Raw genomic sequence first — 57,671 nt, 5'->3', positions numbered from 1 at the left:
TATGCTGCGCGCTCTGCGCAGCAGCAGACCGATGGCCCGTTCCAGGCCGATGACGTCCTGCCCGCGGCTGGCACTGGTCAGCATCATGCCCAGCGTCATCTCCAGGGCGCCCCGCATCTCGGGCTGGTCCCGGTCGCCCAACAGCTCCAGCGCCCGCTCCGCCAGACGCCCCAGTTCCTCGGCGAGCGGCCTGTCACCCAGGGACCGGCCGAGCCCGCCACGCCCGGACGCCTCCAACTCCTCCGCGATGCGCAGCACTTCGAGCGGTGGTGCCGAGCGCGGGGGCTTGATCCTGCACACGCGCGGCCCGCCGCCCGCCGGGGTACCGCGCACCGTCGCCGCCAGCACTCCCCGTGCCGCGTCGAACGGCACGGACAGGACACCGGAGTTCTCCGCCTCCTCCGCACTCACCGGTCCCAGCCTGTCGAGCAGAGCTTCCACGTAGAGCTTCTTGTTGGCTTCGTCCTGCTCGGGCAGGGTGTGGGGTGGATAGAAATAGACCAACTGCCCCGTCGCCCCACCCCGGTACACCAGCAGCGGGAAGGGCCGAGTCCTCCTCGCGCCACAGGACGGACAGGTGACCGCCGGCACCTTGCCCTTGATCACTCCCTGCACCAAGTCCGGCCGCGCCAAGGCGTCGACGACCATGTACATGGCATTGTGGACGTCTTCGCCGCATCTGCGGCACCGCCAATCGTGCCTGATCCTGATCGAGAAGTTCACCGGCCCCCCAGCCCACATCACACGCTGCCAGTGAGGAACCCTGTCCGTCTCCACCGGGGCTCCTCGGGGTGAAGCCGTCGAACCACAGACGCATCGTCACCCACAGCGCCACTCTATGGACACTCGGTGACATCCGCCGCGTGAATCCGTGTTTCGCCCATCGTGCGCCTCGCACGGGGTGCGCTGCTCTCCAGGGCGCCGGCCCGCCGACGGTCGGGCGCAGGCAGAGCCGGGCCGACGTGGGCCTCAGGTCCGGGCGCTGCCGGAGAGCCGTCGTCGGCGCCATCGGCCCCGTGGAGACCATGCCCGACGCGGCCGGCACACCCCGCCTCCCGCCCCAGCACTTCGGCGTCCTGCCCGAACACCGCGGCCACGGCCGCGCCCTGTGGCGCGCCGCCATGGCCTGGCGAGCCGAAGACGGCGCCCGCCATCAGCTCCTGCAGACCGGACCAGCAGTCCCATCCGACCGCTCTGCCAGTCCGACGGCCCGCACTCACCGGGATGCGTCCACGTGGCCAAACTCTGACCAGCACGATGCAAGAGCCGGACCGTGTGGCCCATTTCCGGCAAGGGCCCCGGTCCTGGTTCGTCGGCACACGTCCTGGCCGCCATGATGAGCCATGCCCAGCCGCACCCAGAGAAGTGACGGGCTTCACCCAGGACCATCTTCCGGCCATCCCCGCGTATCCGGGGTCCTTGCACTGAACCCTGACTCTAACTCCTGTCATTATATGAAGCGTGGCCGCTGAACCGGGCCGCCACCCGACCTGGAGGGACACCCCCGCAATGACCTCGCGCGATGAGCCCCGCCTGGCCGACGCCGCCGAGATCGCAGCCGAACACGGCCTCACCCCCGCCCGCATCAGCGGCCTCTACACCAACCGCACCCCCAGCGCCACCGGCACCCCCTTCCCCGAGACCGCCGGGCAGCGCGGCCGCGCCCGCCTGTGGAACCACGCAGAAGTCACCGCCTGGTTCGCCGACCGAGGCCAGGCCCGCCTGCGCAGCCACACCCCGCCCGCCCGCGACCCGCAGGAGCTGCTGAACGCCGCCGAAGCCTCGCGGTTCCTGGGCTACAAGAACACCAACCAGGTCACCACCTACGTCCGCGACCACCCCGGCTACTTCCCCGACCCCGGTCTCACGGAGGAGACGGGGACCGCGTCCATACTCTGCCGCACCCCTGCTGACCTGCAGACTTGGGCGAAGATTCGGCTTGTGTATTGGGTGAGTTCAATTGGTCGTTGCAACGGCCTCTGGAGTCCGCCGGGAGTGGCCGGGCCTTCGCGCGTGAACCTCTTCGGCGGGGTACGGCAGTTGTCGCCGTGGCGTACTGTTGCTCATCCGCAACGGAAGACCCGGGCAACCCAGTTGTGCGTACGGCTGTAAGCTCGGCATTCCTGTGCAAAAGCGAAGTGATTCCCGATCTCGGCCGACCCGTTCCTCACGCGTCAACCATGAAGCCTGCACGTTTCACTCACGAGCGCGAGGTGCGGCCGTGCCATGATCTTCGATCGCCGAAGAAGGACGAAGGGTTACGGACTGACCGTCATGGCAGATACGACGACGATCCTCCTCCCGGTGAACGGGGCGACGCTGGCGTCGGACCCCCGCGTCCTGGAGGCGGCCCGCGCGATCGGTTCCCGGCGCGGGGTGGACTACACGAACGACGCGGCCGTGACAGCACTGTTCGCGGAGCGACAGCGGACGATGCGGGCGACGCGGCACGGCTGGCTGGCATGGACCGGCGGTCTGACGCTCACCGCGGGCGTGATCCTGCCGTTCATGACGACGGCATTGCCGGAGCGCGCCGCGAGGCAGGCGCTGATTGCGGCGGGTGCACTCCTGGCAGTGGGGGTGGCGGCGCTGATCGCGCTCTGCGTCCGCTGGAAGCGGGAGCTCACCCACCCGGCGCTGAACGGCTACCGCGAAGTCCTGGGCGTGGCCCGCGCCCACGGCCTGCCGCTGACGCACGTTCCGGCATGGCTGGAGGGCCGGACGTCGGACGGGAGCGGGAAGGGCTGGGCACCGATACCGGAGTACCCGAGCGTGCCGCCTCTGCCGGTCGGCACACACCAGGCCCCCTCCGGGTCGGACCAGCCGGTCGCACTCCCACCGAAGCCGGCGGCGGTCACGCAGTACGAGCAGATGGCCGACTCGGGCAGCTGGCACGACGAAACCGGCTGCCTGCTCCTCCTCGTGGGCCTGGCCGGCGCGGGCTGGGCCTGGAGCGAGGAGGTTCCCCTCGCCTACGGCCTCCTCGCTCTCGTACCCTTCGCGATCGTCATCTGGCTCGCAGGCAGCCGTCAGGGCAGGAAGAAGCAGGCACTGCGCGAGCAGGCCGAGGCATACGTCCGCACACTCACGGCGGCCCAGGCGGCGGGGGAACAGGTGCCGGAACTGTCACCGGCGCTGCGGAAGCTGCTGGAGCCCAAGGAACAGTCCGCTTCGCAGCAGTGAATGAGCGCTTGAGTGCGGCGGCGGCCGGGACACGGCACGGGAGGCAGCAGCGGTGGGTCTATGGGCTCTTCTGCAGCCAGTGCGGGGGCTCTCACGCGGCGTGCTGAGTCTTTGAGGTCCAGCGGCGTCCGTGAAGCAGTTCTCGTCTGAGGCTCTGGAAGAACGACCCTGCGAGGGCGTTGTCGTGGCTCGAGCCGACGCGGCCCATGCTGCGGCGGATGCCGTACCGGCGGCGGGCGTCGGGATCGTCGATCCGCGGTGAAGAACCATCCCGGCGCGGAAACAAGCAGCTCAAACGGGCTTTCTTCCTGTCCGCATTCGCGGCCCTGGCCGACCCCGTCTCCCGGGCCTGCTACGACAAGAAGATCAGCCAGGGCAAGCACCACGCCCAAGCCCTTCTCTGCCTCGCCAGACGACGAGCCGACGTCCTCTTCGCGATGCTCCGCGACGGAACCTTCTACGAACCCCGACCCGCCCCACAGGTCGACAAAACCCGTAGGGGTCCCGGAAGCCTGCCGAACCCTCCAGATGAGATGACTTCCGTACCCGGCCTGCCGGGGTTCCCGCAAGGGGAAACCCCTTTGTCCTTCCCCTGTATTTGATCATCGCCAACGGCTGCCGGCCGAAGCCGCCGCCACCCCGGGGATCCTGTCATCGCATCCGACTCGTCGGAAGCGCTCACCCGGCGCGGGTCCTTCGACGGATGGGACGCCGGGGCGGGGCCGGCAGGGGTCCGCCCGCTAGAGCAGCGTCCGGACCGGCATCGCGATGTAGAGGGCCGGCAGGGCCACGCATGCGGCCCCGATGCGGAGTACGTCGCTCCCGGCCGCCGTGCCGTTCAGGAACGGCAGGGCGACCAGCAGCACGCCCGTGACGACGCCGGCGTGCACGGTCTGGGCGAGCGGGGACCACGCCAGTTCCTGCAGTCCCTCGTCCTCCGCCGCGATCGAGATCGGAAGCATCGTGGTGAGTATCAGCAGCAGTGCTATCGCCCCCGGAGCCATCCTGCTCAGGGTGAGTCTCCAGTCGCGGTCCAGGTACCGCTCCAGGTCCTCGCCGTCCTCCACCACGACACCCAGGCCCGGCGCGGTGGGCGCCCAGAGCACGTCGAGCCGGCTGTCCGGTTTCGGTTCATAACGGGTGAAGACGCCTTCCGTGCGGACCCGGCTGCCGTCCGGCAGGGCCAGCAGCAGCGTGCTGCGGTAGCCGACGACCTCCCCTTCGGAGCGGCGTTCCTCGACGTCGGTCACCTCGGCGACCCCCGCCGGGTCGTATGCCGCTCCGGCCCGCAGCAGGGAGCGGATGTGCCCCGACCCGTACGACTCGCCGAGCCCGGCGAGCGCCACGAAGGAGACCAGGAGCAGCAGCCAGACCGTGCTCTGCCGCAGGTAGACCCACCACACGCTGTCGTAGCCGTAGGTCCGCAGCCTGCGCAGCACACCGGGCCGGTTCCGCCGGACGCCACCCGCGCCCTTGGCCAGCGACACCGGCCCTGCGGGCTCCTTTCGGGACGGCTCCTGGAGCGACACCCAGAAGTACTCGCCTTCGCGCAGCCGCCCTGTCCAGAGGGCCACGACCCGCAGCCAGACCAGCCCGATCAGCGTCCAGGCCAGTCCCACCAGACCGGGCACGGGCAGCAGAGCGCCTCTGGGCAGCCCCGCCGTCCACAGACCAAGCACCGCGGCCGCCACGTAGGCGAGTACCGCCGATACCCGAACACACCAGACCACCACGACGTCCCCCCGAATGATCGTTTGAGGGCAGACTAGGTCGGCACTCGTCGATGTGGCACGCCGGGACCGAACCCGGAAGGCATCAACCGTTCCGCTCCGTTGCCGCATGATTCGGTTCGTCGCGACCGGTCCCTTGTTCCGCACCGGCCTGCGCACCACCTTCAGGACGGCCTGCCATGCCGACGTGCACGGCACAGAAGCGGCAGCGGTGGGCGGAGCCGCGGACAAGGCGGTCGCGAGGGCAGCGGCGACGGCGGCCACCCTGGTGAGCGGACGTCGGGTCAGGTGCATGACTACTCCTTCGCGCGCGTTGACGCCACGCTCGTGCCCAAGGCGATTACGCCATGCCGAAGGTCCTCGGCATCGCCGAGACCGGTGTGCAGGTCGGCCGAAGGCCGCGGCCCCGGGCCTGCGCTGAACCGGGCCTCGTTTCCCTGCTTGCCATGGGCGATCAGGCCGCCGTACAGTCCGTGCACCCGGCTTGTCCGGCCGCTTCGTTTATCCCCTTTGAGCACATGAGGAGCGCCCGGTATGACGGGTGTAATGGCGGTCGCAGGCGGCACCGCATCCGGCAAGTCCACCCTTGCCGAAGCCCTGTCGCTGCAGTGTCCCGAGAGCATCGCGCTGATCCATCTGGACGACTACTACGTGCCCGCGCACGACCCCCTGAGGGGTGTGTGGACGGTCAGTGCCGACGGGCACGCCGTCCTCGACTGGAACCATCCGGGGTCGATCGACGAGACAGCGGTGACACACGCCATCGACGCGGCGCTGCTGCGCCCCGGCGTGCTGCTGGTGGTGGTCGAGGGCCTGTTCGCGCTGTCACTGCCGTCCGTGGTCCGGCGGGCGGCGTGGCGGGTGTATGTCGACACCCCCGACGACATACGCCTGGCCCGCAAGATCCTCCGGAAGATCGAGGCGCAGCGGCAGGACCCCCGGCTGTCCCTGCGCAACTATCTGCAGACCGGCAGGGACCGCCACGCAGCTCACGTCGCCCCTTCCCGGGCAGCGGCGGACCTGGTCGTGGACGGGACCGCGAGCGAGGTGGAGATGCTGGCGGCCGTCATGCCGCTGATCGGACCGGCCCTCGCGCCGCCGCCCGCGGCGCCCTCGCGGGCACGGGGAGTGTGCGGTGTGACCCGTACCTCCGAGGTCCCGGTGTTCGCCCTGTGACGTGCCCCGGGGCACCGGCCCCGGCGAAGGACGCCGCGTGATCACGTTTCCGGCGGCACAGCCCGACTGGCCTTGTTCACGAGAACCGGTTCTGGCTCAGGTTTCGGGCCCTGTCGCTACTTTGGGGTAGCCCCTTCTTGATCAGGGTGAGAGCAGGACGCGGCATCGGGGAGTGTGAATCCAACGGCTGCGGTTTCGTGATCTATCCAGTGGGTTCGCTGTTGATCCGTCGTCGGTAGTGGCTGTGCCGGGCTGTGGCCTGGTGGCGTCTGTGCCGGTTTGACCAGTGCGGCAGCCTGGCCGCAGCCATGGTTGGTGAGTTGAGGACGGCGGCGGGCAGGTGGCGGATTTCCGGGACGGTCGGCGTGATCGGATCGCGGCTGTGAGCGAGGTGGTGCGTGCCGGCGGGCCGGTCGGGGGCGGTGTCGGCGGCGAGGGCGGTCAGGAAGGCCAGGGCGAGCATGGCGAGGGTGATGTGGCGCTGCCGTGAGGTCCGGTTGCGGACCTGGTGGTGATCGAGTCCGGCCTGGCCCTTGGCGGCCTGGAAGCACTCCTCGACGCTCCGGCGGACACCGGCGACCCGGACGAGTTCCGCGAGGGTGCCCGTCCCCGGCTGGTGGCGCAGGCGAGGAAGACGCCGGCCTGGGAGTTCTCGATGCGCCCGGCGGTGCCGGTGCACTGGCGCTGCACGCCCGCCGAGGCCCGGCCCTTCCTCACGGAGCCGGTCTCGTCCGCGGTCAGCATCGCGCCTCGCGCCCTCGGCGCCGAGGTGTTCGACGGCGTAGGCGCGGACATCGTCGCGGACGGCGCCGGCGTCCCGGCGTGCGCAGCGCAGCAGCCGCTGCACCGGGCCCGGCCGCGCATGGCCGGTCTGTTCGGCCGGCTGCCGGCAGTTCTTCCGCTCGGCACGTGACAGCAGTCCGGGCAGGTACGCGCGGGCGGTGGTCCGGGGTCCAGCCCGGCTGAACCGGCCCGCGGTCCGGGCCATGGCCTGCTCGAACATCGCCCGCCGGGCGCCGTCCATGCTGTGACCTGCGGCCACCGCGTGATCGTCATGAGTCCACACAACCCTTGATGATCACGCGGTGGCCGTTCCAGTTCTCACGCGGGCCCGACCCAAGATCGCAAAGTCATACCGGAGTGTTTACCGGTTGTTCAGTGTGATCTTCCAGAGCTGGCCCAGGTCGTTCGACAGCTCCCTGAGGGACAGTGGCTCGCCGTGCTCGATGGCGGTCACGTTCTTTCCGTCCAGGGCGCTGACGATGCGGTACCAGCCGCCGCCGACCTCTTCGAGGCGCCACTGCTCGCCCTTGTTGTCGGCAACCGCGTCCATCAGGGTGACGGTCTTGTCCTGCGCGTCGTAGGACACGTGCCGGGAGTCGAGCTTCATGGGGGCCATGCGCCAGATGTCCTGGGCATCGGTGTGCAGATCCCAGATCTGGTTGGTCTTGCACCTGCAGGGCGTCCAGCCGAGGATCTTGGTTCCCGCCGAAGTGTCCCCGGCGGTGAGGTCCATGGCCAGCCCTGTCGCGGACTGGAAGGACACACGGTCCTGGTCCTTGGGCTCGATGCCGCCCTGCCACTCTTCGGGAGCGGTGGAGCAGTCGGTCGTGACCAAGGTGTTGTTCTCGCCCGGCTTCAGGCACTGTCCGTTGTAGACGGAGCGCAGGGTGTCACCGTAGTGGTACCACTGCTGGTTGTTTCCGCCGTTGCACTCCCACTGCAGGACTTCGAGGTTCGTTCGGTCGTAGTCCAGGCACTGCCCGGAACCCTGGTTGACGAAGAAGAACGCTCCGTCGGGGGCCGCGGCCTCACCGGACGCACTTGCCCGGCCACTGCGGACAGCGGCGGTCTTGCTGCCCGGCACGGCCGGCGCGGCGTCCGAGGACGCGGATGTGCCGATGGAGGGGGCGGTCACCGAAGCGCGGGCTTGCCACTGCTGTTCCCTGCCCTCCTCGCACTGCGCCAGCCGGACCTGATCCGCTTGGGCACCACTGACGCAGGTCTGTGCGGCGGACGACATGATCTGTCCGGACGCGGGGGTGGACCAGCCGTCCGCGGTGGGCTGCGCCCCCACGGTGCCGGGGTCTTCGAACCACCACTGCTGGTTCATGTCGTCCGTGCAGTTCTCGATGCTCAGCCAGCTCTGGTGGTCGTCCTTGCCGATCCGGCTCGGGTTCTGGCTCAGACAGCCGATGATGTTGTACGCGCCCTTGCCGTTGCTCTCGTAGGCGAAGAGTTGTGAGGAGCCGTTGTACAGCGTATGACCCACTACCCAGGACACGGGCTTTCCGCTCTTCCCCGCAACGATCTTCGCCCATTGGTTGCCGTCGTCCGTGTGCAGGAAGTTGTCACCGTATTTGATCGTGGCGACAGCGCGGACCGGCACGGCGGGGATCAGCTCTCCGTCCAGCTTCTGGGAGTCGTCCACGTGCCACTGCTGGCGGGCGGAGCCGTCCGCGGCCGTCGCCTTGCCCCAGGCTCCGGCGCCTCCCCAGTCGGCGTCGATCAGGTCGCCGGTGGATGCGTTCCGCAGCTGCATGTTCTTGCTCACCGGGCCCGTCGAGCCGCCCGGCCACAGGGAGTCTTCCCGCTTCTCGGTGACCTCCATCTGATCGGGGGTGGCACCGGCCGATCCGGCGCAGGTGAAGTAGCCCTGCGATCGCCAGCTGGTGGCCGTGATGGTCTCCTTCACACAGGTGCCCAGCGCCCGCTGGCCGAAGGCGTTGGGGTGGATGGCCTCCTGCTTGTCCCCCTGGGTGTAGGGGAGCCAGTTGGCGAGGCCGGGAATCCAGCGCACCCATTCGGAGCTCTTGGCCTGCGGCGGGTTGCCCAGCGAGTTGAGCTCGGATGCCTGCGAGGAAGCCTTGGCGCACAGCTCGTGGCCCGCAAAGGCATTCTGGGTGTTGAGGAAGATGGCCTTCTGGCCGTGCGCCGCTTCGGCGAGAGCCTCGTTCAGTTGCGGAACGACCTCGTAGTGCATCCAGTCGACGTCCGGGTCCAGCAGAGCGCATCCGCCGGTCATCATGCGTGCCCAGCTCAGCGCCTGCGACGGGTACCGGTTGTTCTCCACCGAGGACAGCGGATTCGGATACGCCTGCAGGATGATCTTCGGGTTCTCCTGCCCCGCCTCGTTCAACGTGGTCCTGATCTTCGCGATCGTCTTGGCGACCTTTTCCTGGATGGCCGCCGTCTTCTTGTAGATGTCGGACCGGCCGTTCGTGCTGCACGCCTTGTTGCCGACGTAGCCCACGACACAGTTGAAGCCGATGTCGGAGAAGCCGAGGTCATTGCCGCCGATCGAGAGCACCACGTACTTCACGTTGTGCTCGGCCGCGATCTTGGCGAGCTGTTTCACCTGCGGCTCTTCACCCTTGAAGGTGTTGTCCGTGACGTCCGTCGTGGTCGCCCCCGAGCAGGCGATGTTGAACCGGCGCTCGGCCGGGATGTCGAGCACGTCACCGATGCTCTTGATCGGTGCGAGATCGGAACGGTGGCACATCTCCTTGCCCGACGCGGTCTCGCCGTAGACCCGCTTCGGGTCGTGCTCGCAGACCTCGTCCTTGCCGCTGCCGGTGCAGTCGAACGCCGCCCGGTCGGTACCGAAGGCAGAGCCCTGGCGGCTGCGGTAGGACAGCTCGCCGGCACCGTTGCCCTGCCAGCGCCCTCCCTCACCGGAGATGTAGCTGTCGCCCATGGAGACCACCGCGTCGCTGCCGACACACGCGTCCACGCTCTGCGCCGCTCGGGCGGCCAGGGCGGCAGGGCTGTAGAGGGTCCGGCTGTCCCAGCCGGCCTGGCACTCCCGCATGCGCGTGGGCGCGAACCTGACCGGCCGGTGGTCCGATCCGCCGCCGCTGCTGACGGAGACGGCGAGGTCGGTCAGCTGCTCGCTGGCGGTCATGAAGTCGATGCCGTACCCGGACTGCTGGGTCGGCACGGGTATCCCGTTCGGCTTGCCGTTCCGGGTCGCATAGTAGGTGCTGTTCCTGACCTGGCCGCGGAAGGACTGGGCATCGGAGTTGAAGTCGCCCAGAACCCGCCACGGTTCGCCGCCCACGGCGTCGGCGACCGCCTGCACCAGCGCCTTCGCATGCGGGTTGGGCGTCGAGCCGGAGCGGATGGACGCGGCGTGGATGTTGAAGTACCAGGTGCCGTTGATGCGCACTCCCACGGCCGGACGGGAGCGTATCCACTTTTTGCTGTCGTCCTCGTGCGGGGTGACAATCTTGATGTCCTGGAGTGCGTCGAAGTTCTGGGCGACGGCACTGTTCACCCACACGGCCATGGACTTCTGGGTGTTCTTCTGAGTGTCCGGGTCCTCGTCGTTCCCGCTTCCTCCGGAGCCCCACAGGTTCTTGTCGAGGATGTCCACGTAGAAGATCTGGCCGCGGATGCTTCTGGGGCCACCTGAGGCGTAGCTCTTGGTGAAGACCCTGTACTTCAGGCTGGGCAGACCGCCGGGAGTCGTGGAGGTGTCGTCCGTGTTGCTCAGCCTCGTCATCTCGTCATGCGTGACGAAGTCCAGCGGTGGGGTGTTGACTTCCTGCAGAGCCAGAATATCGGCGTCTTTGAGAAAGGAGTCCCTGACGGCCTGCCACTTGTTTCCGCCCTGGGCGTTCCATGTCACCGCGCGGAGATCGGTTTTGGGCGCCGCCTGCGTCTGCCCTGCGGTCAGCAGGGGGACAAGGAAAGCCAGCAGTGCGCAGGTCACGATAAGTGCGAGATTTCTGAGAACAGCCCGACGTCCGCCGCCGTGCGGCGCGGACAGCGAGGTAGTTAAAGGCATAATTTCCTTCTGTCAGTTGAATACGCAGAGCGAATTCTTGTGCGCCGGACCGGTGAACAGACCATGCAAGATTGATGTGGTGTGGACACAAGCACTGGACGCAATATGAAAGTTGCCTGATTCGCGCCTGCCTGTGGCCGGGGATCTCCTCAAGGACCACCTGCTTGGGCTGCAAGGTCCGTGCCCGCGTCAAGCACACCTTCGCCCGCACGAAGACCTGGAAGATCCTCCGCGGCTGCCGCCTCAAGGGCGACGGCGTCCACCACCCTCGAACAGCGGCGCGAGCCGCCGAAGCGTGAGGTTCGTCCGCCAGTACGCGGCTATCAGCAGCACCCGGTCCTCCGGCGGCAGGCACCAGGGCCGGCCCTTGCGGACCGGGTCCGCCCCTTCACGCCGCAACGCGGTGATCAGATGCCGAACCGACGCGGGCTCAACCCGGTGAAAGGGGCTGTCCAGGATGGCTCTGACGCAGTGATCACACCAGACACGGCAAGATCATCTCACCCGTGACCAACAGTTGCGGGACAGCCCTGTTCTAGTTCAGGGCGTCCTCCATCTCCTGCTGCCAGTACGTCACCGACAGGGTGCTGTCGTAGTAGACGCCCTTCGCCGGGAGGGACGGGGTCGCGTCCGGGCCGCCACTGCTGTTCGGGGTGCGGCCCTGGAAGCCGACGGCGAGCTTGCGGGCCGTGGTCCCGCCGTCGCCGCTGCCGTCGGCGGCCGACAGCAGCACGCCCGCGTAGGCGGACTCACCCGGGGCGATACCGACCACGGACTGCGGCTTGGTGTCCTCGATCGCCCGCGGCACCCACTGCATCTCGTCAAAGCGGATCACCGGGTAGTAGGTGAGGTCACACGGCTTTGATCCCTTGTTCTTGACCGTGATCAGCATGTGGTTGAGGGGGCGGGGGACGGGCTGGACGGTGACGGTGGTGTTGGAGCCGTTGCAGGCGACGCGGGTCCGGGGGGAGCCGGGGTCGTCCGACTTTTCGCCGGAGCCGGAGCCGGAACCCCCGGAGTTGGAACCCCCGGAGCTGGAACCGGCACCGGAGCTGGAGCCGGCTCCGGTGCCGCCGTCATCGGTGTTCTTGTCCGTGCCCGCCCGTGAGTGCTCGCTCGACGTGCCGCCGCCCGTCGCGGCCGAGGGCGAGTCCGTGATCGCCTCCGCAGCCGGCTGGGCCGCACCCTCGTCTTTGGTGCCCGTACCCTCCTGGCAGGCGGTGAGGGCGAGGGCGGCGAGGCTCGCTCCGGTGGCGGCGAGCAGACGAATACGGGACGTACGCATGGCTGATTCCTTGTGGTCATCAGGGATTCGGCACGGCCGCTCGGCAGGGTGCCGGGAGCGGCGTGCTTGGATGACCAGAGCTTGTGGTGTGAGCCGTCCCGGCCGCCATGTCTGACAGGGCATCTGGGACGCTGGAACGCCCGTACCGCCGGGTGCTGGGGAAACGACATTCCCTGGAACGGTGGAACGGGACACGGGGGCGGGAGGAACATGGTGTCCGAGGACACGGCCGCAGAGGAATTCGCCGCGCGATTAAGGGCGCTGAAGGAGCGCTCGGGGCTCAGCTACGGGGTGCTCGCCAAGCGGCTCCACACGAGTGCGTCGACGCTCCACCGGTACTGCAACGGGGACGCGGTGCCAACGGACTACGCGCCCGTCGAGCGGCTGGCGCGGCTGTGCAGGGCGAGCCGCGAGGAACTGGTCGAACTGCACCGGCGGTGGGTGCTGGCGGACGCGGTGCGTGGGCGCAAGGGGGCACCGGCGGGGGCCGCGGTGGCGGGGGACGCCGAAGCTGAGGCGCCGGGAGTCGTCGCGCCGACCGACGTACCGGAGAGCCGGCCCCCGGCGCGCGAGCGTCCGGAGGCCGGGGGCCCGGAGGCCGGGGGCCCGGAGGCCGGGGGCCCGGAGGCCGGGGGCCCGGAGGCCGGGGGCCCGGAGGCCGGGGGCCCGGAGAACCGGTTGCAGCAGACCGGGATCCGGGAAGCGGGGGGTCCGGAGAGCGGTGAGCTGGAGGCTGAGAGGCGAGAGGCCGCGGGGCCGGACAACGAGAGCCGGGAGAGTGGTGAGCCGGAGGCCGACAGCCTGGAGGCTGCTGGCCCGGAAACCGGGTGCCTCCGGGCCGGCATCCCCGCGAGCCTTGAGACAGGGTCTCCGGGGAACCGGCCCTCGGAGTCCCAGGGCGCGGGCGCCGGTGGCCGAACCCGGCGGCGTGGTCGTACCGCTGCGCTTGCCGGGATCGCGGTGGCCGCCGTGATCGGTGGGGTCGTCCTCGCCGTGACCCTGCCCGGGGGCGGGGTGGAGGAGGACGGCCGACAGAAAGCGATCAGAGCCGTGGACTCCGACGGCGGTGCCGGCGAGGATGTCACCTCCTCACCGACGCTCTCCGGCCGTCCCTCCGCCTCGGCGTCCCCCAAGCCGCAGGGCGGGGACCGGAGCACGGGCCAAAGCACCGACTCGGCCTCAGCCTCGGCGTCCGATGCTGGCAGCGGCGCCCCTGCGGGCAGTGGCGCCGCTGCGGGCAGTGGCGGCCATGGTGCTGCGCCGCTCACGGTGAGAACCGACCCGTACTTCTGGGAGAGCCCCTGCGCCCAGCGGTATCTGATCAACCGGCCGCCGGGCCGGGTGCCTCCGCCCCCGGTGGAGCAGGGCGCGCCGGCCTGGGTGGCTTCGGTCGGGGCCGTGTCGTCGGGAGAGCAGTATGTGCGTCTCACCGTGCAGGGGACCGGAGAGGAGACGGTGGTCGTGGAGGGGCTCACCGTGCGGGTGGCGGGCAAGCGGTCGCCGCTCGCCTGGAACGACTTCGCCATGGGCTATCCCGGCGTCGGCTGCGGCGGTGACGTGCCGAAGCGTTCCTTCTCGGTTGCCCTGGACGCCGCGCGTCCGGCGGTGGTGCCGGAGGCGGGGGACCGTGACTTCCCGTTCAAGGTGAGCGAGTCCGACCCGGAGGTCTACTACATCAGTGCCGACGCCTCCGCGTACGACGTCAGCTGGTACCTGGAGCTGAAGTGGTCCAGCGGCTCACGCAGCGGCACACTCGCCCTGGACGACAGGGGCCGTCCCTTCCGGACCAGTGGCAACAACGGACGCCCGGCCCACGAGTTTCCGCTGGGCGGCGACGGGTGGGTCCCCGAAGGCACGACGACGCTCGACGAGTGAGCATCCGGTGGGCGGGCGGCGGGCGGTGGGGGTGCGGCTGGATCGACCGGGACCGGGCGATCCTGGAGGCCCTGACCGGTATCAAGCGGGCCGTTGCGCGCAACATCCTGACCCGCACTGGGCCACCGAGGCGGCCCAGAAGCTGAGCGCGGTCCGTCAGTACTCCGGCGTGACTTTGCGATCTTGGGTCGGGCCCGCGTGAGAACTGGAACGGCCACCGCGTGATCATCAAGGGTTGTGTGGACTCATGACGATCGCGCGGTGGCCGCAGGTCACAGCATGGACGGCGCCCGATGGCGGGCGGTGTTCGAGCAGGCCATGGCCCGGACCGCGGGCCGGTTCAGCCGAGTTGGACCCCGGGCCACCGCCCGCGCGTACCTGCCCGGACTGCTGTCACGTGCCGAGCGGAAGAACTGCCGGCAGCCGGCCGAACAGACCGGGCATGCGCGGCCGGGCCCGGTGCAGCGGCTGCTGCGCTGCGCACGCCGGGACGCCGGCGCCGTCCGCGACGATGTCCGCGCCTACGCCGTCGAACACCTCGGCGCCGAGGGCGCGAGGCGCGATGCTGACCGCGGACGAGACCGGCTCCGTGAAGATACGCCGAAGCCCTGCTCCTCCCACACCGGAAGAAGACCCCGAACGACCCCTGCATCCGCACAGATGCCCCTATGGATGTCAACCGGCAGAGACTGGTCCCGGGATTGCTTTCTGGATGCGAGGAGGGCTTGGCAGATCTCGCGGGCCACGTAGTGTTTGAGGCATCGGACGGCTTCGCGTCGTGTCCTGCCCTCGGTGACGCGTCGTTCCACGTGGGAACGGGTTCGGGTGTCCCAACGCAGGCGGGCGATGACGATGGTGCAGAGCGCTGGATTGGCCTGGCGGTCGCCGCCGCGGTTGAGTCTGCGGCGCCGGGTCTCTCCGGACGATGCTTCCACGGGGCCGGCACCGCAGAGGGCGGCGATGATGCCTCGCCGGCCAGGCGGTCAGGGTTGTCGCCGGCCGCGGTCAGCAAGGCTGCGGCCGTGTCCGGACCGACGCCGTAGAGCTCCAGGAGCTTGCGGCGTTTCCTTTCTCCTTCCTTAAGGGTTTCCTAACGCAAGCTCAGTGGCTTGACCCCAGACTTTGATCCAGGCCAGTGTGTTTTGCGTGTCCATGACGGAATTCCGGTGCCGAGACAGCGGCCTCGCGGACACTGCCCGAGGTGTGCCCCCCAAAGACGGTCCGTCCCAGTCCCACCTGGTGCCGCATCGTCGGGCACCCGTATCAGGATCGACTGTTTCGCGGAGGCGTTGATGATTGACGCGCGTCATGGAATCGACGGCGTTGAAGGACGAAACCGCGGGAGACACAGCAGGCGCCGACGGCTTTCGGTAACCGTCGTGTCGGCCCTCCTTGCCTTCGCGCTCGGGGCTCTCGCACTTCCTTCCCTGCTGTCCGACGATGCCGAAGCAGCCGGCCCCCAGCCCTCCGCCGCGGGCACGGCCGGCGATTCCTTCGAGCACCCCGGAGCGCTGGTCAGCAAGGCGCAACTGGACTTCGTGCGAGGGAAGGTGAAGGCCGGAGCGGAGCCGTGGAAGTCCGCCTACGAGGCCGTGCTCAAAAGCAAGTACGCGAAGCTGTCGTGGACCCCGAAGCCATGGGCGACAGTCGAGTGCGGTCCCAGGTCCAATCCCAATCACGGATGCTCTGACGAACGTGAGGATGCGCTCGCGGCCTACACCCACGCCCTGCTCTGGAACCTCACCAAGGACCGCCGTCATGCCACCGAGGCCATCAAGATCATGGACGCCTGGTCGGCTGTGATCAAGGAGCACACGAACCACAACGCTCCCCTCCAGACAGGCTGGTCCGGTGCCTCCTTCGCCCGCGCCGGCGAACTGATGAAGCACACGTACACCGGCTGGCCGAGCGCGCGGCAGAGCCGCTTCGCCACCATGCTGCGCACGGTGTACCTGCCCATGGTGATCAAGGGACGACCGAATGCCAACGGCAACTGGGAACTGATCATGATGGACGCCGCCACCGGGATCTCGGTCTTCCTCGACGACCGGGCGTCCTTCGACAGGGCGGTCGCCGTCTGGCGCAAGCGGGTGCCCGCCTATGTCTACCTCAAGGGCGACGGGTCACTGCCGAAGAGCCCGGCAGGCAGTGGCAAGGACACCCGGAAAGAGCTGATCGACTACTGGCAGGGTCAGTCCACGTTCGTCGACGGCCTGGCCCAGGAGACCTGCCGGGACTTCGGTCACACCGGGTGGGGCTTCGCCGCTGCAGCTCACGTCGCGGAGACCGCTCGCATCCAGGGCCTTGACCTCTACTCCGAGGTGGAAGACCGGATGACCAAGGCGCTGGAGTTCCATGCCGCCTACGAACTCGGCGCGACGGTGCCGTCCTGGCTCTGCAAGGGCTCAGTCAACCGTGGCATCGGCTCCGTCCTCGAGGTCGCCTACAACCACTATGCGGGCCGGGAGGGAATCAGCCTTCCCAAGACCAAGCGGCTGATCCAGAGCAAGCAACGCCCCAGTGGTGCAGACTACTTCCTCGCCTGGGAGACGCTGACGCACGCCGGCAACCCCGAGTAGAGGGTTCCACCTGACGCCGGCCGCACGAAGGCGGGTTGACGGCTTGTTCGCGACCTGGACGACCAGCCGCAACAGCCAGCCTGACGGGCACGATCCAGAGCGGCATCCTGATCGCCATGAACGAGGGCTACCGCGAATCAGACGAGGTGGCGGGTGCCCCCCGGCCTTCGCGCTCCAGCCTGTGAACCAGAAGCCGGGCCACCTCTTCATGACCCTGCCCGAAGAACAGGCACATCACCAGGACGAAGTAGACCGTCACCTTTACCGACAGCAGCCGCGTCCGCTGCTCGACCCGGCCGCACCCGGCGACCACCTCATCGACCAGCTCCGGCGGAAACGCCCGCGTCAGGACCCCCGACGCAATCCGATCCGAGAACCGACCAACCCCCGACGACTTCACCTGACCCGGCCTTGGCACAACCCCTCCAGCGACCGGACCCCGACAAAGTCACCGGTATTGCCTCTCGAGGCGTGTATCTGACGTCAGCCCCGCCCCGGTCACGCTGCTTTCGCGTCCTCACCGGCCAGGAACGGATGCAGCAGCGTGAGCAGGGCGTGCGACCGGTGCAGCGGGATGATGTGGCCGCAGTCCTCGATGACGTGTCCGGTGAGGTTATCGGTGAGCGGGCGGAGTTGGCGTTCCAGCGCAGGACCGACGGGCCGGGCGCCCAGCGCCATCGTAGGCACCGTCAGGCGGGCAGTGGCGACCGCCTGCTCGATCTGTACTGCGCTCTCGGGCAGGGACCGGTAGTACGAGAACGCGCAGCTCAGCGCCTGGCGGCCGGTGTATGCGCGGACGAACGCGTTCCGGAGGGCGGGGCGCACACCGTCGCCGAGCGTGCCGGCGCTGAGGAACCAGTCGATGTAGGCGGCCTCGTGGCCCTCCAGCACGGTCTCGGCGAGGCTGGGCGCGGCGGAGTGGAAGCCGAACCACCACGGCGGCCCGTCGGCGAGGAAGTCCTCGGCGCCGGGCAGCCTGCCCAGAAGGGACTCCATGACGACCAGGCGCCGGACGAGACCAGGACGGCGCAGGGCGAGGAGGAAGGCCGGGGCGGTGCCCGCGTCGATGCCCACCACAGCGGCCGAGGACACGTCGAGCGTGGCAAGAAGCGCCGCGGCGTCCTCGGCCAGGGTGCCCGCGTCGTACCCGGAGGCGGCCCGGCTGCTCGCGCCGAACCCGCGCAGGTCCGGCGCGATGACGCGGTAGCGGCCGGACAGATCGGCCATGACGTCCGTCCACAGCTCCCACGTGTGCGGGAAGCCGTGCAGCAGCAGGACGGCCGGGCCCGATCCGCAGAGGGCGACGTTCAGTTCGACACCGTTGGCGAGGACGCGTCGCAGCTCGGGCATGGAGGGACTCCAGGTACTTGGTGAGTGATGGTGACCAGGTCACGCTAGGGAACTATCCTGGTCCGTCCAAGACGGCACTTTCCCTTCAGGTGGTGAGCCCCAGGTGACCACGTCGAGGCCCGGCGAACCCGGCCGACGGCCCGGTGAGCGCGGGGATCTGCTGGATCCGCTCTGCCCGACCCGTCAGTTGCTCGACCGTATCGGCACCAAGTGGACGTCGATGGCGGTCAAGGTGCTGGCCGAGGAGGCTCCGGGCGAGCTCCGTTTCACGGAACTGCGGCGCCGTATCCCGGGCATCTCACAGAAGATGCTGTCCGTCACCCTGCAGAGCCTGGTCCGGGACGGTCTGGTCGCGCGCCGTGTGGAACCCACCGTGCCGCCCGCCGTCCACTACCGGCTCACCGAGCTCGGCCTGTCCCTCGAAGGACCGCTCTCCGCCCTACGGGTCTGGGCCGAGACGCACATGCCGGAGATCGATCGCAGCAACCAGCTCGCCGACGAGTCACTCCCCCACTGGCGCATGAACCGAATGTGCTGATCACAGCCTCACGTTGATGGCCGCGACAAGGACGGTCGCCTCGTCGCGGACCGCGAGGCGGTAAATACCGCACTCGACCGCGTGCCGGGGCACGGACGATGGTGGAGTCGGCGTTGAGGTTCCAGGTGATCAGGTCCTTCGTGTCGGCCGGGCCTGCAGTTCGGTGGAGATCCGCTCCCAGGTGCCGTTCCGCCGCCGTCGGCGGAACAGGTCGTGCGCCCGGCCCCACGGCACATCCCGCCACGGGAGTACCAGTGCGCACCCGGAAGCGTATGCCGTCGATCAGCTGTCTCCTGGTCCATCGGCGGCCGGCCGGACTGCTTGTCCTTCGGCAACAGCGGCTCCAGCACTGCCCATTGCCCATCCGCCAGATCTCCACGCACCACGAACAAAGATCATTCCACGTTCGAGATCCTCTTTCGATGCACGCCCGAGGTCAGGTATCCGGCTGCCGATCGTCGTCGGCGCTCTCTGCGTCGGCGCTCTCTGCGTCGGCGCTCTCTGCGTCGGCGCTCTCTGCGTCGGCGCTCTCTGCGTCGGCGCTCTCTGCGTCGATCTTTTCCTTGCGGACCGTGCCGTGCACCGTCTCCTCACCGGCGTGCTCCTGCGTGGTCATCCGCACCCGTTCCACCGGAACCGTCTCGGTCTGTATCACCGGTCGTTCCTCGTGGAGGGTGACCTCGTGTTCGGCCTCGCCGATGTCCGGTCCGGACATCGCTGCGTCCCGGTTGTCGTCCGTGATCGGCTCGCGCTCCACGCGGACTTCTTCGTGACGCACCGGCACGGTCTGTTGCACCTCCTCGGTGACGATGTACTTGCGCAACCGCGCCCGCAAGCAGCCCGGACGGACTCCCCTGGCCCGTAGGTCGGCCGCAGCAAACCTCTGACCTGCGGTGATCAGGCTTTGCTGACACAAACTCGCACCCGTCAAAGTTCGTTGGCAAACGGTCAAGGTCCGGCAGCACAGGTGACCTGTGACAGTGAGCCTTGACCGTTTGCCATCGAAGGTCAACCACTGCTCAGTTCGTGCCAACGAAGATTGACCGCCCAGGTCAATGTGCTGGACACCATCCCGATTGTCGTGGCTTCGGAGCGGGGCAGGGTGCTGAAACGGACTCATCGGCACCCGAGCCGGAACGACTGCGCGGTTTCGAAGTGACGAGAACACCCTTGATCCATGAGAGGCCGCAGCCCTTTTCGGTGGCTCGGTCAACCGGTCTGCCCAGATGCCGGGCCTGCTGTGAGCGGAGGGGCTCAGCGCAGCCGTCGCGCACGCAGCACCAGGTCGTCGGTATGGTGCGCGCCGGCGCCGCCGTCGGGTGCCACGCGTGGTCGCTGCTCGTTCACCTCCACCTTCCAGTCGTCGGTGAGCAGGGCGGCGACCATCGAGGGCCAGACGTAGTCAGCCGGGTCGAAGCCGCTGTCGTGCGCCTGCTGGGCGTCCATCCCCGCGTGATGTACGAGCAGCAGCACGCCGCCGGGCGCGACGGCCGCGAGCAGCGCTCGCTCGGCTGCGGCGTCGGGAGTGCGCAGCAGGGCCGGATACTGCGCGGAGACCAGGTCGAAGGAGGCCGGCGGGAGCGCCGCTTCCGTCAGCGCGGCGTGTACCCAGCGAACGGCGACGCCTGCGTCCCGCGCGTGCCCGGCCGCCCGCTCCAGCGCCACGCCCGAGACCTCGAGCGCGGTCACGTCCCAGCCGCCGCGCGCGAGCCAGACGGCGTCCGCGCCCTCGCCGCAGCCGACGTCGAGCACCCGCCCGGGCGTGAGCCCGGCGACCTCGGCCACGAGCGCACCGTTGGGCTGGCCGCTCCACAGCTGTTGCCGGTCGGCGTATCGGTTGTCCCACTCCGCCCGCACCGCGGGGTCTCCGACGTATCCGTCGCCGGGCAAGGAAGTGTCAGACGCGGTCGATCCCGCTGTGATGTCGTCGGTCATGGGCCCAACGTCACCCATCGTGGCCCGGTCACGCCACTCCTGTTGCTGATCCGGCAAAACGGCGTCCGAGGGGCGAGGAACAACCGGGCGTAGTCGCACTGGACGTCATCGGGTCTCCTTCGTGGATACCCGATGAGCCAAAGGCCCGCACAGGGGCACTTCCCGCCCCCGCCGCCTCCTTCAACCCCACAGCCGCCGCGGCACATGTCACCACACCCGCGCGGCGTTCCCCTGGCCAACTCCTGCCAGAATCGTTGACAACGATGTCAGACACATGATCTAGTCCGCTTCGATCCAGCCGGGTGCCGTCGATTGCGCTGTGAAGGGGGCTCACTGCGATGACCCGCACTTCGCCCGTTCTCCGTGCGTGGGACAGGGAGATGTTCGGGCGTCCGGTTCCCCGGAGCGGGCGCTCCGTCCCGTGCGCCCGGTCCCGCGCGCCTCGTCGTATGCGCTCCGCCCGTTCGTCCGCCGAGGAAGCCTCTGCCGAACGGCGTTCGCGGCCCCGCGCACGTGGCCGGGCGAATGCCGTCGCCCCGTCCACCCCTTGGAGATCCCCGTCGGAGATCCCCTTCGGATCCCCTCTCGTGCCGCGCAGTACCTGACAGGTGAGGAACAGGAGACCGTTTCCATGCACAGACCCCTGCACCGATTGCGTACCCGCGCATCAGCATTTCTTGCCGCCCTGTTCGTCGCCGGCGGTGCCCTGAGTCCGGCGCCCGCCCTCGCCCAGGGCACCGCGGCCGCCGACCGACTCACGTCGCTGGTCAACCCGTTCATCGGCACCCAGAACTTCGGCAACACCTTTCCCGGGGCGAGTGCTCCCTTCGGCATGGTCCAGGTCAGCCCGGACACCGGCGGCCAGGGAGGCTACGACTACCAGCAGGACAAGATCCACGGATTCAGCCAGACCCACCTCTCCGGCGTCGGCTGCTCCGTCATGGGCGAACTGCCCCTCATGCCGACGACCGGGGCCATCGACAGCGTCGACCCCGACGCCTACCGCTCGGCCTACTCGCACGACGACGAGGCCGCCGAACCCGGCTACTACCGTGTCGGACTGAAGACGTACGGCATCGACGCCGAGCTGACCGCGACACCCCGTACGGGATGGCAGCGCTACACCTTCCCCTCGACCGACCGTGCCAACGTCCTGTTCAACACGGGCAAGGCCAACCAGAAGGTGTACGGCTCGGAGGTCCATGTCGTCGGCGACCGTACGGTCGAGGGCCGCGTGGAGGCGGGCAACTTCTGCGCGGGCAAGGACCGTCACACCGTCTACTTCACGGCTGCCTTCGACAGGCCGTTCGCCTCGCACGGCACGTGGCGCGGGGACACGCCCGCTCCCGGGGAGCGCGACGCGGCCGGCGAGGGCGGCAACGGCGCCTGGGTGACCTTCGACGCCGGATCCGACCGCGATGTCGTCGTCAAGGTGGGGCTCTCCTACACGGGCGTCGAGGGCGCCCGCAAGAACCTCAAGGCGGAGACGGACGGCTCCTACGACTTCGACGCCACCCGCGCGGCGCTGCACGCGACTTGGGAACGGCAGCTGGACGCCGTCCGGACAGGCGGCGGGCCGGCCGAGCGGCAACGCGCCTTCTACACGGCCCTGTACCACTCACAACTGCACCCGAACCTCGCCGGGGACGTCGACGGCCGGTACGCGGGCTTCGACGGGAAGACGCATCTCGCGTCGGGGTTCACGCCGTACCAGAACCTGTCACTGTGGGACACCCACCGGCCGCAGAACCAGCTTCTGCAGATGCTGCAGCCGAAGGTGGCCCGTGATGTCGCACTGTCGGTCGTCGCGATCGGACGGGACGGCGGCTGGCTGCCGCGCTGGTCGCTCGCCAACAGCGAGACCAACATCATGACCGGCGACCCGGTCACTCCCTTCCTGGTCGAGGCGTGGTCCAAGGGCCTGCTCGCCGGCTACGAGAAGGAGACGTACGCGCTCCTGCGGAAGAACGCGCTCAGTACGCCACCGGACGATTCCCCCTACAACGGCCGTACCGGGGTCGACGAGTACCAGAAGCGTGGCTACATCCCCAGCGGACTGGAAACAGGGAAGGACTGCGCGGACAAGGGCGGCGACAATGACTGCCGCCATCCCGCTTCGGCCACCCTGGAGTACGCGGCGGCGGACGCGTCGCTGGCACTGATGGCCAGGGCACTGGGGTACTCCGCGGACGCCCGCGTCTTCGCGGCACGCGGCCAGTGGTACCGCAATCTGTGGGATTCCTCGATCAAGCAGTTCCGGCCGCGGACGGTGGACGGCACCTGGCTGACGCCCTACGACCCCGTCGAGGCGGGCCACCAGTTCCATGAGGGCGGCGCCTACCAGTACCAGTGGCTGGTGCCCCAGGACCCGGCCGGGCTGGTCTCCCTGATGGGCGGCAAGCGGGAGACCGAGAAGCGTCTCGACGCCTTCTTCGCCTACGACAAACTCCTCGCGGACCCTGCCAGGACCGCTCGCGAGGACTGGATAGCGGCACCGTACGACTACTACGGCAAGGCGACCTACAACCCGAACAACGAGCCCGATCTGCACTCCCCGTACATGTACTTGTGGGCCGGCGCACCGGCCAAGGCCGCCACCGTGGTCCGTGCCGCGATGACGCTCTTCACGGACGGGCCCGACGGCATGACCGGCAATGACGATCTGGGCACCATGTCGGCCTGGTACGTCTTCTCCTCCCTGGGTCTGTACCCGACGACGAACGGTGGCGACTTCCTCGCCGTCTCCAGTCCGCAGTTCCCTTCCGCCGTCATCCGCATCGGCGCCTACGGCGGCCAGCAGGGCGGCACGCTGACCGTCAGGGCCCCCGGCGCGAGCGACGCCCGACGCTATGTGCGGCAGGCAAAGTTCGGCGGGAAGGACCTGCGGGCCACCTGGCTGGACTGGGACAAGGTCGCCAAGGGCGGAGAACTCACCTTCGAGATGGCCGACAAGCCGTCTTCATGGGGTACCGGCAAGGGCGCCGAACCGCCGTCCGTCAACCGCGCGGCAGCCGATTCCCGCCGCCACCTCGACGCCTCGCTGCGCACCCGCTCCGACGTCGTTCCGACAGCCGACAGCACACAGAGCGTCCGCCTGCACCTGGACGTGCTGGGCCAGTCCCCCGGCACCCTGCGGGTGGGCCTCGCGGCGAAGGTCCCCGACGGCTGGACGGCGAAGAGCTCCTCGCCCTTCTCGCTCACCTCCCGTCGCCTTCCGATCCAGCGCACCGCAGCGGTGGACGTGAGCGTGCCGGCCAACACGCCGCCGGGTTCGTACACCGTGCGGATCACGGCGAGCGCGAAGGGTGCGAAGCCCGTGGAACGAGCCGCAACCATCGAGGTGCGCGCAGCAGCCCACTGCGCGGCAGGCATCGATGAGCAGTGTGCCGTCGGCCTCGGGAACGAGGTGAACCACGACGGGACCGCGACGGTCACGGCGTCCGGCGAGGGCGACTTCGACGGATCGGGATGGAGCTTCGACGGTGATCTGCTGCCCAAGGCCGGTCCAGTCGTCTGGGACGGCGTGACGTACGACGCTCCCGACCCGTCCGGGACGGCCGCGAACTTCGTCGAGGGCCGCGGTCAGGCCATGCTGCTCCCGGCCGGGTCCTACGGCACGCTGCAACTGGTCGCCACGGCCCACCACGGTCCGGTGACGACAGCGCTCACCGTCCGCTACACCGACGGAAGCACCAGCGAGGTGCCGGTGACCGTGGGTGACTGGGCGGGATCGGCACCGCAGGGCACCTCGGTCGCGCTGGAGATGCCGCACCGCATCAAGCGCGGGCAGGGCGTGGACGGGCCGCCGGTGCGTCTGTTCGGTGGCGCCGCCGATCTCGACGCGTCGAAGACGGTGCGTTCGGTCGGCCTGCAGAACGATCCTCGGGTACAGATCTACGCGATCACTCTCAGGTAGGACTCCGTACGGCCGGGCCGCCCGGTGGCAGCGTGAGGAGTGGTCTTCACGCTGCCTGGCCTTTTCTGCCGAGAGTTCGCGGCTCTGGGAGAGCGTGGAGGGGGCAGGGACGGCTTTCACGCTTGCTGCGCCTGACGGCCCAGGGGGAGCTGACGGCCGACACTGGTGGCGGAGCCCTGGCCTGGACGTGCAGGGCTGCGCCGGCCATCGGCGGGAGCCGTGTCACGTACCTGTGCGGGGGTCAGGTGCGGCGGAGCGCGTCCAGATGGTCATGGGCTGGGGAACGGCCGCGTTCTGTGCAGCGCTCGGCGAAATCGGTCAGGACATGCCGCAGGACCGCCGGGGTGCCGGGCCCGGCTCGGGGAACGGGCCGCTCGCAGCAGGACGCAGCATGGCTCACACCGGTTCGGGTTGCGGTTCTGGTTGCCGCGCCGGTGCGGCGTTCTTCTCCCAGAGCTGAGTGGTCTGCACGTAGCCGTAGATGACCGAGGCCATGGCCAGAATGAGAAGTGGTCCGAATATCCGGGGGTGTTCGGCCATCTCCATCGGCGCATAGCGATAGCACACCAAGAGCGATACGAAAACGACCGTGCCGTAGGTGACCAGCTGAATTCCCGACCGGTCCCAGCCGCGTTCTTGTGCACGCAGCGCTGCCTCGATCGTGAGCGCGAAGACCACGCCGACAATGAGATCGACGCCGTAGTGGTAGCCGAAGCCGAGTGTTGCGGCGAGCGTGGCGATCAGCCAGAACGTGCCGGCGTGTCGCAGCAGCCGTGGGCCTTTGCGGGTATGGATGAAGATGGCAGTGGCCCACGCTGTGTGCAGGCTGGGCATGCAGTTGCGCGGGGTGATCCCGTCGTACGGCATCGGCTGCGGAACATTGAGCGGCGGCGGTGTGTCGGGCCACAGGTCGACCAGCGCCCACTGCACGCCGCCGGTTCCGGAGGCGCCCGGGCCGTAGGCGAAGACGGGCCCCACCACCGGGAAGATCATGTAGCAGGCCGGTCCGAGGAGGCCGATCACCAGGAAGGTGCGCACCAGATGGTGGCGCGGAAAGCGGCGCTCGGCCACCACGTTGCGCAGCTGGTACAGCGCGACGACGACCGCGGCCACCGCGAGCTGCGCATAGACGAGCTGGAGGACATGGGTGCCGATCGGGCTGGTGGCCGCGACGATCCGGCCCGCCAGCCATGACGGGTCGCCCAGTGCGTGATCGGCCATTGCCACATAGGGATCGAGCACCATGGGGCGGGTCTTCGCCGTGATGAGCAGCCAGGTGTCGCCGGTTTTGCGGCCGGCGACCAGCAGCAGACCAAGCCCGACGCCCTTCAGCAGCAGCACACGTTCGTGGCCGGTGCGACGCGTGACAGCGATGACGCCGCAGCCCAGCATCACCCACAACGCGCCGCTGCCGAAGAAGTATCCGTCCGGCACCTGGGCGTCGATCGCCCACCGCGCCAGTGCGAAGACGACGTCGATGCCTATCGCGGCACCGGCCGCGGCGAGCCGCTGGCGCCAGGGGAGCACCACCGTCATCAAGGCCAGACCGCCGTACAGCGGGCCCGGCTTGGGGGCGAACACCAGGTCTCTCGCCTGATTGGTCAACGGCCCCTGTACGCCGCAGCGACGCGCGACGATCTCCAGCGTGACGAGGAAGCCAAGTGCCGCCAGAGCAGCCGTGGTCCACAGCATCACCCGTGCCCGACGCCATGCGGCAGGGGCCATTACGCCGTTCATTCGCGACAACACCCGCGATGATATAGATGTCAAGTGCCTGGCCGTTTTTTATTTGGTGAACCAGGCCACCTGTCGCGCTGGAAGGCACGGTTTCCTGGCGGGGAACGGAAGTGGATCGTCGATAGTGCGAACATGCTATCGGAGCGTTCGGGGCGGCCTTCGCTGACCACCGGCTTCGCACCCGACGTCCGATCGGCCGCGGCATGCGCAGCACTGTCCTGCGACCAGGCCATACGGATCCACCCTGACCAGATCGGCGCCCGGCCGCCTGGAGACGGTGCTCGAGATGTGCCCTCATGGCCATCGAGTCATCGCAGAAGATGAGGAAATGCGCCAACCCGGCATGGGGGAGAAAAACATGCAGTCCGAGTACGAGCTCACAGACGAGCAGAAGAATGCCTACGCAGATACTGGCTTCGGCTCGTCAAGGTGATGCTGGATCGCCGAGGGTCAGGCCGGTGCCGGCCATGAAGCCGTCGAGGGTGCGGGGCCGGTACCGGAGGCGTTCGAGCCGGTTGCGGACCAGGGTTTCGAGCCGGTCGAGGCAGACCACGGGGAGGTCGGCCGGGCTGCGCTCGACGTGGGCCCGTACGCCTTCGACGGGGTTCGGGTCCGGCGAGCACGCGGGTGGCAGGAACACCGTCAGCCGTTCACGCTCGGCGATCGACTCACGCATGGCATGGGAGACATGAGTGTCGAGCCGGTCCCGGACGAGCACGGTCGGCGCCTCGACGAGGTGACGGGTGCCGTCGATCAGCGCGATGAAGTCGCGCTCGCCCGTACTGCGGCGCTTGCCTGCGCCCGCGGGGTGAGTGCGCAGACGGTGGCACGGACGAATCCGGAAGCCGGGCCGCACGGCGATCGGTCCGGCCACCGGCAGCCGTCCCGAGCGGCGTCCGCCGATGGCCACGACCGGGGTGCAGCTGCGCTACGCCGGCGTGGACTTCGCCCACGCGGTCTTCGAGTGTCCCCTCACCATCGCCGCGGAAGCCGCCCCCTTCGTCCTCGCCGACAGACAGGTGGTGGCGGAACAGGCTTCTGACGGCACGCCTGACGCCGCGGTGCGGGCGGTCTCGCCGCGCGGGGTGGACGCAGCGCGGGGTGGACGCAGCGCATCCGGTCCTCGCCGACGTCGACCTGTCAGGGTGCCTGTTCACCGGGACGGTGCACCTGGACCAGGTACGGCTGGAGGGCACCTGCTCCTTCGGCACGGTCCCGCCCGGAACGCACCGGCGACGCGGGCTGCCGGCCCGGTTCACCCCACGCCGCGCCCTCGCCGAAGAGCACCACCGGCGGGCCGGCCAGCGTGACGGGCAGCGGCCGGTGTCGGCCGCTGCGCAGGAGCACCCAGCAGGGCACGGCCCACAGCGGGACGGGGGCGAGCAGAGGGGTGCAGCGCATCAGGCGGTGCAGTCGGCTCCGCCGTGGCGCCGGCGCTCCGTCGTCGGCGGGTCGGATGTCGCCGGTGGCGGTCGCGCTTCCCCTCCCGGACCGGGCCGCCGTCCGGCGCACTGCATCCAGCCGCCCTCCGACGGCCCGGACCGGCGTCGGGAGATGCCTCGCCGCCCCGTGGACGAGGGCCGTCAACACGCCGAAGCCGCCCGGCGGTTCGCAGGACTCGTAACCGACTGCGTCGCAGGGGTGGCGCATGGAGACGGAAACGCCCATACTCTGCGGCAGCGGAAATCATCATAATGATTATCCGGGTCTAGGTCCGACCCGTGCCGCATGTTCGTCGACGACTCCCCCGCACCTGCCCACCGCACACAGCTGCGCCGGCGTCGGCCTCCGCTCGTCCCAGGCCCTGCCTCCGGCACGGACAGGCGCCATCGCGCCGTCCGGTCGCGAGCCGAGCACCTGGCGACCCCGACGTCCCCTTTCCGAGGAGCACCATGGACTCGGTCCATCACCCGGCACCACACACGCCATCACCGCCCCCGTACCCGGCGCCCGCCCGGACCCCGGAGTACGCCGACCCCCGCAGCGCGCGCCGGCCCGCCGAACGCCGAGCGATCCGCCGCTTTCTGATCGCCAACATCGCCGCATCCGCGCTGATCCTCGCCGCCACCGTCACGGGAGCCGCCTGGCTCGCCGCCCCCGCACCGGGCGGGCTGCCCCTGGGCATGGTGCTTCTCACCGTGCAGGGCGGCGTCTTCCTCGCCACGGCCTGGCGCTTCGAGCGGCACGGCCGGACGGCGCCGGAAGGCGGCGAGTTCGCCGGCCCCGTTCCCGGGAGCGAGCTGTGACCCCACGGCCCGCCCCGGCCCTGGCGGCCGGCTCCTCGTTCGCCCAGGCGGCCCCGCTGACCGCCTTCCTCCTGGTCATCACCGTGACCCTGCTGCTGTGTCTGCTCTTCGGCGCCACCTCCGACACCGTCGAGGACCTCTATGCGGCCGGGCAGTCCGTGCGGCCGTGGACCAACGCGCTCGCCCTCACCGGCGACCTGGTGTCCGTCCTGGCCCTCATCAGCACCCTCAGCCTGGTCGCGGCCGGCGGCTACGACGGGGCACTGACTGCCGTCAGCACGGCCCTGGCCCTCGGAGTGCTGCTCGTCCTGGCCCGCCCGCTGCGCCTCACGGGCCGCTTCACCCTCGGCGACACCCTCGCCCACCGGTTCCCCGGCGCGGGCGTCCGCGTGGCGGCGACCGTGGTGACGCTCTGCTGCTGCCTGCCGCTGGCGGTCGTACAGCTGACGTCCGCCGGGGTCGCCACGGCCGCCCTGATCGGGGTGGACAAAGCGGGTGCGGCCCAGTTCTGCACGGTGCTCATCGGGGCGATGATGGTCTGCGCCACCGCCTTTGCCGGGATGCGCGGCAACACCATGCTCCAGGCCATCAAGACCGTCGTGCTGTTCGCGTGGCTGGGACTGCTCGTGCTCGTCCTGATGGCGAAGCTGGGCTGGAGCCCCGACCGGCTGCTGACCGCCGCCGCGGACCACAGCGTCGACCCGGACGCCTACTACCTGCCCGGCGCGCGCTACGGATCGGGCCTGACCGGGCGTCTCGACGTGGTGGGCCTGCAGTTCAGCATCGTCCTCGGTCTGGCGGTCGTCCCGCACATGCTGATGCGGGTCAAGGCCGCCGAGAACGCCGCGTCGGCGCGCAGGTCGGTCTTCCTCGCCATCGGAATGGTCGGGGCCTTCTGCCTGATGGTCGTCATCCTCGGACTCGGCGCCTCGGCCTATGGCGGCCAGGGGCCGGACGGCACCTTCGACGTCCAGTCGGCCGACCCCCTGCTGGTGCTCGCGCAGACCGTGGCGGCGCAGTGGGGCGGAGGACTCCTGGTCGGGCTGACGGTGGCCGCCGTGTTCCTCACGAGTCTGACGGTCGTCTCGGCGCTCACCCTCAGTTCCAGCGCCGCGCTGGCCCACGACCTCTACGCGCAGCGCCCCAGGCGCAAGGACACGAGCATGGCAGGGGAGATCCGGGCCATGCGCTGGGCGACCCCGGCACTCGGAGCGCTGGCCGTGGTCCTGTCGGTGGCGGCCCAGAAGTGGAACATCCAGTTCATCGCGCCGTTCGCGGTGACGACCGCCGCGTCCACGGTACTGCCCGCGCTGGTCTACGCGCTGTTCTGGTCCCGCTGCACCCGTACGGGAATCCTGTGGTGCCTCTACGTCGGGCTGGGCACGAGCACCGTTCTCCTGCTCTTCGGGACCTCCGTCTCGGGTGCCCCTGACGCGCTGTTCCCGTCGGCGGACTTCGCCTGGTTCCCGCTCCACACCGCTGGGTTCGTGTCCGTCCCCGCGGCCTTCGCGGCCGGCTGGGTGGTCAGCAGGCGGACGTTCCGCGAGACGGGCTCCGGCCGCCCGGCGACCGCACCCACGCTCGCCCGGGGACCGCTGTCACGCTGAAGCCAGATCCCTCACCCCGGCCGCGCCTTCGACGCACCCGTGCGAAGGCGCGGCCGGGGCGCTTCCTCAAGTGACCCTCCGCAGGGCGGCCAGGTATTTCGCCGGGGAGACCGACTGGTGAGGGGCCGCTTCCAGTTCGTCGACGGCCACCGGGACGCCTTCGAGGTGAAGCTGCTCTGCGAGATCCTGGACGTGAACCGCTCCAGCTACGACAAGTGGCGGGCCGGTCGGCGGGCAAGAGCGGCCGGGCAGCGGGACGACCAGCTCCTGGCAGCGAGGATCCGCGAGGTCCACGCGGAGCCGGGTGGCACCTACGGCTCGCCGCGGGTGACCGCCGAGCTGAAGGAGACGGGCCTGCATGTCAACGAGAAGCGGGTCGCCCGGGTGATGCGGACGTTCTCCGTCACCGGCGTCCTCCTGCACAGACGCGTCCGCACCACCGTCCCGGATCCGGCGGCATCGGTGGTGCCGGACCTGTTCCGGAGCGACTTCACCTCCCCCGAGCCCGGCCTGAAATGCAGGGGCGGCATCACGTGTCTCCCGGTCGCGGGAGGGAAGTTCCTCTGTCCGGCGACGGTGCTGGACTGCTTCAGCCGCAAGGTCGTCGGCTGGTCCGTCACCGACCACGTGCGCACCAGCCTCGTGGAGGACGCGCTGCGGTGTCACCACGAACGTCATCACTGTCAGAGCTCCCGCAGCCGGTTGCTCAGGGCTGCAGCTGTCGTGTCCGCGTGGTCGCTCATCATGGTCTGATGGTTGCCGCGCGTGCGTATCGTCTCGTGCTGGAAGTCCCACTCCGTGCTCCAGCCCTCCGACGTGCTCCCTTTCTGGACCGCGGTGGAGGGCAGTTGCTCGTCGGCTCGTATCAGGACGACAGGGGCGGCGACCGGTTGAGGCAGCCATCCGTCGAAGAGTTTGAGATACGCCCCCTGAGCGGTCACCTGTTCCTCGGTCATCAGGGCGAAGGCATGGTCGTTGACAGCGATGCCCTGGAGCTGGTCCCTGATGTCCTCCTCCGGAATGTCGTCCTTCGGAAACCACGTGTCGAGCAGAACAACCGCCCGGGGTTTCAGGCCACGGGACTCCAGACGGGCTGCGACGGCATGGGCCAGCCAGCCGCCGGAGGAGTAGCCGGCGAGGGCGAAGGAGACGTCGCCCAGCTCGCGGATGACGGCATCGGCGCACAGGTCCACGACCAGGCCGCTGTCGGCCGGCAGCGGCTCACCGTCGCCGAAGCCGGGGAGCGGCAGGGCGTAGACGTCATGCGTGCCATGCAGATGGAGGGCGAGACGGGCGAAGTTGTGCGGGCCCGACGGCGCGACCATGGACGGCACGCAGACCAGGGCGGGATGCTCGGGCCCTTCGGCCAGTCGCACGACCTCTTGCCTGCGGCCGAAGCCCGCCGCATCGGTGAACACCGGCCGCAGCAACGCGGCAGCCTGGAGAACCCCGACACCTTCGGCGTATTTGCCGATCTCGCAGGCACGCCGGTACAGGTCGCGCACCCCCGACGAGCCGCTGTCCGACGACGCAGCCGCCTCAGGACGGGCACCCGCCCCGGCGGCCGCCAGCTCGCCGATGTGACGTGCGAGGTCGGCCGGTGTCGGATGTTCGAAGGCCACTTGTTTGGCCAGGGGCAGTCCGGTGGCGGCGACAAGCCGTTGGCGTAGTTCCACCGAGGCGAGTGAGTCGAAGCCGAGGTCGAGGAAGCGCCGGGCTGGGTCGATCTCGTCCGCCGACGTGTATCCGATCACGGCGGCGGCGTGTGTGCGTACGGTGTGCAGGGGATCTTCCGAGGGAAACGGTGTGGGGGCCTGGTGGACCTCGGCCGCGGGCGGATGCTGCATCTCGATTTCGTCGAAGAACCGGCTGGTTCGGCTTGCGGTGAACGGCGGCAGGAAACGGTCCCAGTCGATGTCGGCGATCGTCAGTGCTGTCGCGTCGGTGCCGACCGCCCGTTCCAGCTCGGCGATGGCATCGGCGGGGGCGAGCGGCGCGATGCCGCGCCTGGTCAGGAAACTGCGCATCTCGGGTGAGGCCCCCATGCCTGCCTCGGCCCAGGGCCCCCAGGCCAGTGCCGTGGCCGGCAGGCCACGGGCGCGCCGATGCTGGGCGAGTGCGTCGAGGAAGGCATTGCTCGCCCCGTATGCCGCCTGGCCGGTGCTGCCCCAGACGGCGGAGATCGACGAGAAGAGGACGAACGCGTCGAGGGCGGTGTCACCGAGTGCGGCATCGAGGAAGGCCGCGCCCGCGGCCTTGCCCGCGACGACCTCGGTGAGTTCGGCGAGATTCCAGTCCGTCAGCGATGCCGTCCGTCCCAGCAGACCCGCCGCATGCACCACAGCGGTCAGCTCGTCGGCCGGAATCGCGGCCACGAGCCGCTCGACCTGTGCCCGGTCAGCCATGTCACACTCCACGACCGTGGTCTGCACACCCTGCCCGTTCAACTCGTCCACGAGCTCGGACGCCCCCGGGGCGTCCACACCTCTGCGGCCGGCCAACACCAGCCGCCGTGCACCGTGTGTGGCCAGCCAGCGTGCCACGTGAGCACCGAGCGCACCCGTCCCGCCCGTGACCAGCACAGTGCCGCGCGGCTGCCACCCGGAAACCACCGCACCGGTGCCGGGTTCCCTGTCCGTATCCCGCACCAGTCGGCGGGCGAACAGTCCCGAGGAGCGCACGGCCAGTTGGTCCTCACCGTCCAGCCTGCTCAGCGCGGCGCCGAGCCACAGCACTGCGTCGTCGTCGAGCTCGGCCGGAAGATCGAGCAGACCACCCCAACCGGCCGGGCGTTCCAGGGCGAGCGTGCCGCCCAGACCCCACACCATGGCCTGTACGGGGCTGCCGATCTCCTCCTCGCCGCTCGCCGCGACGGCCGTACGAGTGGCGCACCACAACGGCACATCGGCTGCCATGTCGGCCAGGGCCTGTGCGAGCGTGCAGGTCTGGGCGAAGCCACGGGTGAGCGCGGGATGTTCGGCATGTGCGGTGGTGTCCAGTGCGAGAAAAGACAGTACGCCGCCGAGTTCTCCTTCGCTCTCTGCAACCCGCTCACGCAGCAGCTTCGCCAGGTGCCGGCGGTCCCGGTCCTGCTCCTCGGCAGGTACCTCCACCACCTGTGCACCCAGAGCGTCGAGCACCCAGGAGATACGCTTCCGCCATTTCCTTCCGACACCGGTCGAGGGAAGCAGCACGAGCCACGTGCCGGACAGGGACCCGGGAACCGTGCCCGGCTGGACCGTCACCGGCCGCCACGTCACCCGGTAGCGCCACCGTACGGGGTCCACCGCTCTCACAACGGGTTGCGTCGTCGGCGCGGTCGGCTCGAGCCAGTACCGCCTGCGCTGATACGCGTACGTGGGCAGCTCCGTGAACACCGCACCCCGGCCCGAGAACGGCGCGCGCCAGTCGGCATCCACACCGCGCACGTGCAACTCGGCGAGCGCCGACTGGAAGGTGATCTCCTCATCACGCCCGGCACGGGCCGTCGCTGCAAACACCGCCTCGGCGGGCCGGTCTGCGTTCTCGGGCAGGCAGTCGGGCCCCATTGCGGACAGGACGGCGTCGGGACCGACTTCCAGATAGGCTCCCACGCCCTGCTCGTGCAGGCAGCGCATGCCCTGCAGGAACTTCACGGTCCCGCGTACGTGCCGCACCCAGTACTCGGGCGAGGCAAGATGGTCGGCGGTGGCCATCTCGCCCGTCACGTTGGAGACGACCGGGATGTCCGGCGGGTGGGAGGTGACGGACCGTGCCGCTTCGCGGAAGGCGTCGAGCATGCCGTCCATGTGCGGGGAGTGGAAGGCGCGGCTGACTCTCAGCAGCTTCGTCCGACGACCGCGACGCCGCCACGATGCCAGGACCGCGTTCACCGCGTCTTCATCACCCGCGACGACGCACGCAGTCGGCCCGTTGACTGCTGCGACCACGACGCGGCCGCCGAACTCCGCCAGTGCGGCGCAGACTTCAGCCTCCGTCCCCTGCACCGCCGCCATGGCGCCGCCCGGCGGGCATGCCTGCATCAGCCGCCCGCGGGCTGCGACCAGGGCGCAGGCGTCGTCCAGCGACCACACGCCTGCCGCGTGAGCGGCCGTCAACTCACCGATGGAGTGGCCCATCAGCACGTCCGGGACCACCCCCCACGACTGGAGGAGACGGAACAGCGCCGTCTCGTAGGCGAACAGCGCGGGCTGCGTGTACACGGTCTCGTCGAGCAGGGAAGCCGGGCCCACCCCCCGGGGAGCGAACATGACCTCGCGCAGGGGCACGTCGAGGTGGCTGTCCATCCGGATACACACCTCGTCCAGTGCCCGTGCGAAGACCGGCTGGGTCGTGTAGAGCCGTTCACCCATACCGGGCCGCTGGCCACCCTGCCCCGTGAAGAGCACCGCGAGCCGTCCGTCCACCACCTGCGGCAGTACGCTCCCGCAGGTCACACCTGGGCCGCCCTCGCCCTCCGCCACAGCGCGCAGGGCACGTACTGCCTCCTCCCGACCGTCCGTGACGACAACAGCGCGATGCTCGAAGCGGGTGCGCGCCGCCAGTGTGGCCCCGACGTCGATCAGACGGATGCTGTCCGGGCAGCCCGTCAAGTGGGCGGCCAGACGCCCGGCCTGGTCCCGCAGGGCTTCAGCCGTCCGCGCGGACACCACGAGGGGCAGGGCAGGACGCGCCGTGACGGGTTCGGGCTCGGGGGCCTCCTCGATGACGACGTGCGCGTTGGTGCCGCTCACCCCGAAGGCGGATATCGCCGCCCGGCGAGGCCGGTCCGAAGGCGCCCACGTCACCGGCTCGCGCAACAGTCGGACGGCACCGGCGGACCAGTCGACGTGCGGGGACGGTTCGGCGACGTGCAGCGTGCGGGGCAATGCGCCGTGCCGCAACGCCAACACCATCTTCATCACACCGGCCGCGCCCGCCGCGGCCTGGGTGTGCCCGATGTTGGACTTGAGCGACCCGAGATAGAGCGGGCGTCCCACGGGCCGGTCCTGGCCGTACGTGGCGATCAGCGCGTTCGCCTCGATCGGATCGCCCAGCTCGGTTCCGGTGCCGTGCGCCTCCACCACGTCGATGTCGGCCGCGCGGAGACCGGCCCGGGACAACGTCGCTCTGATCAGCCGCTGCTGGGACGAACCGCTCGGAGCGGTCAGTCCGTTGCTCGCGCCGTCCTGATTGGTCCCCGTGGCCCGGAGCACGGCCAGCACCTGGCGGCCGGCGCGGCGGGCGTCCGACAGCCGCTCCAGGACGAGCACCGCCGCGCCCTCGGCCCACCCGGTCCCGTCCGCGTCCGCGGAGAACGCCTTGCACCGGCCGTCGGGTGCCAGACCGCGTTTGCGGCTGAACTCCAGCAGCATGCCGGGGGTGGACATCACCGTGACGCCTCCCGCCAGAACCAGGTCGCACTCGCCACCGACCAGTGCCTGCGCCGCCGCGTGCAGCGCCACCAGCGAGGACGAGCACTGTGTGTCGATGCTCAGCGCCGGTCCCTCGAACCCGAAGGTATAGGCCACCCGGCCGGAGACGACCCCCAGGGCGTTCCCGGTCAGCATCTGCCCCTGTGCCTCCGAGGGGGCCTCGTGCCAGGCCGGCCCGTAGTCCTGCAGCGAGACGCCGGTGAAGACACCGCTGCGACTGCCGCGCAGTGAGTGGGGGTCGATGCCCGCCCGTTCCAATGCTTCCCAGGAGATCTCCAGCATCAGCCGCTGCTGCGGGTCCAGAGCCGTCGCTTCCCGCGGGCCGATCCCGAAGAACCCCGCATCGAAGTCACCCACGGCGTCCAGAAAACCGCCGTGCCGGGTGTAGGTGGTCCCAGGGCGGTCCGGATCGGGATCGTAGAGCGAGCCGAGATCCCATCCCCGGTCCTGCGGGAAGCCGCCGATCACGTCCTTGCCCTCGTCGACCAGCCGCCACAGGGCCTCGGGAGAGTCGACGCCGCCCGGAAGGCGGCAGCCGAGGCCGACGATGGCCACCGGATCGTCCGTCGGGACCGCCCTGGCCCTCGGAGCAACGGGCCGCGCGGTGAGGGGCATGCCCAGCAGGGAACGGCGCAGGTGTTCCGCCAGGTCGTGCGGCGTCGGATGGTCGAAGAGCAGGGTGGCAGGAGTGGATAAACCGGTTCTGGCCGCCAGACCCTGCCGGAAGTCGCTCGAGACCTGCCGGTACAGGCCCAGGCGTCGCCAGGGAGCCCGTACGTCGACACGACCGCCGTCCGGTTCCTCACCCGTGGCGGCCGCGACCTGGCCGGCGATCAAGGAGATCAGCAGCGTGTACTGCGCTGCGTCGGAGAGGCCGGACAGTTTCTGTTTCCATGCCTCCTGAGTCCGCGAACCCTCATGCCGGCTGACACTCGGATCGACTTCCAGGTTCCTCGTGACATCTACCCAAGTCTCAGACATGAGGAAGGGCTCCTTCAGGGAGGGTATGAGGCAAATTCCCGTTCCAGATTTTATGAATATGCAGCGACTTCATGGATGGTGAACTGTCACGTGTGCGACTGTCAATCCTCGCGTCGCACTCCGCAAAGCGGCTCGATGCATGACAACGTTGTCTGGACTTCCATGCACCCCCGCGCGGCACCTCGGTCACTGCTGCGAGCTGCCGCGTCGAGACGAGAGGCGCGCCCGGCGCGTACCAGGGCGCACGACCCGCGAACGGCGGCTGCCCGGCCACGGCCGAACGCGAGTTCAGCCGACGTCGACAGCGCCGTCGTCATCAGCCCAGGGGGCCGGCTCGAACACAGGCAACCACTGCGGGGTGGTCGTGATCAGCGCAAGAGGGCTCGCAACGCGGCCCCTCAAGCAGAGCTACCAGCAGATCAGGGACGGACTCCGCCGGGCCGGCTTCCAGGTCCGCTCCGACCGCGCCGTCCGCCGTCACCAGACCCTGGTGGACTGCGCCTTCTCCTTCTGCCGGGACCAGTGGTTCGCCCCCACCCGGACCCCTGGATGCCACCGCGCCGGACCCGTGCCCCGACGAGGGGTCGGAGAGGGGGACCAGTCCCGTCCCACCAGTCCCGACAGCCTTGCCGGACCAGGGCCTTACGAGCCGTCCGTTCCTGGCTCACCCCGCCGCCACCCTCATCCGGTGGTGGCGAGCCCGGACGGACACCGACCCGCCCTCCGGACTCCAGGCATTGATCGACGCGGTCACCACCGGACACGGCATCGACCTCTGCCTCCGGAGATTCAACGGACCACCGGTAGGAGCCCTGACGGGCCCGGCCGTACTCGTCGAGGAGAACGCTTGCCCGGTGAGACTTCGCGAGTGCCGGGAGACACGCCTCCCGAACGCCCGGGAGGCGCGGATGCCCTACGGTCTGTGCTGGTCCATGGGGTGCCCCAGCATCTCGGACATGGCCCGGGTCGAGCTCAGCAGTTCCGCCGAGAGGCGGGCAACGTCCTGTTCCGTGACGCCCCGCGCGGGCATCACGAGGGTGACGACGAGAGGGAAGGACTCACCCGCAGTGAACACGGAGGCCGCCAGGGAGGTGACTCCGGGGATGACGCCGCCGACCGTGGTGGCCACCCCTTCGCGCAGCACCTCGTCCCTGATCCGGACGATCTGGTCACGGGTGGCCGCGTCGAGGGTCTGCGTCTCCAGCTGCCCGCGCAGCACCGGCTCGGTGAGCTGCTCGGGCAGGTGGGCGAGGAAGACCCCTCCCATGGCCGAGTTCAGCAGTGGCATCGTCGCGCCGACGCGGACCGTGATCGGCAGGGCGTGGGCACCGTACTCCCAGCGCACGACGACGGGACCGTGGTCTCCCCACACCGCCAGGTTGACCGCATGCGAAGTACGGTCCCGCAGTCCCGGCAGGTGTTCGCTGACCAGTGCCACCTCGTCCATCCTGCGCAGTGACTCGACACCGAGCCGTCGCATGGCCGGCCCCATGTCGTAGTGCCCGGAGCTGGGCGACTGGGCGACGAGGCCGACGCGGGCGAGACTGACGAGATAGCGGTGGGCCTTGCTGGGCTGCATGCCGCTGGCGGCGGCTATCTGCGTCAGGCTCATCGGACCCCGTCCCTCTTCGAGGGCCTGCAGGACGGTCATCGCCAGTTCGACGGACTGGATGCCCTGCCGGGCCGGCGACGTCTCGCCGGCCTCGGAGCCGGAGGGATGGCGTGTATTCACGGAAGCGATCACAGTAACCGTCCCTGAGGGCCTCGCCCGAACCGGCCGCACCGGACCGCCCCGGCACCACGGAAGAGAGACATCAGGTGTCCGCTCCCGCGCCGGAGGGCGTCGCGTGGCGGTGGATCGCGTCCAGCAGCTCGACCGCGAGGCGGGCCACCGCGTCGGAGTGGTCGGCCGTGCCGTACACGTAGAAGTCGGGCCGGACCACCACGGCCGAGCACCCGAGCTCGGCGAACCACGCGTGGTAGGTGCCGTCCACGTCCCGCACGACGGTCGCCACCGGATGCGCCGCGGCCCGCTCGCCGAGGACGACGACGCGCACGCCGGCCCCAGCGAGGTCGTCGAGCAGCCGGTGGCTCTCCAAGGCGGCCAGGTGGTCTTCGTCGACGAGCAGATGGAACCCTCCGCCCACGATCTGGTCGAGACGGTCGGATCGGGTGCCGTCGTCCACGACGCCCTGCACCGACAGCTGTCCCCGGCCCGCGCCCGCGCCCCGGGTGAACAGCCCCTCGACCAGGTCCGGGAAGCGCATGGGCTCGGGTACGGCGGATTCCACGCGGCGGGCCAGCAGCGTCCGATCGCGCTCGGCAGCCCGCTCGGGATCGCGCAGGGTCTGGAGGTGGCCCAGCTCGATGCCCTTCTCGGTCACCGCGCGCACATGCGGCTCACGCTCGGTCTGGTAGGTGTCGAGGATGTCGTCCGGTGCGGCCGCGCGCAGCACGAGGTCCAGCTTGAACGCGAGGTTCTGCACGTCGCGGAAGCCGGAACACATGCCCTGGCCGAGGAAGGGGGGCATCTGGTGGGCCGCGTCGCCCGCGAGCAGGACGCGGCCGCGGCGCCACTCCTGGGCGATGAGGGACCTGAAGGTGTAGGTGGCGACCCGGATGAGGTCGGCGTCATCGGGGGTGAGGTAGGAGGCAACCCGCTTCCAGACCCGCTGCGGGTCGCGCTCGGTCTCGAAGTCGCCGACCGAGTCGAGCATGAAGCTGAACCGGTGGTGTGCGGGGCCGAGCGAGATGATCGAGGTCGGTCCCAGCGGGTCGCCGAGCTGCAGCGCGCGCGGTACCTCGGTCGGGCGACGGAAGCGGAAGTCGCACACCATCCACGGCTCGGAGAAGCCATAGTCGTGGAGTTCCACTCCGAGCGACGAGCGCACGAAGCTGTTGCCGCCGTCGCAGCCCAGAACGTAGCGCGCCTCGACCGTCCGACGCCCTTCGGGCCCCTCGTAGGTGACCGTGGCGTGGTCCGTGGCCTGCTCCAGGGCGACGACGGTGCTGTCGTGCCGCACCTCCACCCGGGGCATCGAACGGCACACGGAGTCCAGCGCCTCTTCGAGGTCGGGCTGGTACATCATGTTCCATTCCGCCCAGCCGCTGCGTCCGGTCTCGGCGAAGGACTGCTCTATCAGCAGGTCGCCGCTGCCGTTGCGCCATTCGTAGGTGGGCTGCACGCGCACTTTGGGCAGCAGTTCCTCCGCCACGCCGAGGCGGGCCAGGGTGCGCATGGTCTCGTCGTCGAAGCTGGCCGCGCGCGGCAGGTTGTACAGGCCGGCGTAGCGCTCCAGGACGAGGACCCGGTGTCCCGCCCGTCCCAGCAGGGCGGCCGCCACCATGCCCACCGGGCCGTACCCCACCACGACCACATCCGGCGTGGTCCCGTTCGGGACCGCTCCTACCGCGGCGACATCCACACCCGTCATCGGGCGCCTCCATTTACTCGGACGTTCCAAAGGGTTGACACCAACGGAACGTACGTTTCACCATCAAGGAAGTCAATGCATATAAGTGAAACGCAGAGGGGTCGCGATGCGGACCATCGGTCTTGAGGAACACTTCGTCACACCGGAGCTGGAGGGGTACGGAGCCTCGGCGGCCGCGATCCTCCAGCCGGAGAAGTGGCGCGAGGCGTCCCGGCGGCTCCTGGACATCACCGGCGAGCGACTGGCCGAGATGGACGCGGCGGGTCTGGACGTCCAGGTGCTGTCCCTCAACTCCCCCGGCATCCAGGCCGAGAAGGACGCCTCCACCGCGGTCGCGCAGGCCATGGCCGTGAACGACCTCCTCGCCGGAGTGATCACCGACCACCCCGACCGCTTCGCCGGTTTCGCCGCCCTGCCGCTGCAGGACCCGAAGGCCGCCGCCGACGAGCTGGAGCGCGCCGTCTCCCAGCTGGGCATGCGCGGCGCCCTGGTGAACGCGCACACCCAGGGCCGCTACCTGGACGACCCGGAGCTGCGGATCGTGTGGGAGCGCGCCGCAGGTCTGGACGTGCCGCTCTATCTGCATCCGGCCAACGGCGTCGACGTCCCGCACGTCATCAAGGGGCACCCGGAACTCATCGGCCCGATGTGGAGCTGGGGCTCGGAGACGGCCACCCACTTCCTGCGGTGTGTGTTCGGCGGCGTCTTCGACGACTTCCCCGACGCCAAGATGCTGCTGGGCCACATGGGCGAGGGCCTGCCCTACGTCCTGTGGCGGATGGACTCCCGCTGGGACTTCCACAACCACCAGGGCGTCGAGCTGGCCCGGGGCAACCCCTCGGAGTACATCCGCCACAACCTGTACATCACGACCAGCGGCGTGTGCTCGGCCCCACCGCTGCTGTGCTCGCTGCTGGCCCTGGGGTCGGACCACATCCTCTTCGGCACCGACTACCCCTTCGAGGAGATGGCGGTGGCCACCGAGTTCCTGCGGACGGCCCCGATCAGCGAGGCCGACCGGGAGAAGATCGCCCACGGCAACGCCGAGCGGCTCCTCGGCCTCTGAGGCCCGCCTGCACCGCGTACCGCCGCCCTCCGCTCCTTCCCCGGCCCTCGGCCCACAGCTCCATCCCTCCTTCTCCTCTCCCTCCCCCTCCCCCTCCCCCGCAAGGAGTCGCCGACATGACCCGAGAGAACACCGCACGACACTGGATCGACGGCGACTGGGTCGGTTCCGCCCGGATCTCCGACAGCATCGACCCGGCCACGGGCGACGTGATCGGTACCTACGCGGACGCCGACGCGGAGGTGGGGCAGCAGGCCATCGACGCGGCCGGGCGCACGTTCGAGAAGAGCGACTGGCGTCTCGACCCCATGGTGCGGGCCACCGCCCTCAGCCACCTCGCCGACGCGTACGCCACGCGCATGGACGAGGTGATCGACACGCTGTGCCTGGAGAACGGCAAACTCCGCCACGAGGCGGGATTCGAGGCGCACTTCATCCTGCGCGCGCTGCGCTTCGCCGCGGGGCTCGCCGTGCAGCCGCACGGCCGCGTCACGGACACCCAGCCGGGCCGCCAGGCCATGTCGATCCGGCAGCCCGTCGGCGTCGCCGGCATCGTCGTGCCGTGGAACTCCCCCGCCTACCTGAGCATCCGCGCGCTGGCCCCGGCGCTCGCCGCCGGCTGCACGGCCGTGGTGAAGATGCCGGGGCAGGCGGCCCGGACGGCCGCGCTGATGAGCGAGATCCTCGCCTCCGTGCCCGAGCTGCCGAACGGCACGGTGAACGTCGTCGTCGAGTCCGGCTCCGACGTCGCCCGTCTGCTGGTCGAGTCGCCGCAGGTGCCCGTGATCAGCTTCACCGGCAGCACCGCCACCGGGCGGCTCATCGCCCAGGGTGCCGCGGCCCGCTTCAAGCGGGTGGGTCTCGAACTGGGCGGCAAGACACCCCACCTGGTCTTCGCCGACGCCGACATCGAGGCCGCCCTGGCCACGGCAGTCGCGTCGTGCACCGTCTTCGCCGGGCAGTTCTGCATGACGGGCAGCCGGGTCCTCGTCCAGAGGGAGATCGCCGACGAGTTCACCGCCGCCCTGGCCCGGCGTCTGGAGGGCGTGCGCCCAGGCCCGGCCTCCGACCCCGAGAGCCAGATCGGCCCTCTGATCGACAAGGCGTCCGTCGCCCGGGTCGACGCCGCCGTGGAGGCGGCCATCGCGGCCGGCGCCAAACCGATCGTCCGCGGCGGTCCGAGCACCCGCCCCGAGCTGGCCGGCGGCGCCTTCTACCACCCGACCCTGCTGGCGGTCACCGACTCCTCGCTCCCCATCGTCCAGGAGGAGACCTTCGGCCCGGTGCAGACCGTTCAGGTCTTCGACACCGAGGAGGAGGCGATCGCCCTCGCCAACGACACCGAGTACGGCCTCAGCGCCTGCGTCTGGAGCCGGGACGCGGACCGTCCGATGCGGGTCGCGCGGCAGCTCGACGCCGGTCTGATCTCCGTCAACAGCTGGGCGAACCTCACGATCGAGTTCGAGGAGGGCGGCTTCAAGTCCAGCGGCGTGGGCCGGCTCGGCGGCCTGGCGTCCGTGGAGGACTTCCTGGAGTACAAGCAGATCACCCAGGACTACGCACCGCGGCACCACTGACGGACGCACCCGAAGGACGGCGCACGTCTCTCCGGGCCGCCCCACCCCGCCGGGGCTCGTCACCGATCGGAGCGGCATGGTCGACGGCGGACTCACCTCGGCTCCGGCCCGGTGCGCCGCGCCGGCCGAGAAGGTGCTGGAGCGGCATCCGGCCCACCCGGAAACCTTGCTGTTATCACATATGACGCTTAGTCTCGCAGAGCCCTGGCGGCACCTGGAACGCGGTCTTCCGACCCACGGATCCGGGCGGCCGGCTCGACCTCCGAGCTGAACACCGTTCGCCGCACGATGACCCTCATCCGTGCGACACGCTGGAACCCACTCCTGGCAGGAGGCCACAGATGGCCAAACAGCACGACCTTCTGACCTTCGAGGTCGACGGACACACGATCACGGCACTGTCCGCAGGGCCCGCCGAAACCACCGGCAAGCCCCTGATCGCCGCTCTCCACGGCGGCACCTACACGGCGCAGTACTTCGACGTCGCGGGTGCCGCCGAGGGATCCTTCCTGGACGTCGCCGTCGCGCACGGCTATCAGGTGGTGGCCTTCGACCGCCCCGGCTACGGGGGCAGCACCGCTCTGGAGCCGTACGCCAACACCTTCACCCGACACGCGGAGCTGCTCGAGGGCGCCGTGGCGCAGGCCGTCGAACGCCTCGGGGCGGACAGCGTGTTCCTCGTCGGGCACTCGATCGGCGGCATGATCGCTCTCATGATCGCCGCCTCCGAGCCGGACATACCTCTGATCGGTGTCTCGGCAACCGGCATGGGCGCCGTCATACCGAGCGGCGGAGCGGCCGAGGCCCTCGGCTCCCTCCCGGCGGACGCGACCGTGGACCTGCCCCACGAGGAGCGGGACAAGGTGATGTTCGGCCCTGATCACACCTTCCGGGCGGAGGCATTGCGCCAGGCACACGGCTCGTACGCGCCTGTACCGGTGAAGGAGTTGGTCCAGGCGCCGCGCTGGCCGAAGGAACACCTGCCCGCTCTCGCCCCCAAGGTCCGCGTCCCTGTGCACAACGCGCTCGCCGAGTTCGACGCCCTGTGGAGCAGCGGCACGGAGAACGTCGCCAGGTTCGCCGCCCTCTTCACCGCCGCTCCGTTCGTGGACGCGAGCGTCGCCCGCGGGACGGGGCACTGCATCGATCACCACACGCTCGGCTTCGCCACGCACCTGCGGCAGCTGGCGTTCGCCGAGGAGTGCGCGCACTGGGCCGCACAGCAGAAGGCCGGGAACGAGAACTGATGCCCTCCGCCGACAACAAGCACCTCCCGCGGCACGTGCAGGTCCTCATCGCCGGCGGCGGGCCGGTCGGCCTGGCCGCAGCCGTCGAACTGGGCCGGCGCGGCGTCGACTGCCTGGTCGTCGAGCCGCGCGCCACCGTGTCCCGCGCACGGCCCCGCTGCAAGACCCTGAACGTGCGCACGATGGAGCACCTGCGCCGCTGGGGACTGGCCCAGCGGCTGCGCGAACGCGCCCCGCTGCCCGTCTCCTGGTCTCAGGACGTGGTGTTCTGCACCTCGCTCACGGGCAAGGAGTTGTCCCGTTTCACCGGCGTCCTGGGGCTGGTACCGGAGGGTGCCCGCTTCCCGGAGACCGGCCAGCAAGCGCCGCAGTACGTCCTGGAGGAGGTGCTGCGGGAGGCGGTCGAGGAGCTGGCCCCGGGGCGGCTCGCCCTCGGCTCGAAGGTCGTCGGTGTGCGCCAGGACGACGACCTGGTTTCCGTGACCGTCGACGACGGCGCCGGTGGCCGCACCGTCGTCACCGCCGACTACGTGATCGGCTGCGACGGTCCGCGCAGCGTCGTACGGGACGAGATCGACGCCCGCTACGTGGGCGGCGAGGCCCTGCGCCCGAACTTCGGCATGGTCTTCGAGAGCCCCGGCCTGGGGGAGCACGTGGCGCACGGGCCGGCCGTGCAGTACTGGGTCGTCAACCCGACGGCCCCGGCGCTGGTCGGGCCGTTGGACCGAACGGACACCTGGTGGGCCATCGCCTTCGGTGTCGACCGGGTGACCGGGGAGCGCGAGGCGCGGCGGATCATCGACGCCGTCGCGGGCCGCCGGGTGGAGGCCAAGGTGCTGTCCACCGACCCGTGGACGGCACGGATGCAGATCGTCGACCGGATGCGCCGCGGCAGGATCTTCCTCGCCGGTGACGCCGCGCACCTCAACCCGCCGTTCGGCGGCCACGGGCTCAACACGGGCATCGGGGACGCGGTCGACCTGGGCTGGAAGCTCGCGGCCGTGCTCGCCGGCTGGGGCGGACCGGAGATGCTCGACAGCTACGAGCGCGAGCGCCGCCCGGTACAGGAACGCGTCATCCGCGAGGCGACCGCCAACATGCGGGTGCTCTCCACCGAGTTGCTCGCCGAGAATCTCGATGCGGACGACGAGGCGGGCGGCCGGGCCCGACGGGCTGCGGACGCACGGATCCAGGAGACCAAGAAGGCGGAGTTCCACTCCCTCGACCTGACCCTCGGCCTGCGCATCACCGCTTCGCCGATCCTCACCGCAGAACCGGAGGGCCACAAGGGCTCCGCGTGGACCGGGGCCCGGCTGCCCCACCTGTTCCTGGAGGACGGCCGCTCCCTGTACGACCTGCTCGGTGCCGACCTGACGCTGCTCGCCCACGGGCAGGACGCGTCGGTGACGGCCTTCGAGGAGGCCGCGCGCCTGCGGGGCGTTCCGCTCACCGTGGTACGTCTGCCGGAGCCGGTGGCCGCCGCCCACGTCCGGCTGCTGGGCGCCCGCCTCGCCCTGGTCCGCCCGGACCAGGTGGTGGCCTGGCTCGGCGACGAGGCCCCCGAGGACCCCCTCACCCTCGTCGACACCCTGACCGGCACCGCCGGCATGCGCGACAGGGCGGCACTCGGCAGCTCCTGAGCGTCTCCGTAGGCCCTGCCGAAGAAGACCACCTCTCCCTGTCGACGCGGGTGCTCCACAGCACCGTCGACCGGCGCCCGTGCGCGCCGACCAGCAGGCCCCGCGCCGGCCGCGCCCTGTCCGAGGCACCCGCCTCGCGGCCGGGGCGGACCCGCACCTGCCGGAAAAGCGAGACCGACGGCCCGGAACGGCATCGGCGTCCATGCCCCCACTGCCTCGGCGGTGCCGTTGGACCACCGTCCGGTTCCGGGTCGCCGGCCCTCCCCACCACACGCCGCCGCAGGGCACGACACCTGCTTCCCGCACCAGTGACACGCCCTGTCGGGCGGCACTCTCTCCCGAAAGGAAGGCAGCACCTATGAGCGCTGACCGATGGACCAGACGACAGGTCCTGAACACCGCGGCGGGTACGGCCGCACTCGCCGGCGCGTCCACCCTGATGACACCCGGCGTCGCCCAGGCCCACGGCGGCAGGCCCGACCCGCACGGCGAGCTGCGGATCATCGCCATCGAGGAAGCCATCATCCTGCCGGGTCTCCTCACCCAGGGCACGGCGCTGAACGGCGCGATCCCCTTCAAGCCCGAGGTGACCGCGGAGTGGTTCAAGCGCCTCCCGGACGTCACCGAGTACCGGCTCGCCGACATGGACGCCAACGGCGTCGCCATGCAGGTGCTCTCCCTCACTCCGCCCGGCGTGCAGATGCAGCCGGACACGGCCATCGCCGTGCGGGACGCGCAGGTCGCCAACGACGCCCTGGCCGCCGTCATCGACGCTCACCCCACCCGCTTCGGCGGCCTGGCGGCGCTGCCCCTCCAGGACCCGCAGGCGGCCGTGCGCGAGGCCAGGCGCGCCATGCTCGACCTGAGGATGGCCGGGTTCCTGGTCAACGGCCACACCAACGGTCAGTACCTGGACGAGCCGCAGTTCCGGCCCGTGTGGGCCGCGCTGGAGGAACTGGGTGCCGCCCTCTACCTCCACCCCACCCCGGCAGCGGCCGGCACATGGGGACTGCTGAAGGACCGTCCCGAGCTGGTCGGCCCCCTCTACAGCTGGGCGGCGGAGACCGGCGGGCACGCCCTGCGGGTCATCCTCGGCGGCGTCTTCGACGACTTCCCGGGGGCCCGGCTCATCGTGGGCCACATGGGCGAGTTCCTGCCGTACCACGCCCCCCGTCTCGACGTGCAGATCAAGAACATCAACACCAAGGTGCCCCTGAAGAAGAAGCCCTCCGAGTACCTCCGGCAGAACATCGCGATCACCACCTCGGGCGTGATGGACGACACCATGCTGCAGGCCGCCATCAAGTCGGTGGGCATCGACAACGTGCTGTTCGCCATCGACTACCCCTTCGAGAAGAGCGAGCAGGCAGTCGGGTTCCTGCGCGGCGCCAGACTGTCCTCCCCCGACCGCCGGAAGATCGCTGCCGGGAACGCCGAGCGGCTCCTGAAGCTCTGATCACCCTGCCGTCGCCCTGATACCGCGCCCACCACGGTGCGGGGCGTCGAAGCCTTTGTCGGTGACCGTGCGTCCTCACCTCGGGCACACGGTGCCGCGGAGGGTTTCCGCCCGGAAGGGGCGCCGATAGCGGGCGGCACACCGGGAGGCGCGTCACGGACGCACTGCGGCACGGTCGCGGGAACGGCGGTGAGCCGGTCCCTTCGCAGTCATGCCGCAGGCGACCGGATGTGATGTCGGAAGCCGTCACGGGCCTGTGCCGATGCCTGCTCGGGGCCGGGCTCCGGCGCGTGACCTGACGGAGCGGCAGCCGGTGAACGAGGTGATGCCGGAGGGTTGTTGTTATCGCATATAGCAGCTACGGTCGGTCCGTCTTCGCGGCACCGACCCCTTCCGATCCGGTGCCGCCCGGCGCGCCCACCGGCGCCGCCGTCCGAAGCTGTCCGCCCGCACCCGTACGACTCGGGACGCCCCCGCGGCAGTCACGCCTCCTTGGACCACCGCGCCGACGGCAGACCAGAAAGCCGGTCCTCCACGGAGGCCGAGGCACGAACACTGCACTTTCCTCACCCGCCCGGCAGAAGGACACCACCATGTGCATCAACCACACGAACCGGCGCGACTTCATCAAGACGGCCGCGGCGGCCGGCATCGCCGCCGCGGGGGTGTCGGCACTGGCCGCGCCCGCCTCCGCACATGCGGAGGAACACACCGTTCCGCTCGACAAGATCGCACTGACGAACGTCAGGGTCTTCGACGGCGACCAGGTGACCACTCCGCGCACCGTGGTCATCGACAACGGACGGATCGGCCTCAGCCCGCTCGGTGCGCGCCGGATCGACTGCGGGGGCGCGGTGCTGCTTCCGGGGCTGACCGACGCGCACCTCCACCTGCGGGACGTCAGCACCCTGCATGCGCTGGCCGGTTCCGGCGTGACCACCGGCCTCGACATGGCGTCCTTCCCGCCCTCGCTCGCCGATGCGCTGCGGGGGCTGCCCGGCCTGACCGACATCCGCAGCGCGGGCGCGCCGGCGGTGGCGCCCGGAAGCCCGCAGAGCCGCATCCCGACCTTCCCCGCGGATGCGGTACTGAACGGCCCCGAACAGGCCGCTCAGTTCGTCCGCTCCCGGATCGCCGAAGGCTCCGACTACATCAAGATCATCATCGATGAGCCGGGCCTCTCGCCGGAGACCGTCAAGGCCGTGACGACGGCCGCGCACTCCGCAGGCAAGCTCGTCATGGCCCACGCGACCACCACGGCCATGGTCGTACGGGCGCTTGACGCGGGTGTCGACATGATCCACCACGTACCGATGGACAGCGCCCTGCCGGCCGCGGTGGCCGAGCGGTACGCCTCGACCGGCACCGTCGCGGTACCCACCCTGACCATGATGGAGGGCTTCGGGAAGCTCGGGATCCCCGGCATGGACTACGCGGCCGCCGAGGGCAGCGTCGCCGCGCTGCGCCGTGCGGGAGCACGGATCCTGGCGGGCACGGACGCGAACCTCACGCCGGGGATTCCGGTACAGCCGCCGTTCGGCACCAGCCTGCACCACGAGCTGGAGCTGCTGGTCCGCGCGGGGCTCACCGACCGGGAGGCCCTGCGGGCCGCGACGAGTCTTCCCGCCCAGGCGTTCGGCCTGCGCGACCGCGGCGCCATCCGCGTCGGGAACCGCGCCGATCTCGTCCTGATCGACGGCGACCCCCTCGCCGACATCACTGCAACCCGTGCCGTCCGACGGGTCTGGGTCGGCGGAGCCGAGTACACCCCCGCCACCGCCTGAGCCGCCCCGGCACCACAGCCTTCGGCGCGCCTCGCGGCCGTGGGTTGCTCGCGAGAAGCCCTCCGGCCCGTGCTGCCGGCCGGAGGGCCCGGTACGGATGCGACACGACGCCACACGACTGGGGGCAGCGCACCGTCGCCCTCTCTCCGGGAACCGCCTGCCGGTGCCCGACCGGAGAACACGAGCCAGTTTCTCCGCCACGTCATCGACGACCTGGTCCGCTCGGCCGAGCACTGGCACAAGGTCCACTCCGTCCGCCCCCGGCAGACATCCGAAACCGACTGAGCGGGTCACGTGGCCGCAGGTCTCGCCGCACCGCTTCCGTCACGACGTCCACCGTCACGCTTGACGGCCCTGTTCTCTTGCAGCTCGGGCCAGGTGACCCGTAGCGCTGCGTGATTCCCAGGGCCGAGATCCCCTGAGGGGTCGACATCTCGGCAGCCTCTCAGCCGCATCCGATCCGCAGGGTCGCGTTTCATGGGTGATCGCTCGTGAAACACCCTGCCGCGCTTCCTGACCGCCTCCGCCGCCGACCACCGCAGCACCGCGGCCCGCCACGAACAGCAGGCCCGCACCGCCGAGACCGGCGCGCGGCCGTGGCGCCTGGTGGTACACAGCGCGTCTGTTCACCGCCCGCCCGCACCCGGTGCTGGTGATGCCGGCCGACTTCACGGCTCGCTGTCGCGCAGCGCCCATGTCATGCAGTGGCTCGGCCCGTACAGCCTCACCACCGCCGCCGAGGAGGGGGAGCAAGCCCGCCGCGCCGAGGCGGAGGCCGACTCCCTGCGCGCCCAGCAGCGTCCACGACGCCCCGGCGCCGGGCGCTCCGGCCGCGGTCCGTCCGGAGGCGTCGTGATGTGCGCCGGCTGATGACGCCCTGGGAACGCAGCCGCCCCGGCACGCCCGCATACGCCGAACGCCCCGCACCGGGCGAGGCCCGCGCCGTCGCCGTAGCCGGAGACCTGGGCCGGCTCTTCCCCATCCTGCTCGCGTGGCTCCGAGGCCGACGGCCCTGCCGGGACCGCATCTGTGCAGTGTCCGGCCAGGTCCAGGGCAAGTGTCGCCCATACGCATCCCATGCAACTGACGTCGGCAGGAACACCGGTACAGCGGTCGGCGCCGGGATCGCGGTCTGCCGGTTGTCGGATGATGGCCGGTCATCACGCTGCCGTGTGTGCCGGCTCTGCCCCGGCTGCCGCCGGGGCACACATGCTGCCGGCCGTCTCCCTGCCTGTCCGCCGGACAACCCGCACAGCATCCGTATGCTCTGATCATGAAATTCTTCCGGCCGCGCGGCCGAAGCAACGCCCAGCCAACGACCGCAACGCCTGTGACCGAGGCCAAGGCCCTCTACGAGGCCGGGCGTTATGCCGAGGCGGAGACCGAAGCCCGCGCCGTGGCCCGATCGCGGCCACGCGACGACCAGTACACAGCCGTCGCACTGAACATCGCCGCGCTGGCGACGGGCGCCCAGGGCCGCCACGCCGACGCACTCGCCACCTACGACGAAGCGCTGTCTGCCTTCAGCCGGATATTCGGAGCAGATCACTGGCTGACCCTGAAGCTGCGCTCGGACCGTGCCCAGCAGATGATCTCGCTCGGCCGGTACGCCGAGTGCGAGGCGGAATGCGCCGCCGTCGCCGAGGCCGCGGACCGCGGTACCGGCCCGGACATGTCACTCCTGGCCATGGCCGCACGCAATGGGCTGGTCTTCGCCCTCAATGCGCAGGAGCGCCACCAGGAGGCAGAGACACTCGCCCGCCAGGCCCTGGCCGCCCATCATGCACGTGACCGGATGTCCCTGGTTCTGCGGCTCGGCCTGGCCCGCAGTCTCAACGGCCAAGGCCGCCACGAAGACGCCCTCACCGAGGCCCAGCACGCCGACAAGCTGTACCGCGCGCTGCCCGAGCACCAACGCCACCCGGACACCGGCGCCGCCGAACTGGCCCTTGCCACGGCCCTGTTCGGGTTGCACCGCCATCCCGAAGCCCGTCGCCGGGCCGCAGCCGCCCACGACGCCTGCGTGACCTCCTTCGGCCCCGACCACCGCCGCACCGTCGAAGCACGGACCCTCCTCGAACGCATCGACGACACACAACCGTAAACACACCCCACCCCGGCCGGGCCGGATCGGGTCACGGGCGCTCCCATGCCGACAGGCCACGCACCGAGCACCGTCCGTGTGTCCCGGCGCCTGGCCGACAAGACCGGTCCTGTCTGGCTGAGGGCAGCTGCTCGCTCCGACGTCCTTCACCTGCACCAGGGCCGCCCCAGGAGATAGCCAAGGGCCGCACCCGCCGATCCGAAACTCCGGGATCCCGCGGTCCGGCCGAGCCGGACCTGGACCATGGCATCCTGTCCGAACGCCAGGGCGGACGGATCAATGCCTGCTGCCTGCTTCTCCCCTGATGCCGGTCATGGCCTCACCCCCTCACCCGCGTCCGGACCCGCATCGGCCCGGGGCAACGAGCCCGCGGTGCGTCCCCGGCCGCGAATAAGCGCCTGGGCCGCCGGGACCGACGCTGCCCCCGACAACGGCCGGCCTCACCTATCGGCCCAGGAACCGGCTCGCCGTGGGCGAAGGGGACGTCCAAGTGGCCTGACCGGCGAGAAGTGTTCGTGCCCTCTACCGGATGATCGTGATCTCCGGCAGCGGCCGCTGCCAATCACCCAGCTCTGCAACGAGGACCCGGCGGGCCAGTTGCCGGGCCCGGCCCCACCCCTCATCAGCAGACAGCGCTTTGCTCCTCCATTGATCCGCGTTGTCCGCCTCGCCCATCGCGGTGAGGACGGCGTCGATCTCGCGAAGGTCCGGCAGGACACCACGATCGAGTTGCTCATCCTCCACCAGGCCGTCGGCCATACGAACGGCGTGATCGAAGTCCAGGGCGATCTCGTCCGCCATCACGCCATGCCTGACCAGCCAGGCAACCTGGGTCTGGACATCAGCCGCCAACACGGTCAGCGAATCGATCAGCAGGCGCCTACGGAACGAAGAGTCGGGTGTCCCCACCCCACGATCGTCGCACGTGCCTGCCTTTCGCGAGCCCGCAGACGCACATCTATCGAGTCGGGGGATCTGACCGAGGTGTTTCCGCCCGAGCTGGTGGACGCGGCGCCGGCGAAGTCCCGGACGGGTGAGGTGCGGGTCCGGCTGCTGCCGCCGAGGCTGACGGTGTATTTCGTGTCCGGGCGGGCGTTGTTCTCCGGCGAGCCGTACCGGGAGGTGTCACGGATGCCGGCCGAGGCGGTGCGGCGCGAGGACGGGTGAGGTGCCTGGCGGGTCCCGGACAAGGCGGCAGTCTTCCGTGCTCACCAGAACCTCGGGGTGGAGGTGCTGCGTGAGCTGCTGCTTCATGCCGACGCAGCGATGGCCGACGGGCGGACGCCCGGGGCGTTCTGGCGGGGCTCGCGGCTGACGGCTTTGGACGGGACGACGCTGCAGGCCGCCCACACGGAGGCCAACGAGGCGGGGCTGGGCCGTCCTCGGACCACGTCTGGTGAGGGACCCACCGGATATCCGCCGGCCCGGGGCATGGTCCTGGTCGAGTCCGGAACCCATGTGCTCTGCGACGCCGCGGTCGGCTCCTGCCGGGTCAGGGAACGGGTCCTGGCCGAACGGCTTGCCGGCTCGCTCCGGCCGGACATGCCGGTCCTGGCCGACCGCGGCCTGCCCGGAGCCCATGTGCGGCAGCACCTGGCTGCCGCCGGCGCGGACCTGTTGTGACGGGTCCCCGGTCTCTGGAAACTGCCGGTCGAGGAGGTTCTCCCCGACGGTTCATGGATGTCGACCGTCCGCGGCGGGCGGGGACGCAGCGTCCGGCCGCCTCAGGACATCCGGGTCCGGGTGATCGAGTACAGCCTCGACATCCCCGGCCGTGACCAGGCCGAACGCTACCGGCTCAGCACCACCCTCATGGACCCCGATACAGCGCCGGCCGTCGAGTCGGCCGTCCTCCACGGCGAGCGGTGGGAGGTGGGAGGTGGGAGGTGGAGAACACCCTCGCCGAGCTGGGGACGACACAGATCGCTAAGCCAACGGCATTGAGGTTGAACGACAAGCCAAGACGCGGGTTGTCCGTTGTGGGCGATGACGAGCAGGCAGGCACGGTCTTCCGTTGTGCCGATCAGGGACTCGACATCCCGTGATCAGCGGAGGTCGTGCCTGCCTCCACATGCCACCCCAGGGCGACTCTCATCAACCCCCGCAAGCGCCCGACCCCTCGTCAACCCGCACGCAACCGCGAGAACGACGTGCCCCTGGTTGCCCGGCGCCGCTGGTGGATCAGTGCTGCCGGGTAAGGAGGCGCAGGGCGGCTCCGGTGTCCGCGGTGCCCTCAGCCGATGTTGATCCAGGCCCGGGTGGCGCCGTTCTGGGGGTCGACATCGAGGTAGTCGGCCCGGCCGTCGTCGTTGAGGTCGGCGAACTGGATACGCCTTCCGTCGACGCCGACGCCGCTGGCGACATATCCGCCCGGGTACCAGTACCAGTCACTGCCGATGGGCTCATTGGGCTTGGGGCCACCGTTCTCCCATACCTGCACGGCGCTGCCGTCGTCCGTGCTGCCCATGAGGACGTAGTCGGCGGATGCTCTCCCGTAGAGCGGGGCGAAGCGAACTTGAGCGCCTGGTGCGCCGACGCCGCCGGCGATGGTTCCCTGCGGCCACCACAGCCACCCGCTGCTGGCTCCGACCGGGTCCTTGGGGTTGGGGCCGCCGTTGATCCACGCCTTGACCGAACTGTTGTCGTTGACCTGCAGGTAGTCGGCCTTGTCGTCGCCGTTGATGTCGGCGAAGCGGATGCTGCTGCCTGGTGCGCCGACGCCGCTGGCGATGGTTCCCTGCGGCCACCACAGCCACTCGCTGCGGGCATCGGCCGGGTCCTTGGGGTTGGGGCCGCCGTTGATCCACGCCTTGACCGAGCTGTCGTCGTTGACCTGCAGGTAATCGGCCTTGTCGTCGCCGTTGATGTCGGCGAAGCGGATGCTGCTGCCTGGTGCGCCGACGCCGCCGGCGATGGTTCCCTGCGGCCACCACAGCCACTCGCTGCGGGCATCGGCCGGGTCCTTGGGGTTGGGGCCGCCGTTGATCCATGCCTTGACCGAGCTGTCGTCGTTGACCTGCAGGTAATCGGCCTTGCCGTCGCCGTTGATGTCGGCGTACACAGCGGCGCCGGCACCTCCGCTGAAAGTCCCCGACGCGATGGTGCCCTGTGAGAACCATCCCTTGACAGGGCCCCCGGCCGGGGTACCGCCGCTGTCGGGTCCTTCGATCCAGCCCGCCTGGGCCACCGTCACGAGTCCGTCGTAGAACGCTCCTGCCATCTTCTGGTAGCCGCGGTCGTTGGGGTGCAGGCCATCGGCCAGATTGGCAGTGGTGACCGCGTCCATGTCGACCAGCCAGACGTGCTGGCCGGCCGCCCGCCGGGCCTCCACGACGCCCGGGATCGCCGCGTTGTACCTGGCGATCCGAGCCGCAGTGTCAGGAAATGCGGCCGGCACGATGGTCGAGACCAGCACCGTCACATCCGGGTCGTACCGCAGGATCTGGTCGATCAGGCTGTCGAGCCTGGCCGGTGCGCCGTGCGGATCGACGTTGTTGCTCATGTCGTTGGTGCCGATGTGCAAGAGCACCACGTCGGGCCGGTACGTCGCCAGGGCGGAGTCCACGATGCCGGCGATGTCCCCGATCAGCCAGCCGGGATGCCCCTCGCTCGCGGCGGGCGCCGGTCCCGAGCGCTGCGAGCCGACGAATTCCACCGACCCGCCGTGCTGGGTCAGGTGGCCGTACAGCGCCGACCTGTACCCGGATCCGTTCGAGCTGGCCGTGCCGTACGTGATCGAGTCACCCAGCGCCATGACCCGCAGGCCCACATTGCTGGCCCCGAGCCTCCCCCGCGCGAGCCGCTGGACAGTTGCGTGGATGATGTTGGCGACGTGCTCGGTGAGCAGGTTCGCCAGAGCGCCGAGCGGGTTCCCCCAGGATCCGAGCTTCGACGCCCAGGTGCGCAGCGTGGCTTGAACATTGGCGATCAAGGTGGTTGTACTGGCAGCTGTGAGCTGCATGAAATGGACGCCCAAGCCACCGGCGACCGCACCAAAGATCGCGGTGGCCACCACGCCGCCCCAGACCTCCGAGTCGATCGGCTTGTGGTCCAGAGCGGCACTCACCAGCTCGCCGACGCCCCCCGACAGGCCCCCCGCCACGGCACCGCAGACCGGTCCGGCGAAAGGACCGGCAGGGAACAAGAGCAGGCACAGGGCCCCCGACGCGACGAGGGTCGCAGTAACAGCCGCACCCACGACGAGTTTCTTCCAGAAACCTTCCCAAAAATCCGTGGCGCCGAATTCGCCGGCCGGCACCACGATGACCAGGCTGTCACCGACGATCTGTATGCTGCCGTTGTAGTCGACACCGTCATCTTGCTGCTGGTAATATCCCACGCTGTTCTTTTCTATATGCAGCGTGAAAGATTCACTGAGCGAAAGCCCGTTCGCCTGGTCCCCGTGGACGGTGGCGACCAGTTTCTGCATCTCCTGACGCAGCAGCTCCGGCCGCTCCCCGGGATAGAAATCTATGGCTGCCACCAGGTCGTCGTCACGACTCGCCAACTGGCGGAGGCTGCCTGCCTCCCGGGCGCAACCGATCCGCAGGCCGGCAGCGCCCTCAGGGTACGTCGGTGAGGTGTCGAAGGACGTGGCGTGAGCCGAGCACCCTGGGGCGTCCGCCGCGACGGCTTCATGCCCGACACGGGGCAGTGCGGACCCGGCGAGCATCAGTGCCACCGAGAGAGCCAGCACGAAGAGCGATAAAACCCCCGAGAATCTCCTTTTCGCCCGAAAGAGTGCATACGGTTTTCTGCGCGTCATTCTTCCTCCTGCGTGATGCACCTGATCCAAGGCGCAATACTGGCGGGTCGGAACACAGGGCTTCGGCGCAGTCGCGTGACGCCCGGTTCCTGGCGATCTACCGGCTCGGTGGTGCCCTGGGAACGGGACAGGCACGGGCTTCCAAGATCATGGAGTTCTCTGCGCCCCGTGACCCGAGTGGAAGACCCTGCCAGCCGCCAGGGTTTCTGTCGCGCCTCGCGGCGGGTGCGACTCGGGCTGGTGCCATGCCGGCCTTTTGCCTTCCTGGGTACCGGGGTGAGGTCCTGGCCCCGGGAGGGGGCCGACCCAAAAATCAGCCTGGGCGCGGCGTGGGTGTGCGGTGTGCGCGTGGGCACGGAAGTGCTGGCTCCTGAAAGCGAGTTGGGCGGGATCGGTCACCGTGTCCGGCAAGGTGCCGTGCTTGGATGGCCCGAGCTTGTACCGTGCGGCGTCCCATCCGCCATTCCACCGGGATTTTCGGAATGCTGGGATGTCCGCACCGGCTCTGGCCTGGAGGAACGTGGCGATCGTGGGATACCGAACGGGATGGAGGACTGGTGGGGGCAGCGGAAGAGACAGCTGATTTCGCCGCACTGCTGCGCGAGTTGAAGGAGCGGTCCGGGCTGAGTTACGAGGCTCTGGCGAAGCAGGCGCACATGAGCACCTCGACGCTGCACCGGTACTGCAAGGGGGAAGGGGTGCCGGCCGACAACGCTGCCGTCGCCCGGTTCGCCCGGGTGTGCAAGGCGACTCCCGAGGAACTGAGCGAACTGCACCGGCGCTGGGTCCTGGCGGACGCGGTACGGGAACGTGCGCGGCGGGCGGCGGATGCGGAGCCGGCCGAGCCGGACGGAGCCGCCCCGGCCCCGTCCAGCTCGGCGCCGGAGCCGCATTCGGCGCAGGCGAGCACGGGCAGAGTCCAGCCGAAGACGGCGCCGGACGCCCCGCCTCCGCCCGTGCTCGCAGAGCCTGCGGTGTTCGTCGCGGAATCGTCGCCGGAGACGGTCGTCCTCGCGGACGCGCCGTCGGCGCGTACACGGGCCGCCCGTAAGCGGTGGGGCCTGCTCGCGGCGGGCACCGCCGCCGCGGTCGCCGTGTCCATTGTGATCATGGTGATTCTGAAGGGAGGGGGGACGGACGCGGCGGAGAGGGGTCGGCCGGTCGGCACCGTGGCCTCCTCCGGACAGCGGCCGTCCGACTCCCCTGCGACGCACCCGCCGACGTCCGCGCCCGTGTCCCCCTCCGCACGTCCGAGCCGCGCCGCGGCCCCCACGGCACCCGACGCCAAGAGGTCGTCGCGCAACGCTGCCCCGGGCGGTGCCCAGGGCGGCGATGAGGTCCCGCTGACGGTGACCACCCGCGCTCATACGTCGGAAAACCAGTGCGGCGGCTGGTACCTGATCAACCTGCCTCCCGGCAAAGTCCCCCCGCCGCCACCGGTGGAGCAGGACGAGCCGGGCTGGGTGAAGGCGAACGGCGCCATTGCCGCAGACACGCAGCGGGTGGCTTTGACCGTCCAGGGCACCGGGGATGAAACCGTCGTCATCGAGTCCATGTACGTCCGTGTGGTCAGCTCGAGCGCGCCCCCGGCCTGGAACGAATACCGGGGGTGGGCGGGCTGCGGCGCAGGCGTGGAGACGAGGTCCTTCGACACGGACCTCGACGCCGTTCGCCCCGTCATCGTGCCGAAGGCCGGCCAGCGCGGTTTTCCCTACAAGGTCAGTCAGTCCGATCCCGAGGTGCTGTACATCACCGGTAATGTCACCGCTCACGATGTGAGCTGGTACGTGGAACTGCAGTGGTCCAGCGGCGGCCGTCAGGGAACGATACGGATCGACGACCACGGAAAACCCTTCCGCACCAGCGGCAGCCAGGGCCGTCCCGTGTACGCGTACCCGATAGGCGGCACTCAGTGGACCGATCAGCCGGACAGCCAGTAACTGATGCCCGGGACCTTTCGACACGGCCGGCCTGCGCAACCTCGCCATCGGCGTCCGCCGTCAGGACGGCCACACCAACATCGCAGCCGCCCTCCGCCACACCACCCGAAACCACTTGCGGCCTCGTACCGCCCTCGGCCTGGCATGACGCGAACCCGGACACAAGGGGACCTGTCCCCGAGTGGTGGACACCTCTGATCCCGGCCCCGGTAGGGGCTGGGTAGGAGGCATCTTTTATGGTGATGAAGGTCTACTCGCCCGAGTTCAAGGCTGACGCTGTCGCGCTGTACCTGTCGGATACGAGCCATACCTTCGAG

44 protein-coding genes and 4 pseudogenes (1 of these 48 running past the window's edge) are annotated in these 57,671 nt (G+C 69.9%); 26 read left to right on the top strand and 22 right to left on the bottom strand.

What is annotated here, in order from left to right; translation table 11 throughout:
- Window positions 1–648, bottom strand: the 5' portion of a protein-coding gene (locus ACIQGV_RS35715) for a CHAT domain-containing protein (RefSeq protein WP_402502722.1). Its footprint begins 2,685 nt before the window's first position; only the first 648 of its 3,333 coding nucleotides appear in the window; it begins with the start codon at window positions 646–648; the stop codon falls past the left edge of the window.
- On the opposite strand from ACIQGV_RS35715, the gene ACIQGV_RS35710 reads away from it, so the two are divergent.
- The 3 genes from ACIQGV_RS35710 (at window position 578) to ACIQGV_RS35700 (ending at window position 3,183) form a co-directional block, all read left to right on the top strand.
- Complete coding sequence (locus tag ACIQGV_RS35710) at window positions 578–757, top strand: hypothetical protein (protein ID WP_402502734.1); 180 nt, start codon at window positions 578–580, stop codon at window positions 755–757. The two genes, ACIQGV_RS35715 and ACIQGV_RS35710, sit on opposite strands and share 71 nt — an antisense overlap.
- Before the next feature lie 752 nt (window positions 758–1,509).
- Window positions 1,510–2,112, top strand: coding sequence for a hypothetical protein (locus ACIQGV_RS35705; RefSeq protein WP_402502632.1), 603 nt, complete (start codon window positions 1,510–1,512; stop codon window positions 2,110–2,112).
- 162 nt (window positions 2,113–2,274) lie between these two features.
- Window positions 2,275–3,183: a hypothetical protein gene (locus tag ACIQGV_RS35700; RefSeq protein ID WP_402502630.1), complete on the top strand. Its 909-nt coding sequence runs from the start codon at window positions 2,275–2,277 to the stop codon at window positions 3,181–3,183.
- A gap of 103 nt (window positions 3,184–3,286) precedes the next feature.
- Here the strand turns inward: ACIQGV_RS35700 and ACIQGV_RS35695 are convergent.
- Window positions 3,287–3,424: pseudogene (locus ACIQGV_RS35695) on the bottom strand (integrase core domain-containing protein); the annotation flags it as partial.
- Between ACIQGV_RS35695 and ACIQGV_RS35690 the strand changes: the two are divergent.
- Window positions 3,417–3,785: pseudogene (locus ACIQGV_RS35690) on the top strand (hypothetical protein); the annotation flags it as partial. The pseudogenes ACIQGV_RS35695 and ACIQGV_RS35690 sit on opposite strands and share 8 nt — an antisense overlap.
- 138 nt (window positions 3,786–3,923) lie before the next feature.
- Here ACIQGV_RS35690 and ACIQGV_RS35685 read toward each other — a convergent pair.
- Window positions 3,924–4,874: a hypothetical protein gene (locus tag ACIQGV_RS35685; RefSeq protein WP_402502628.1), complete on the bottom strand. Its 951-nt coding sequence runs from the start codon at window positions 4,872–4,874 to the stop codon at window positions 3,924–3,926.
- A 573-nt stretch (window positions 4,875–5,447) separates the two neighbouring features.
- Between ACIQGV_RS35685 and ACIQGV_RS35680 the strand changes: the two genes are divergently transcribed.
- The gene (locus ACIQGV_RS35680; protein ID WP_402502626.1) at window positions 5,448–6,089 is read left to right on the top strand and encodes a uridine kinase; all 642 of its coding nucleotides are present in this window, start codon (window positions 5,448–5,450) and stop codon (window positions 6,087–6,089) included.
- Window positions 6,090–6,291: 202 nt separating this feature from the next.
- Here the strand turns inward: ACIQGV_RS35680 and ACIQGV_RS35675 are convergent, their stop codons facing one another.
- From ACIQGV_RS35675 to ACIQGV_RS35665, 3 genes are all read right to left on the bottom strand, one after another.
- On the bottom strand, window positions 6,292–6,552 hold the full coding sequence (locus tag ACIQGV_RS35675) for a hypothetical protein (RefSeq protein WP_402502623.1): 261 nt from the start codon (window positions 6,550–6,552) through the stop codon (window positions 6,292–6,294).
- On the bottom strand, window positions 6,531–6,833 hold the full coding sequence (locus tag ACIQGV_RS35670) for a transposase (protein WP_402502621.1): 303 nt from the start codon (window positions 6,831–6,833) through the stop codon (window positions 6,531–6,533). Before ACIQGV_RS35670 ends, ACIQGV_RS35675 begins: the two co-directional genes overlap by 22 nt.
- A gap of 400 nt (window positions 6,834–7,233) precedes the next feature.
- Window positions 7,234–10,878, bottom strand: a complete 3,645-nt coding sequence (locus ACIQGV_RS35665; protein ID WP_402502618.1) for an RICIN domain-containing protein — start codon at window positions 10,876–10,878, stop codon at window positions 7,234–7,236.
- Between the two features lie 164 nt (window positions 10,879–11,042).
- Here ACIQGV_RS35665 and ACIQGV_RS35660 point away from each other — a divergent pair, with 164 nt between their 5' ends.
- Window positions 11,043–11,177: a hypothetical protein gene (locus ACIQGV_RS35660; RefSeq protein WP_402502732.1), complete on the top strand. Its 135-nt coding sequence runs from the start codon at window positions 11,043–11,045 to the stop codon at window positions 11,175–11,177.
- On the opposite strand, the pseudogene ACIQGV_RS35655 reads toward ACIQGV_RS35660, so the two are convergent.
- Both ACIQGV_RS35655 and ACIQGV_RS35650 read right to left on the bottom strand, forming a co-directional pair.
- Window positions 11,149–11,366, bottom strand: a pseudogene (locus ACIQGV_RS35655) (transposase family protein); the annotation flags it as partial. The gene ACIQGV_RS35660 and the pseudogene ACIQGV_RS35655 overlap by 29 nt on opposite strands.
- A 47-nt stretch (window positions 11,367–11,413) precedes the next feature.
- On the bottom strand, window positions 11,414–12,163 hold the full coding sequence (locus ACIQGV_RS35650) for a DUF4232 domain-containing protein (protein WP_402502616.1): 750 nt from the start codon (window positions 12,161–12,163) through the stop codon (window positions 11,414–11,416).
- 210 nt (window positions 12,164–12,373) lie between these two features.
- Here ACIQGV_RS35650 and ACIQGV_RS35645 point away from each other — a divergent pair.
- Both ACIQGV_RS35645 and ACIQGV_RS35640 read left to right on the top strand, forming a co-directional pair.
- Window positions 12,374–12,580 (top strand): annotated as a pseudogene (locus ACIQGV_RS35645) (helix-turn-helix domain-containing protein); the annotation flags it as partial.
- An 852-nt stretch (window positions 12,581–13,432) separates the two neighbouring features.
- The gene (locus ACIQGV_RS35640) at window positions 13,433–14,038 is read left to right on the top strand and encodes a hypothetical protein (protein WP_402502729.1); all 606 of its coding nucleotides are present in this window, start codon (window positions 13,433–13,435) and stop codon (window positions 14,036–14,038) included.
- A gap of 393 nt (window positions 14,039–14,431) precedes the next feature.
- Here the strand turns inward: ACIQGV_RS35640 and ACIQGV_RS35635 are convergent, their stop codons facing one another.
- Together ACIQGV_RS35635 and ACIQGV_RS35630 are read right to left on the bottom strand one after the other, a co-directional pair.
- Window positions 14,432–14,659, bottom strand: coding sequence for a hypothetical protein (locus tag ACIQGV_RS35635; protein WP_402502727.1), 228 nt, complete (start codon window positions 14,657–14,659; stop codon window positions 14,432–14,434).
- Window positions 14,560–14,973, bottom strand: a complete 414-nt coding sequence (locus tag ACIQGV_RS35630; RefSeq protein WP_402502614.1) for a transposase — start codon at window positions 14,971–14,973, stop codon at window positions 14,560–14,562. Before ACIQGV_RS35630 ends, ACIQGV_RS35635 begins: the two co-directional genes overlap by 100 nt.
- Before the next feature lie 357 nt (window positions 14,974–15,330).
- On the opposite strand from ACIQGV_RS35630, the gene ACIQGV_RS35625 reads away from it, so the two are divergent.
- A complete protein-coding gene (locus ACIQGV_RS35625) occupies window positions 15,331–16,617 on the top strand; it encodes an alginate lyase family protein (protein ID WP_402502611.1) in 1,287 nt (428 codons plus the stop codon).
- A gap of 127 nt (window positions 16,618–16,744) precedes the next feature.
- Here ACIQGV_RS35625 and ACIQGV_RS35620 read toward each other — a convergent pair whose 3' ends face one another.
- Both ACIQGV_RS35620 and ACIQGV_RS35615 read right to left on the bottom strand, forming a co-directional pair.
- Window positions 16,745–17,017 carry a transposase domain-containing protein gene (locus ACIQGV_RS35620; RefSeq protein WP_402502609.1) on the bottom strand — a complete coding sequence of 91 codons (273 nt, stop codon included), beginning with the start codon at window positions 17,015–17,017 and terminating at the stop codon, window positions 16,745–16,747.
- A gap of 98 nt (window positions 17,018–17,115) precedes the next feature.
- A complete protein-coding gene (locus ACIQGV_RS35615; RefSeq protein ID WP_402502606.1) occupies window positions 17,116–17,967 on the bottom strand; it encodes an alpha/beta fold hydrolase in 852 nt (283 codons plus the stop codon).
- A gap of 103 nt (window positions 17,968–18,070) precedes the next feature.
- Here ACIQGV_RS35615 and ACIQGV_RS35610 point away from each other — a divergent pair, with 103 nt between their 5' ends.
- Window positions 18,071–18,505, top strand: a complete 435-nt coding sequence (locus tag ACIQGV_RS35610) for a winged helix-turn-helix transcriptional regulator (protein ID WP_402502603.1) — start codon at window positions 18,071–18,073, stop codon at window positions 18,503–18,505.
- 436 nt (window positions 18,506–18,941) lie between these two features.
- Here ACIQGV_RS35610 and ACIQGV_RS35605 read toward each other — a convergent pair whose 3' ends face one another.
- Together ACIQGV_RS35605 and ACIQGV_RS35600 are read right to left on the bottom strand one after the other, a co-directional pair.
- Window positions 18,942–19,328 carry a YsnF/AvaK domain-containing protein gene (locus ACIQGV_RS35605; protein ID WP_402502601.1) on the bottom strand — a complete coding sequence of 129 codons (387 nt, stop codon included), beginning with the start codon at window positions 19,326–19,328 and terminating at the stop codon, window positions 18,942–18,944.
- Between the two features lie 431 nt (window positions 19,329–19,759).
- Window positions 19,760–20,440 carry a class I SAM-dependent methyltransferase gene (locus tag ACIQGV_RS35600; RefSeq protein ID WP_402502599.1) on the bottom strand — a complete coding sequence of 227 codons (681 nt, stop codon included), beginning with the start codon at window positions 20,438–20,440 and terminating at the stop codon, window positions 19,760–19,762.
- A gap of 631 nt (window positions 20,441–21,071) precedes the next feature.
- Here ACIQGV_RS35600 and ACIQGV_RS35595 point away from each other — a divergent pair.
- Window positions 21,072–24,356 carry a GH92 family glycosyl hydrolase gene (locus ACIQGV_RS35595; protein ID WP_402502596.1) on the top strand — a complete coding sequence of 1,095 codons (3,285 nt, stop codon included), beginning with the start codon at window positions 21,072–21,074 and terminating at the stop codon, window positions 24,354–24,356.
- 396 nt (window positions 24,357–24,752) lie between these two features.
- On the opposite strand, the gene ACIQGV_RS35590 is transcribed toward ACIQGV_RS35595, so the two are convergent.
- The 3 genes from ACIQGV_RS35590 to ACIQGV_RS35580 form a co-directional block, all read right to left on the bottom strand.
- Window positions 24,753–26,093 (bottom strand): phosphatase PAP2 family protein, encoded by a 1,341-nt coding sequence (locus ACIQGV_RS35590; protein WP_402502721.1) that lies wholly within the window; start codon window positions 26,091–26,093, stop codon window positions 24,753–24,755.
- Between the two features lie 424 nt (window positions 26,094–26,517).
- On the bottom strand, window positions 26,518–27,003 hold the full coding sequence (locus tag ACIQGV_RS35585) for a transposase (RefSeq protein ID WP_402502594.1): 486 nt from the start codon (window positions 27,001–27,003) through the stop codon (window positions 26,518–26,520).
- A 230-nt stretch (window positions 27,004–27,233) separates the two neighbouring features.
- Window positions 27,234–27,494: a hypothetical protein gene (locus tag ACIQGV_RS35580; protein ID WP_402502591.1), complete on the bottom strand. Its 261-nt coding sequence runs from the start codon at window positions 27,492–27,494 to the stop codon at window positions 27,234–27,236.
- Between the two features lie 491 nt (window positions 27,495–27,985).
- On the opposite strand from ACIQGV_RS35580, the gene ACIQGV_RS35575 reads away from it, so the two are divergent.
- The 3 genes from ACIQGV_RS35575 (at window position 27,986) to ACIQGV_RS35565 (ending at window position 30,699) form a co-directional block, all read left to right on the top strand.
- A complete protein-coding gene (locus ACIQGV_RS35575; protein WP_402502589.1) occupies window positions 27,986–28,339 on the top strand; it encodes a hypothetical protein in 354 nt (117 codons plus the stop codon).
- Complete coding sequence (locus tag ACIQGV_RS35570; protein ID WP_402502586.1) at window positions 28,336–29,946, top strand: cation acetate symporter; 1,611 nt, start codon at window positions 28,336–28,338, stop codon at window positions 29,944–29,946. The genes ACIQGV_RS35575 and ACIQGV_RS35570 overlap by 4 nt, the downstream gene beginning before the upstream one ends.
- Window positions 29,947–30,063: 117 nt before the next feature.
- A complete protein-coding gene (locus tag ACIQGV_RS35565; protein WP_402502584.1) occupies window positions 30,064–30,699 on the top strand; it encodes an IS3 family transposase in 636 nt (211 codons plus the stop codon).
- On the opposite strand, the gene ACIQGV_RS35560 is transcribed toward ACIQGV_RS35565, so the two are convergent.
- The 3 genes from ACIQGV_RS35560 to ACIQGV_RS35550 form a co-directional block, all read right to left on the bottom strand.
- Window positions 30,630–36,341: a type I polyketide synthase gene (locus ACIQGV_RS35560; protein ID WP_402502581.1), complete on the bottom strand. Its 5,712-nt coding sequence runs from the start codon at window positions 36,339–36,341 to the stop codon at window positions 30,630–30,632. The genes ACIQGV_RS35565 and ACIQGV_RS35560 overlap by 70 nt on opposite strands.
- Window positions 36,342–37,254: 913 nt before the next feature.
- Entirely contained in the window at window positions 37,255–38,073 is an 819-nt protein-coding gene (locus tag ACIQGV_RS35555) for an IclR family transcriptional regulator (protein ID WP_402502579.1), read from the bottom strand.
- An 82-nt stretch (window positions 38,074–38,155) separates the two neighbouring features.
- Window positions 38,156–39,775, bottom strand: a complete 1,620-nt coding sequence (locus ACIQGV_RS35550) for a bifunctional 3-(3-hydroxy-phenyl)propionate/3-hydroxycinnamic acid hydroxylase (protein WP_402502576.1) — start codon at window positions 39,773–39,775, stop codon at window positions 38,156–38,158.
- 85 nt (window positions 39,776–39,860) lie between these two features.
- On the opposite strand from ACIQGV_RS35550, the gene ACIQGV_RS35545 reads away from it, so the two are divergent.
- The 8 genes from ACIQGV_RS35545 to ACIQGV_RS35510 all read left to right on the top strand — a co-directional run bounded on the left by ACIQGV_RS35545 (window position 39,861) and on the right by ACIQGV_RS35510 (window position 50,649).
- Window positions 39,861–40,841: an amidohydrolase family protein gene (locus ACIQGV_RS35545; RefSeq protein WP_402502573.1), complete on the top strand. Its 981-nt coding sequence runs from the start codon at window positions 39,861–39,863 to the stop codon at window positions 40,839–40,841.
- Between the two features lie 116 nt (window positions 40,842–40,957).
- Window positions 40,958–42,418 carry an aldehyde dehydrogenase family protein gene (locus ACIQGV_RS35540; protein WP_402502571.1) on the top strand — a complete coding sequence of 487 codons (1,461 nt, stop codon included), beginning with the start codon at window positions 40,958–40,960 and terminating at the stop codon, window positions 42,416–42,418.
- Between the two features lie 341 nt (window positions 42,419–42,759).
- Entirely contained in the window at window positions 42,760–43,665 is a 906-nt protein-coding gene (locus ACIQGV_RS35535) for an alpha/beta hydrolase (RefSeq protein ID WP_402502569.1), read from the top strand.
- Window positions 43,665–45,305, top strand: a complete 1,641-nt coding sequence (locus ACIQGV_RS35530; RefSeq protein WP_402502567.1) for an FAD-dependent monooxygenase — start codon at window positions 43,665–43,667, stop codon at window positions 45,303–45,305. The genes ACIQGV_RS35535 and ACIQGV_RS35530 overlap by 1 nt, the downstream gene beginning before the upstream one ends.
- 358 nt (window positions 45,306–45,663) lie before the next feature.
- Window positions 45,664–46,761, top strand: coding sequence for an amidohydrolase family protein (locus ACIQGV_RS35525; RefSeq protein WP_402502564.1), 1,098 nt, complete (start codon window positions 45,664–45,666; stop codon window positions 46,759–46,761).
- A gap of 593 nt (window positions 46,762–47,354) precedes the next feature.
- Window positions 47,355–48,545, top strand: a complete 1,191-nt coding sequence (locus ACIQGV_RS35520) for an amidohydrolase family protein (protein ID WP_402502562.1) — start codon at window positions 47,355–47,357, stop codon at window positions 48,543–48,545.
- A gap of 699 nt (window positions 48,546–49,244) precedes the next feature.
- On the top strand, window positions 49,245–49,415 hold the full coding sequence (locus ACIQGV_RS35515) for a hypothetical protein (protein ID WP_402502560.1): 171 nt from the start codon (window positions 49,245–49,247) through the stop codon (window positions 49,413–49,415).
- Window positions 49,416–49,818: 403 nt separating this feature from the next.
- Window positions 49,819–50,649, top strand: coding sequence for a tetratricopeptide repeat protein (locus ACIQGV_RS35510; RefSeq protein ID WP_402502558.1), 831 nt, complete (start codon window positions 49,819–49,821; stop codon window positions 50,647–50,649).
- Window positions 50,650–51,171: 522 nt separating this feature from the next.
- Here ACIQGV_RS35510 and ACIQGV_RS35505 read toward each other — a convergent pair.
- Window positions 51,172–51,558 carry a hypothetical protein gene (locus tag ACIQGV_RS35505; RefSeq protein ID WP_402502555.1) on the bottom strand — a complete coding sequence of 129 codons (387 nt, stop codon included), beginning with the start codon at window positions 51,556–51,558 and terminating at the stop codon, window positions 51,172–51,174.
- Here ACIQGV_RS35505 and ACIQGV_RS35500 point away from each other — a divergent pair.
- From ACIQGV_RS35500 to ACIQGV_RS35490, 3 genes are all read left to right on the top strand, one after another.
- Window positions 51,457–51,816 carry a transposase domain-containing protein gene (locus ACIQGV_RS35500; RefSeq protein WP_402502553.1) on the top strand — a complete coding sequence of 120 codons (360 nt, stop codon included), beginning with the start codon at window positions 51,457–51,459 and terminating at the stop codon, window positions 51,814–51,816. The two genes, ACIQGV_RS35505 and ACIQGV_RS35500, sit on opposite strands and share 102 nt — an antisense overlap.
- Window positions 51,817–51,873: 57 nt before the next feature.
- Window positions 51,874–52,272 carry a hypothetical protein gene (locus ACIQGV_RS35495; RefSeq protein WP_402502550.1) on the top strand — a complete coding sequence of 133 codons (399 nt, stop codon included), beginning with the start codon at window positions 51,874–51,876 and terminating at the stop codon, window positions 52,270–52,272.
- A gap of 263 nt (window positions 52,273–52,535) precedes the next feature.
- Window positions 52,536–52,694, top strand: coding sequence for a hypothetical protein (locus ACIQGV_RS35490; RefSeq protein WP_402502548.1), 159 nt, complete (start codon window positions 52,536–52,538; stop codon window positions 52,692–52,694).
- A 188-nt stretch (window positions 52,695–52,882) separates the two neighbouring features.
- Here ACIQGV_RS35490 and ACIQGV_RS35485 read toward each other — a convergent pair whose 3' ends face one another.
- Window positions 52,883–55,156: a GDSL-type esterase/lipase family protein gene (locus ACIQGV_RS35485; RefSeq protein WP_402502546.1), complete on the bottom strand. Its 2,274-nt coding sequence runs from the start codon at window positions 55,154–55,156 to the stop codon at window positions 52,883–52,885.
- Between the two features lie 701 nt (window positions 55,157–55,857).
- Between ACIQGV_RS35485 and ACIQGV_RS35480 the strand changes: the two genes are divergently transcribed.
- Window positions 55,858–57,354: a helix-turn-helix domain-containing protein gene (locus tag ACIQGV_RS35480; protein ID WP_402502543.1), complete on the top strand. Its 1,497-nt coding sequence runs from the start codon at window positions 55,858–55,860 to the stop codon at window positions 57,352–57,354.
- The last annotated feature ends 317 nt before the right edge of the window (window positions 57,355–57,671 follow it).

It is taken from the genome of Streptomyces sp. NPDC093094, from assembly GCF_044754345.1.
Classification (GTDB): Bacteria; Actinomycetota; Actinomycetes; order Streptomycetales; family Streptomycetaceae; genus Streptomyces.
This window is presented reverse-complemented; position numbering and strand designations above follow the sequence as displayed.

Coding starts and splice junctions, on each gene's coding strand:
- ACIQGV_RS35705 (WP_402502632.1), top strand. CDS start 1,510: ATGACCTCGCGCGATGAGCCCCGCCTGGCCGACGCCGCCGAGATCGCA.
- ACIQGV_RS35700 (WP_402502630.1), top strand. CDS start 2,275: ATGGCAGATACGACGACGATCCTCCTCCCGGTGAACGGGGCGACGCTG.
- ACIQGV_RS35680 (WP_402502626.1), top strand. CDS start 5,448: ATGACGGGTGTAATGGCGGTCGCAGGCGGCACCGCATCCGGCAAGTCC.
- ACIQGV_RS35675 (WP_402502623.1), bottom strand. CDS start 6,552: ATGCTCGCCCTGGCCTTCCTGACCGCCCTCGCCGCCGACACCGCCCCC.
- ACIQGV_RS35670 (WP_402502621.1), bottom strand. CDS start 6,833: ATGCTGACCGCGGACGAGACCGGCTCCGTGAGGAAGGGCCGGGCCTCG.
- ACIQGV_RS35665 (WP_402502618.1), bottom strand. CDS start 10,878: ATGCCTTTAACTACCTCGCTGTCCGCGCCGCACGGCGGCGGACGTCGG.
- ACIQGV_RS35650 (WP_402502616.1), bottom strand. CDS start 12,163: ATGCGTACGTCCCGTATTCGTCTGCTCGCCGCCACCGGAGCGAGCCTC.
- ACIQGV_RS35625 (WP_402502611.1), top strand. CDS start 15,331: ATGATTGACGCGCGTCATGGAATCGACGGCGTTGAAGGACGAAACCGC.
- ACIQGV_RS35615 (WP_402502606.1), bottom strand. CDS start 17,967: ATGCCCGAGCTGCGACGCGTCCTCGCCAACGGTGTCGAACTGAACGTC.
- ACIQGV_RS35600 (WP_402502599.1), bottom strand. CDS start 20,440: ATGACCGACGACATCACAGCGGGATCGACCGCGTCTGACACTTCCTTG.
- ACIQGV_RS35595 (WP_402502596.1), top strand. CDS start 21,072: ATGCACAGACCCCTGCACCGATTGCGTACCCGCGCATCAGCATTTCTT.
- ACIQGV_RS35590 (WP_402502721.1), bottom strand. CDS start 26,093: ATGAACGGCGTAATGGCCCCTGCCGCATGGCGTCGGGCACGGGTGATG.
- ACIQGV_RS35580 (WP_402502591.1), bottom strand. CDS start 27,494: ATGCGCTGCACCCCTCTGCTCGCCCCCGTCCCGCTGTGGGCCGTGCCC.
- ACIQGV_RS35575 (WP_402502589.1), top strand. CDS start 27,986: ATGGACTCGGTCCATCACCCGGCACCACACACGCCATCACCGCCCCCG.
- ACIQGV_RS35560 (WP_402502581.1), bottom strand. CDS start 36,341: ATGTCTGAGACTTGGGTAGATGTCACGAGGAACCTGGAAGTCGATCCG.
- ACIQGV_RS35550 (WP_402502576.1), bottom strand. CDS start 39,775: ATGACGGGTGTGGATGTCGCCGCGGTAGGAGCGGTCCCGAACGGGACC.
- ACIQGV_RS35540 (WP_402502571.1), top strand. CDS start 40,958: ATGACCCGAGAGAACACCGCACGACACTGGATCGACGGCGACTGGGTC.
- ACIQGV_RS35535 (WP_402502569.1), top strand. CDS start 42,760: ATGGCCAAACAGCACGACCTTCTGACCTTCGAGGTCGACGGACACACG.
- ACIQGV_RS35530 (WP_402502567.1), top strand. CDS start 43,665: ATGCCCTCCGCCGACAACAAGCACCTCCCGCGGCACGTGCAGGTCCTC.
- ACIQGV_RS35525 (WP_402502564.1), top strand. CDS start 45,664: ATGAGCGCTGACCGATGGACCAGACGACAGGTCCTGAACACCGCGGCG.
- ACIQGV_RS35520 (WP_402502562.1), top strand. CDS start 47,355: ATGTGCATCAACCACACGAACCGGCGCGACTTCATCAAGACGGCCGCG.
- ACIQGV_RS35515 (WP_402502560.1), top strand. CDS start 49,245: ATGCAGTGGCTCGGCCCGTACAGCCTCACCACCGCCGCCGAGGAGGGG.
- ACIQGV_RS35510 (WP_402502558.1), top strand. CDS start 49,819: ATGAAATTCTTCCGGCCGCGCGGCCGAAGCAACGCCCAGCCAACGACC.
- ACIQGV_RS35500 (WP_402502553.1), top strand. CDS start 51,457: ATGCCTGACCAGCCAGGCAACCTGGGTCTGGACATCAGCCGCCAACAC.